General features: G+C 61.8%; 56 protein-coding genes, 1 tRNA gene, 1 rRNA gene and 3 pseudogenes (1 of these 61 only partly in view). 32 read left to right on the top strand and 29 right to left on the bottom strand.

From position 1 onward, the window contains the following. On the bottom strand, window positions 1-170 hold the start of the coding sequence (locus B9N72_RS14745; protein ID WP_085277065.1) for a Pr6Pr family membrane protein. 496 nt of this gene lie to the left of the window's left edge; only the first 170 of its 666 coding nucleotides appear in the window; it begins with the start codon at window positions 168-170; its stop codon lies off the left edge, out of view. A 120-nt stretch (window positions 171-290) separates the two neighbouring features. Here B9N72_RS14745 and B9N72_RS14740 point away from each other — a divergent pair, with 120 nt between their 5' ends. Beyond that, window positions 291-1217 carry an isoaspartyl peptidase/L-asparaginase family protein gene (locus tag B9N72_RS14740; protein ID WP_085277064.1) on the top strand — a complete coding sequence of 309 codons (927 nt, stop codon included), beginning with the start codon at window positions 291-293 and terminating at the stop codon, window positions 1215-1217. 203 nt (window positions 1218-1420) lie between these two features. Here the strand turns inward: B9N72_RS14740 and arfB are convergent, their stop codons facing one another. The 4 genes from arfB to B9N72_RS14720 form a co-directional block, all read right to left on the bottom strand. Beyond that, entirely contained in the window at window positions 1421-1828 is a 408-nt protein-coding gene (gene arfB / locus B9N72_RS14735) for an alternative ribosome rescue aminoacyl-tRNA hydrolase ArfB (protein WP_085277063.1), read from the bottom strand. 81 nt (window positions 1829-1909) lie between these two features. Next, window positions 1910-2479: a DUF4337 domain-containing protein gene (locus B9N72_RS14730; RefSeq protein WP_085277062.1), complete on the bottom strand. Its 570-nt coding sequence runs from the start codon at window positions 2477-2479 to the stop codon at window positions 1910-1912. Window positions 2480-2693: 214 nt separating this feature from the next. After that, window positions 2694-3011, bottom strand: coding sequence for a DMT family transporter (locus B9N72_RS14725; protein WP_085277061.1), 318 nt, complete (start codon window positions 3009-3011; stop codon window positions 2694-2696). A gap of 43 nt (window positions 3012-3054) precedes the next feature. After that, a complete protein-coding gene (locus B9N72_RS14720; RefSeq protein WP_085277060.1) occupies window positions 3055-3606 on the bottom strand; it encodes a TetR/AcrR family transcriptional regulator in 552 nt (183 codons plus the stop codon). A 254-nt stretch (window positions 3607-3860) separates the two neighbouring features. Between B9N72_RS14720 and B9N72_RS14715 the strand changes: the two genes are divergently transcribed. After that, complete coding sequence (locus B9N72_RS14715) at window positions 3861-4832, top strand: magnesium and cobalt transport protein CorA (protein WP_085277059.1); 972 nt, start codon at window positions 3861-3863, stop codon at window positions 4830-4832. A 79-nt stretch (window positions 4833-4911) separates the two neighbouring features. Here the strand turns inward: B9N72_RS14715 and B9N72_RS14710 are convergent, their stop codons facing one another. Continuing rightward, window positions 4912-5595, bottom strand: a complete 684-nt coding sequence (locus tag B9N72_RS14710) for a hypothetical protein (protein ID WP_085277058.1) — start codon at window positions 5593-5595, stop codon at window positions 4912-4914. 329 nt (window positions 5596-5924) lie between these two features. Here B9N72_RS14710 and B9N72_RS14705 point away from each other — a divergent pair, with 329 nt between their 5' ends. Further along, entirely contained in the window at window positions 5925-6662 is a 738-nt protein-coding gene (locus B9N72_RS14705) for a peptidylprolyl isomerase (protein ID WP_085277057.1), read from the top strand. Between the two features lie 143 nt (window positions 6663-6805). Further along, window positions 6806-7999, top strand: coding sequence for a DUF2252 family protein (locus B9N72_RS14700; RefSeq protein WP_085277056.1), 1194 nt, complete (start codon window positions 6806-6808; stop codon window positions 7997-7999). A gap of 189 nt (window positions 8000-8188) precedes the next feature. Here the strand turns inward: B9N72_RS14700 and B9N72_RS14695 are convergent, their stop codons facing one another. Beyond that, window positions 8189-8716 carry an REP-associated tyrosine transposase gene (locus tag B9N72_RS14695; RefSeq protein WP_085277055.1) on the bottom strand — a complete coding sequence of 176 codons (528 nt, stop codon included), beginning with the start codon at window positions 8714-8716 and terminating at the stop codon, window positions 8189-8191. Window positions 8717-8824: 108 nt separating this feature from the next. On the opposite strand from B9N72_RS14695, the gene B9N72_RS14690 reads away from it, so the two are divergent. Then, the gene (locus B9N72_RS14690; protein ID WP_143477837.1) at window positions 8825-9067 is read left to right on the top strand and encodes a type 2 periplasmic-binding domain-containing protein; all 243 of its coding nucleotides are present in this window, start codon (window positions 8825-8827) and stop codon (window positions 9065-9067) included. 274 nt (window positions 9068-9341) lie between these two features. On the opposite strand, the gene B9N72_RS20885 is transcribed toward B9N72_RS14690, so the two are convergent. Both B9N72_RS20885 and B9N72_RS14685 read right to left on the bottom strand, forming a co-directional pair. Beyond that, the gene (locus B9N72_RS20885) at window positions 9342-10025 is read right to left on the bottom strand and encodes a PIN domain-containing protein (RefSeq protein ID WP_143477836.1); all 684 of its coding nucleotides are present in this window, start codon (window positions 10023-10025) and stop codon (window positions 9342-9344) included. Window positions 10026-10097: 72 nt separating this feature from the next. Continuing rightward, on the bottom strand, window positions 10098-12914 hold the full coding sequence (locus tag B9N72_RS14685; RefSeq protein WP_085277053.1) for a valine--tRNA ligase: 2817 nt from the start codon (window positions 12912-12914) through the stop codon (window positions 10098-10100). A gap of 194 nt (window positions 12915-13108) precedes the next feature. Here B9N72_RS14685 and B9N72_RS14680 point away from each other — a divergent pair, with 194 nt between their 5' ends. Further along, window positions 13109-14335: a diguanylate cyclase gene (locus B9N72_RS14680; RefSeq protein ID WP_085277052.1), complete on the top strand. Its 1227-nt coding sequence runs from the start codon at window positions 13109-13111 to the stop codon at window positions 14333-14335. A gap of 266 nt (window positions 14336-14601) precedes the next feature. Here the strand turns inward: B9N72_RS14680 and B9N72_RS14675 are convergent, their stop codons facing one another. Beyond that, window positions 14602-15432 (bottom strand): SDR family oxidoreductase, encoded by an 831-nt coding sequence (locus tag B9N72_RS14675; protein WP_085277051.1) that lies wholly within the window; start codon window positions 15430-15432, stop codon window positions 14602-14604. Between the two features lie 14 nt (window positions 15433-15446). Here B9N72_RS14675 and B9N72_RS20880 point away from each other — a divergent pair, with 14 nt between their 5' ends. Together B9N72_RS20880 and B9N72_RS14670 are read left to right on the top strand one after the other, a co-directional pair. After that, window positions 15447-15788, top strand: coding sequence for a hypothetical protein (locus B9N72_RS20880; RefSeq protein WP_143477835.1), 342 nt, complete (start codon window positions 15447-15449; stop codon window positions 15786-15788). A gap of 128 nt (window positions 15789-15916) precedes the next feature. Beyond that, the gene (locus B9N72_RS14670; protein WP_085277050.1) at window positions 15917-16402 is read left to right on the top strand and encodes an adenosine-specific kinase; all 486 of its coding nucleotides are present in this window, start codon (window positions 15917-15919) and stop codon (window positions 16400-16402) included. A 400-nt stretch (window positions 16403-16802) separates the two neighbouring features. Here the strand turns inward: B9N72_RS14670 and B9N72_RS14665 are convergent, their stop codons facing one another. Next, window positions 16803-17405 (bottom strand): hypothetical protein, encoded by a 603-nt coding sequence (locus tag B9N72_RS14665; protein WP_085277049.1) that lies wholly within the window; start codon window positions 17403-17405, stop codon window positions 16803-16805. A 302-nt stretch (window positions 17406-17707) separates the two neighbouring features. Between B9N72_RS14665 and B9N72_RS21105 the strand changes: the two genes are divergently transcribed. Continuing rightward, window positions 17708-17869 (top strand): hypothetical protein, encoded by a 162-nt coding sequence (locus B9N72_RS21105; protein WP_159453045.1) that lies wholly within the window; start codon window positions 17708-17710, stop codon window positions 17867-17869. Window positions 17870-17882: 13 nt separating this feature from the next. Further along, window positions 17883-18119: a hypothetical protein gene (locus tag B9N72_RS14660; protein ID WP_085277048.1), complete on the top strand. Its 237-nt coding sequence runs from the start codon at window positions 17883-17885 to the stop codon at window positions 18117-18119. 177 nt (window positions 18120-18296) lie between these two features. On the opposite strand, the gene B9N72_RS14655 is transcribed toward B9N72_RS14660, so the two are convergent. Both B9N72_RS14655 and B9N72_RS14650 read right to left on the bottom strand, forming a co-directional pair. After that, entirely contained in the window at window positions 18297-19430 is a 1134-nt protein-coding gene (locus B9N72_RS14655; RefSeq protein ID WP_200811001.1) for a sugar phosphate isomerase/epimerase family protein, read from the bottom strand. Beyond that, window positions 19423-20169 carry a UTRA domain-containing protein gene (locus B9N72_RS14650; RefSeq protein ID WP_085277047.1) on the bottom strand — a complete coding sequence of 249 codons (747 nt, stop codon included), beginning with the start codon at window positions 20167-20169 and terminating at the stop codon, window positions 19423-19425. The genes B9N72_RS14655 and B9N72_RS14650 overlap by 8 nt, the downstream gene beginning before the upstream one ends. A 223-nt stretch (window positions 20170-20392) precedes the next feature. Between B9N72_RS14650 and B9N72_RS14645 the strand changes: the two genes are divergently transcribed. The 7 genes from B9N72_RS14645 (at window position 20393) to B9N72_RS21100 (ending at window position 26215) form a co-directional block, all read left to right on the top strand. After that, complete coding sequence (locus B9N72_RS14645) at window positions 20393-21442, top strand: ABC transporter substrate-binding protein (protein ID WP_085277046.1); 1050 nt, start codon at window positions 20393-20395, stop codon at window positions 21440-21442. A 7-nt stretch (window positions 21443-21449) separates the two neighbouring features. After that, window positions 21450-22259 carry an alkaline phosphatase family protein gene (locus tag B9N72_RS14640; RefSeq protein WP_085277045.1) on the top strand — a complete coding sequence of 270 codons (810 nt, stop codon included), beginning with the start codon at window positions 21450-21452 and terminating at the stop codon, window positions 22257-22259. Next, window positions 22256-23146, top strand: coding sequence for an ABC transporter permease (locus tag B9N72_RS14635; protein WP_085277044.1), 891 nt, complete (start codon window positions 22256-22258; stop codon window positions 23144-23146). Before B9N72_RS14640 ends, B9N72_RS14635 begins: the two co-directional genes overlap by 4 nt. Continuing rightward, window positions 23136-23912, top strand: a complete 777-nt coding sequence (locus B9N72_RS14630; protein WP_085277043.1) for an ABC transporter permease — start codon at window positions 23136-23138, stop codon at window positions 23910-23912. The genes B9N72_RS14635 and B9N72_RS14630 overlap by 11 nt, the downstream gene beginning before the upstream one ends. A gap of 12 nt (window positions 23913-23924) precedes the next feature. Then, window positions 23925-24941, top strand: coding sequence for an ABC transporter ATP-binding protein (locus B9N72_RS14625; RefSeq protein ID WP_085277042.1), 1017 nt, complete (start codon window positions 23925-23927; stop codon window positions 24939-24941). Continuing rightward, window positions 24941-25609 (top strand): HAD family hydrolase, encoded by a 669-nt coding sequence (locus B9N72_RS14620; RefSeq protein ID WP_085277041.1) that lies wholly within the window; start codon window positions 24941-24943, stop codon window positions 25607-25609. Before B9N72_RS14625 ends, B9N72_RS14620 begins: the two co-directional genes overlap by 1 nt. Window positions 25610-26044: 435 nt before the next feature. Further along, a complete protein-coding gene (locus tag B9N72_RS21100) occupies window positions 26045-26215 on the top strand; it encodes a hypothetical protein (RefSeq protein ID WP_159453044.1) in 171 nt (56 codons plus the stop codon). A 395-nt stretch (window positions 26216-26610) separates the two neighbouring features. Here the strand turns inward: B9N72_RS21100 and B9N72_RS14610 are convergent, their stop codons facing one another. Together B9N72_RS14610 and B9N72_RS14605 are read right to left on the bottom strand one after the other, a co-directional pair. Next, the gene (locus tag B9N72_RS14610; RefSeq protein WP_085277039.1) at window positions 26611-27033 is read right to left on the bottom strand and encodes an SRPBCC family protein; all 423 of its coding nucleotides are present in this window, start codon (window positions 27031-27033) and stop codon (window positions 26611-26613) included. Between the two features lie 23 nt (window positions 27034-27056). Then, complete coding sequence (locus tag B9N72_RS14605; protein ID WP_085277038.1) at window positions 27057-28076, bottom strand: aldo/keto reductase; 1020 nt, start codon at window positions 28074-28076, stop codon at window positions 27057-27059. 105 nt (window positions 28077-28181) lie between these two features. Between B9N72_RS14605 and B9N72_RS14600 the strand changes: the two genes are divergently transcribed. From B9N72_RS14600 to B9N72_RS14590, 3 genes and pseudogenes are all read left to right on the top strand, one after another. Beyond that, entirely contained in the window at window positions 28182-29102 is a 921-nt protein-coding gene (locus B9N72_RS14600) for a LysR family transcriptional regulator (protein ID WP_085277037.1), read from the top strand. A 108-nt stretch (window positions 29103-29210) separates the two neighbouring features. After that, window positions 29211-29375, top strand: a pseudogene (locus B9N72_RS14595) (integrase core domain-containing protein); the annotation flags it as partial. 142 nt (window positions 29376-29517) lie between these two features. Then, window positions 29518-29709, top strand: a pseudogene (locus tag B9N72_RS14590) (Tn3 family transposase); the annotation flags it as partial. Between the two features lie 40 nt (window positions 29710-29749). On the opposite strand, the gene B9N72_RS14585 reads toward B9N72_RS14590, so the two are convergent. Continuing rightward, window positions 29750-30712, bottom strand: a complete 963-nt coding sequence (locus tag B9N72_RS14585) for a LysR family transcriptional regulator (protein ID WP_085277035.1) — start codon at window positions 30710-30712, stop codon at window positions 29750-29752. 173 nt (window positions 30713-30885) lie between these two features. On the opposite strand from B9N72_RS14585, the gene B9N72_RS14580 reads away from it, so the two are divergent. The 7 genes and pseudogenes from B9N72_RS14580 (at window position 30886) to B9N72_RS14555 (ending at window position 36487) form a co-directional block, all read left to right on the top strand. Continuing rightward, the gene (locus tag B9N72_RS14580) at window positions 30886-32214 is read left to right on the top strand and encodes a CitMHS family transporter (RefSeq protein ID WP_085277034.1); all 1329 of its coding nucleotides are present in this window, start codon (window positions 30886-30888) and stop codon (window positions 32212-32214) included. A 27-nt stretch (window positions 32215-32241) separates the two neighbouring features. Next, window positions 32242-33579, top strand: coding sequence for an acyclic terpene utilization AtuA family protein (locus B9N72_RS14575; RefSeq protein ID WP_085277033.1), 1338 nt, complete (start codon window positions 32242-32244; stop codon window positions 33577-33579). Window position 33580: 1 nt separating this feature from the next. Continuing rightward, window positions 33581-33934, top strand: a complete 354-nt coding sequence (locus B9N72_RS14570) for an AtuA-related protein (protein WP_085277032.1) — start codon at window positions 33581-33583, stop codon at window positions 33932-33934. 116 nt (window positions 33935-34050) lie between these two features. Further along, window positions 34051-34746, top strand: coding sequence for a CoA transferase subunit A (locus B9N72_RS14565; protein WP_085277031.1), 696 nt, complete (start codon window positions 34051-34053; stop codon window positions 34744-34746). A 14-nt stretch (window positions 34747-34760) separates the two neighbouring features. Continuing rightward, window positions 34761-35396 carry a CoA transferase subunit B gene (locus B9N72_RS14560; RefSeq protein ID WP_085277030.1) on the top strand — a complete coding sequence of 212 codons (636 nt, stop codon included), beginning with the start codon at window positions 34761-34763 and terminating at the stop codon, window positions 35394-35396. 153 nt (window positions 35397-35549) lie between these two features. Beyond that, window positions 35550-36007: pseudogene (locus B9N72_RS21470) on the top strand (transposase); the annotation flags it as partial. Window positions 36008-36094: 87 nt separating this feature from the next. Further along, window positions 36095-36487, top strand: a complete 393-nt coding sequence (locus B9N72_RS14555; protein WP_085277029.1) for a carboxymuconolactone decarboxylase family protein — start codon at window positions 36095-36097, stop codon at window positions 36485-36487. Window positions 36488-36845: 358 nt separating this feature from the next. Here B9N72_RS14555 and B9N72_RS14550 read toward each other — a convergent pair. From B9N72_RS14550 to B9N72_RS14530, 5 genes are all read right to left on the bottom strand, one after another. Next, window positions 36846-36921, bottom strand: a tRNA-Ala gene (locus B9N72_RS14550). A 382-nt stretch (window positions 36922-37303) separates the two neighbouring features. Further along, a complete protein-coding gene (locus B9N72_RS14545) occupies window positions 37304-37903 on the bottom strand; it encodes a nucleotidyltransferase family protein (RefSeq protein WP_234985998.1) in 600 nt (199 codons plus the stop codon). Between the two features lie 11 nt (window positions 37904-37914). After that, window positions 37915-38919, bottom strand: a complete 1005-nt coding sequence (locus B9N72_RS14540; RefSeq protein ID WP_085277027.1) for an XdhC family protein — start codon at window positions 38917-38919, stop codon at window positions 37915-37917. A 2-nt stretch (window positions 38920-38921) separates the two neighbouring features. After that, entirely contained in the window at window positions 38922-41126 is a 2205-nt protein-coding gene (locus B9N72_RS14535) for a xanthine dehydrogenase family protein molybdopterin-binding subunit (protein ID WP_085277026.1), read from the bottom strand. 13 nt (window positions 41127-41139) lie between these two features. After that, complete coding sequence (locus B9N72_RS14530) at window positions 41140-41598, bottom strand: (2Fe-2S)-binding protein (protein WP_085277025.1); 459 nt, start codon at window positions 41596-41598, stop codon at window positions 41140-41142. A 186-nt stretch (window positions 41599-41784) separates the two neighbouring features. Here B9N72_RS14530 and B9N72_RS14525 point away from each other — a divergent pair, with 186 nt between their 5' ends. Then, window positions 41785-42759 carry an AraC family transcriptional regulator gene (locus tag B9N72_RS14525; RefSeq protein ID WP_085277024.1) on the top strand — a complete coding sequence of 325 codons (975 nt, stop codon included), beginning with the start codon at window positions 41785-41787 and terminating at the stop codon, window positions 42757-42759. Window positions 42760-42804: 45 nt separating this feature from the next. On the opposite strand, the gene B9N72_RS14520 is transcribed toward B9N72_RS14525, so the two are convergent. The 4 genes from B9N72_RS14520 to B9N72_RS14505 form a co-directional block, all read right to left on the bottom strand. Then, on the bottom strand, window positions 42805-43989 hold the full coding sequence (locus B9N72_RS14520) for an MFS transporter (RefSeq protein ID WP_085277023.1): 1185 nt from the start codon (window positions 43987-43989) through the stop codon (window positions 42805-42807). Continuing rightward, complete coding sequence (locus B9N72_RS14515) at window positions 43986-45035, bottom strand: NAD(P)-dependent alcohol dehydrogenase (protein ID WP_085277022.1); 1050 nt, start codon at window positions 45033-45035, stop codon at window positions 43986-43988. The genes B9N72_RS14520 and B9N72_RS14515 overlap by 4 nt, the downstream gene beginning before the upstream one ends. 110 nt (window positions 45036-45145) lie before the next feature. Then, window positions 45146-45550, bottom strand: a complete 405-nt coding sequence (locus B9N72_RS14510) for a carboxymuconolactone decarboxylase family protein (RefSeq protein WP_085277021.1) — start codon at window positions 45548-45550, stop codon at window positions 45146-45148. Window positions 45551-45560: 10 nt separating this feature from the next. Next, on the bottom strand, window positions 45561-46106 hold the full coding sequence (locus B9N72_RS14505) for a flavodoxin family protein (protein WP_085277020.1): 546 nt from the start codon (window positions 46104-46106) through the stop codon (window positions 45561-45563). Window positions 46107-46242: 136 nt separating this feature from the next. Here B9N72_RS14505 and B9N72_RS14500 point away from each other — a divergent pair, with 136 nt between their 5' ends. After that, window positions 46243-47196, top strand: coding sequence for a LysR family transcriptional regulator (locus B9N72_RS14500; protein WP_085277019.1), 954 nt, complete (start codon window positions 46243-46245; stop codon window positions 47194-47196). Between the two features lie 963 nt (window positions 47197-48159). Here B9N72_RS14500 and B9N72_RS14495 read toward each other — a convergent pair. Continuing rightward, complete coding sequence (locus tag B9N72_RS14495; RefSeq protein ID WP_085277018.1) at window positions 48160-49743, bottom strand: ABC transporter substrate-binding protein; 1584 nt, start codon at window positions 49741-49743, stop codon at window positions 48160-48162. A gap of 368 nt (window positions 49744-50111) precedes the next feature. On the opposite strand from B9N72_RS14495, the gene B9N72_RS14490 reads away from it, so the two are divergent. After that, entirely contained in the window at window positions 50112-50591 is a 480-nt protein-coding gene (locus B9N72_RS14490) for a hypothetical protein (RefSeq protein WP_085277017.1), read from the top strand. Window positions 50592-50737: 146 nt separating this feature from the next. Here B9N72_RS14490 and B9N72_RS14485 read toward each other — a convergent pair whose 3' ends face one another. Then, window positions 50738-50965 (bottom strand): hypothetical protein, encoded by a 228-nt coding sequence (locus B9N72_RS14485; RefSeq protein WP_085277016.1) that lies wholly within the window; start codon window positions 50963-50965, stop codon window positions 50738-50740. 579 nt (window positions 50966-51544) lie between these two features. Between B9N72_RS14485 and B9N72_RS14480 the strand changes: the two genes are divergently transcribed. Continuing rightward, complete coding sequence (locus B9N72_RS14480; protein ID WP_085277015.1) at window positions 51545-52219, top strand: glutathione S-transferase family protein; 675 nt, start codon at window positions 51545-51547, stop codon at window positions 52217-52219. Window positions 52220-52355: 136 nt separating this feature from the next. On the opposite strand, the gene gcvA is transcribed toward B9N72_RS14480, so the two are convergent. Continuing rightward, complete coding sequence (gene gcvA, locus B9N72_RS14475) at window positions 52356-53264, bottom strand: transcriptional regulator GcvA (protein WP_085277014.1); 909 nt, start codon at window positions 53262-53264, stop codon at window positions 52356-52358. Between the two features lie 186 nt (window positions 53265-53450). On the opposite strand from gcvA, the gene B9N72_RS14470 reads away from it, so the two are divergent. Next, complete coding sequence (locus B9N72_RS14470; protein ID WP_085277013.1) at window positions 53451-54770, top strand: NAD(P)/FAD-dependent oxidoreductase; 1320 nt, start codon at window positions 53451-53453, stop codon at window positions 54768-54770. Window positions 54771-55092: 322 nt separating this feature from the next. On the opposite strand, the gene rrf is transcribed toward B9N72_RS14470, so the two are convergent. Next, a 5S ribosomal RNA gene (gene rrf / locus B9N72_RS14465) occupies window positions 55093-55206 on the bottom strand. Window positions 55207-55287: the final 81 nt, after the last annotated feature.

Below are 55287 nucleotides of genomic sequence, written 5' to 3'. Positions count from 1 at the left end.
AGGTTGGTGAGGATGGTGAAGTAGCTGAAATAGTTGAACACCGTCCACTGCCACGCCACGCCCCGTTCGAGTTCGGCCATGATGCCGAGATAGAGCTGCAGGCCGAGTGCGAACCAGCCCAGCGACAACAGCAACCACTCGAATACTTGCCTTGTTTTTTCGTTCTGCATGACACGCCCCTCGGCGTTGAAGGCCCGCCATCGCAATCGCAATCACCATTGCGGGCTACGCTATATAAAGCATAGCCAAGCCGCATCCGGCTTGCGGTCAAATCCAGGGGAGCCATCACGATGACAATCGCTTTTGCCGTGCACGGTGGCGCGGGGCCGGTCCAGAACGCCGAGCGCGATCCGGAACGGGACACGGCGCTGCGCGCCGGGCTGGCGGCGGCGCTCGACGCCGGTTACCGCATACTGCACGAGGGCGGCAGCGCGCTCGATGCCGTGACCACGGCCGTCGCGCTGCTCGAGGACGACCCACTGTTCAACGCCGGGCGCGGTGCCGACTTTACCCTGGACGGCCGGGTGGAGCTGGAGGCGGCCGTCATGGATGGCCACAGCCGGGCCGCCGGCGCGGTCACCGGCGTCAGCATCGCCCGCAATCCGGTCCGGCTCGCCCGTCGCGTGATGGAGGCGACGCCCTGCGTCATGCTGGGCTTTGCCGCCGCCGATGCCTTCGCCCGCACCGAGGGCCTGGAATGCGAGCCCCCGCAATATTTTTTCACCGAGGCCCGCTGGCAGGCGCTGCAGCGCGAGAAGGCCCGTCTGGCCGATGGGCCGGCGGGCGCGGGCCATGGCACCGTCGGCGCGGTCGCACTCGACGTGCAGGGAAGGCTCGCCGCCGCCACCTCCACGGGCGGACGCGCCGGCAAGTGGCCGGGGCGCATCGGCGACAGCCCGCTGATCGGCGCCGGCACCTGGGCCGATGAGCGCTGTGCGGTATCCGCCACCGGGCACGGCGAATACTTCATCCGCGCCGCCGTCGCGCACGACATCGCCGCCCGCCTCGCCTACGCCGGACAGACGCTGGCCGAGGCCGCCGACAGCGTGGTCCACGGCACCTTGCCGGCACTGGGCGGCAGCGGCGGCGTGATCGCCGTCGACGCCGACGGCCGCGTGGCGATGCCGTTCAACAGCGCCGGCATGTACCGGGCGATGATCGATGGCACGGGCCGGCGCGAGCTGGCGCTGTATCGTGACGATGCGCCACCGCCCTGACGTTTAACGGGCGGCGCGGGGAGAGAGAGCCGGGAAGAATACGGCAGGTGGACGGCCGCCTTAGAGCCTGTTTACGATCTCGCGAGCTAGAGCGAGACAAGGCAAAAACGGCTGAGGAAGCGGAGTTTACACGTGGTAAATGAGCATTCCGAAGACGTTTTTAACGCCGCATCGCCGACGCGCAGCAGATCGTCAACAGGTTCTCAGAGATCGACCTTGCCGCGCAGCGACTTGATGCCGCCGCGCCGGGCCTTGCCCTCCAGGCGGCGCTGCTTGGAGCCGAAGGTCGGCTTGGTGGCGCGACGCGCCTTGGGGGTGTGGCTGACGCTGTCGACCAGCGCCTGCAGGCGCAGCAGGGCGTCGGCCCGGTTCTGCTCCTGGGTGCGGTATTGCTGGGCCTTGATCACCACCACGCCCTCCTTGCTGACGCGCTGGTCGCCCAGTTGCAGCAAGCGCTCCTTGATGAAGGCCGGCAGCGACGAGGCGGTGACGTCGAAGCGCAGATGGATGGCCGACGACACCTTGTTGACGTTTTGCCCGCCCGCGCCCTGCGCGCGGATGGCGGAGAAGTCGACCTCTTCCTCTCGGACTGAAAAAACGGGGCGGGACATGGCGTGATGCTGGCGGGAGGACGAAGACCCGATTGTACCTGCGAATGGCGCCAGCGTACGCCTCCCCACCCCATCGTCCGACTAGGACAGCAAGGCCACCAACCAGCCGGGGTGGATCGCCCAGCCGGCAAAACCGGCCAACCCGAACAGCACGCCAAACGCGCCGAACCCCCAGGACGCCAGCAACAGCAGCCAGTTTTCCACCAAGGCCGCCACCGCGGCCATGGCCAGCGCGATCGACAAGGCGGCATCGCTCATGTCGAACTGGTCGTCGTGGAAGTTCAGCCGGTCATACTCTGCTTCGCTGGCCTTGGCCTGCTTCTGGATGGCGACCGACCGTGCGGTGTACTTCTCGACATCCCGCGCCAGGCGCGCCTCTTCGGCGGCCATGACCTTGGCGTTGCCCGGCAGACTCTGCGCCAGCAGCCGGGTCTGGTTCAGATTGCTTTCCGCCAGGTGCAGCTTGACCTTGTTGGACTGGTACTCGGCCCAGAAATCCACGGCGTCGGCCTTGGCCAGCTGCATGGCCTGGACGATATTGTCGTCCTTGATCTTCGACACCCCCATGAACACCGACAGCAGCACCACCGTCATCGCGACGGCATTATTCAGCCGCTTTTTCTTGGCCTCGACACTGATTTCCACTTCCATGTTGTCCCCCTGTTGATGACCCTGTCGCACAATGAGCGAAATCTACCACAGAGCCGCCGCCGCTTGCCGTGCTGGCTCCGGCCCGGCACACGAGCGGCGCAGCGGGTTCCACAACCGAACGACAGCAACACAGCAAAAAGGTTGGCCGAAGACCGCACGCTGACGGTCTTCGGCCAACCTTGTGATCCCGACTGGGAGCGCTGCTGCGCGCCGCTCAGCCGCCGAACTTCAGCAGCACCACGCCGGACATGATCAGCATCACCCCCATGTAGCGCAACAGCGACGAGGCATCGCCGAAAAACACCACCCCGACCAGGAAGGTGCCGGCCGCGCCGATGCCGGTCCACACCGCGTAGGCCGTACCCATGGGGATCGTGCGCTGCGCCTGATAAAGCAGGTAGCCGCTGAGTGCCATGCAGGTCACGGCAAAGGCGATGCCCTTGACCGTGTTGCCGCCGCCTTGCGCCATCTTCATGCCCAGCGGCCAGCCCACCTCGAACAAACCTGCCATCGTCAGAAAGAGCCAGGGCATATCCTTCTCCTCAAAAAAACGTGTTGATGATCGCCGCCGCCCGTCAGCCGGCTGCGGCGCCGTCAATCAAGGCGTGCAGGCTCTGCACCACGTGCTCGCGTTCGGCCTGGCTGAAGCCGACCAGCCCGAACAGCTCCAGAAACACCATGCCCTCGATCGCCAGGAAGGCCGTCAGCGCCCGGTCGTCGGGCAGCGCGGCACGAATGCGCGGCAGATGGCGAGCGTAGAAATCCTGCATCGGCGCCAGCAGGGTCGGGTTGTTCATGGCGGCCGCCAGCATCGCCGCGGCGGTGCGGTGGTCCTGCCCGGTCAGCCCCAGCACGGCGTCGATATACGCCTTGAGATGGGCGATGCCGGGCTCGGCATCGGCCGGCCAACAGCGCTCGATCTCCTCGTCGTAGCGCCGCACCATGCGCTCCATCAGCGCCTGGATCAGCGCTTCCTTGGTGCGGTAGGTGTAGAGCACCCCGCCCTTGCTGATGCCCGCCTCCGCCGCCACGGCGTCGATGGTCAGCTTGACCACGCTGTCGCGCATGATGACGCGCTCGGTGGCGTCGAGGATGCGATCCGGCTCGATGGTGGAGGTCCGTCCCATGCTGCGCCCCTTAATTTATCCGTCTGGACGGTATTCTATTAATGCTTGAAAAGAAAGGCAATACCCTTTACTCCAGCCCCCGAACAACACGCCCACGCCGTTGCCGGAAGCCACGCCGCGGTGGCCCCCTCCCGCCCTGAGCGCCCCCGGACGCCACCGCGCGTCATCCACCCCGCCCCGCCCTGCCGCACCTTGCGGCGCGGCCATTTACCGGCTTGGATGAAGAGAGACAGGCACCACACCCGGGAGAGTTCATGCTCATCAACTGCGTCGCCTACCAGAACGGCAAGAAACTGGCCGACCTGCCCATCGAGCAGATCCATGATTACCTCGCCCGGCCCAACTGCTTCGTCTGGGTAGCGATACGCGACCCCGACGACGACGAGCTGCAGCACATGACCGAGCAGTTCCGGCTGCACGAACTGGCGGTGGAAGACGCTCGCCATGGCCACCAGCGCCCCAAGCTGGAGGAATACGACGGCATGCTGTTCTGCGCGCTGCAGCTGCTGGACTGCGACGGCGGCGGCGACCTCCTGGTCGGCGAGATGGACCTGTTCGTCGGCCACAACTACGTGCTGTCGTTGCGCAACCGTTCGCAACAGGGCTTCCAGAACGTGCGCGCACGCTGCGAACACGAGCCGCAGCTGTTGCGCTTCGGTGCCGGCTTCGTGTTCTACGCCCTGGTCGACTCCGTGGTCGACCGCTACTTCAGCGTGGTGCACCGCTTGGAAGACGAGCTGGAAGAAATAGAGGAAAGACTGTTTGCACGCGGCGACGCCGGCCAGCGCACCATCCACGACCTGTACCTGCTCAAGCGCAAGCTGGTCACCGTCAGCCACGCCGTGGTGCCGCTGAACGAGGCCGTGGCGCGGCTGCACGGCGGGCGCGTGCCGGAAGTATGCCGCCCGGTGCAGGACTACTACCGCGACGTCGACGACCACCTGGCCCGCATCACACGCACCCTCGACTCGCTGCGCGACATGCTGGCCACCGCGATCCAGGTCAACCTGGCGATGATCTCGCTCGACGAATCGGCCGTCAGCAAGAAGCTGGCGAGCTACGCCGCCCTGTTCGCGGTACCGACCACCATCGCCGGCATCTACGGTATGAACTTCCAGAACATGCCCGAGTTGAAAACCAGCGTCGGCTACCCGCTGGCACTACTGGCGATGCTGGTGCTCGACCTGTTGCTGTGGTGGCGTTTCAAACGCGTGGGCTGGCTTTAGGGCGTGCCATCGATGGTTTCCCCTTAGCGTTACTGCCGCAAAAGCAGCCAAGCGAGGCGTCTGGCCCGGCGCGCCGACATCAGGCCGGAGTGGACGGCGCGTCCACCGCCAGCAGATCACGCTCGCCGTCGCCCAGCTCCTTGTCCTGGTAAAACACCAGGCCAGGTAGGTCATCCGGCAGCGCCTCGGCCGCCGGCGCCCCCTCCAGCAAGGCCAGCGCCGGCGCAATTACGCAACGCTGCAGGGCCTCGTCGCCCTCCATCTGCGCCAGACGCAGGGAATAGGTCCACTCGTCGCCGTACGGCGAGTCGGAATCTCCCCAGCACAACAGGCGCTGCGCCTCGTTCCGCCACGGCTGCCAGCCCTGCGCCGGAAAGCCGATATAGGCATCGTATTCAAAGCTGAATTCGCAGGTCCAATGCGCCACGTGCAGCACCGGCTCATACGGCTGCTCGACGCCATCGACCACGCAAGGCGGCACGCCGTTGCCAAACAGGCTGATCTGGTAATTGAGCCAGGCCACGATCACGTCCTTGCGCTTCTTGCGCTTGATCAGCGGAAAACTCCCGGCCAAGGCGCTGCGCCCCTCCCCGTCCCGCTGCTGCACGGCATTGATCACCGGCCCCACCTCCTGGCACAGACCGCTGGCCGGTAACGCCTCGGCGATCAGGCGGTTCAGGGCATGCTGGATCGCCTTCGCCTGCCGCCATTGTTCATTCGCTGCTTTTTCGCTGTGGTCAGCGCTTTCCTGCTCGGTGTTCATCGTGCCAACTCTTCTCTTGTTCGTCGCCAAGGCGGAAAAATGCCGAGCCGTCCACTCACAGGGCAACGTGAGGGGACGGCGATACAGACCCTATACCATCAAACACCCTGCATTGCCCAGCAGAAGGGCATCATTTGACGAGCCTCAACCCGCCACAAGGTTGGCCGAACACCGCAGATGCGGCGCTTCGGCCAACCTTTGCTGTTTGCGAGAAGAATCCAGCGCCGTGCCCGGCACTTGAAACCCACCGGCAATGCCCCCATTAACAACGGGATTATCAAACGCATCGCATCGCGCGGTGCATCTACCGACACGATCAGGATCTCCTCATGGCCATTACCGTAAACGGCGTTGAAATTACCGAAGCAATGGTGCAAGCCGAGCTGGCAAACCAAGCAGACGCCCCCAGCCCGCGCGACGCTGCCATTCAACAGCTGATCCTGCACGAACTGCTGCTGCAAAAAGCCAAGGCCAGCGGCCTCGACACCAGCAATGAAGGCCAGGCCATCGGCGCCCTGCTCGACAAGGAACTGGCGTTCAGCCCGGTCGACGAAGCGACCTGCCTGGCGTTCTACAACGAACACCCGGAACAGTTCCGCCAAGGCGAAAGCGCCACGGCCAGCCACATCCTGTTCCCGCTGGGCCAGGGCGACGAACTCGCCAACATGCTCGCCAAGGCCAAGGCCGAAGGCGTGCTGGCCGAAGTGCAGGCCAACCCGTCGCGCTTCGCCGACCTCGCCCGCGAACACTCCACCTGCCCGTCCGGCAAACAGGGTGGCGACCTGGGCCAATTCGGCCGCGGCCAGATGGTGCCGGAATTCGAACAAGCCGTGTTCAGCACCGAAGCCGGCCAGATTACCCCGAACCTGGTACAAACCCAGTTCGGCTACCACATCATCCAGGTCAACGCCCTCCAAACCGGCGGCCAGATCAGCTTCGAAGACATCAAGGAGCGCCTGGGCCAGTATCTGAACGAAATGGCCGGCCGCCAAGCGATGCACGAATACCTGAGCAAGCTGGTGGAAGAAGCCAAGATCGAAGGCTACTCGATGTCGGCGCAGCAGTAATACCGACCGACAGGCCGAAACAAGAAACCGGGCGACATGCCCGGTTTTTTCATGGTTTCGCCCCTCCCCCGCTCCCCGCTCCCAGCGATGCCTCCGCCGGCAGGCTACCATGACCGTATCACGTCGAACGCTCAGGAGCCGCGATGCCCCTGCCGCCCCCCGATGAACGCCGCCCCCTGCTGCTGGCGCTCCGCAACCTGAAGATGGCCCGCTCGCCGCACGCCTATGTGCGCGGCAACACCGTGCAGTACTACGACTGGCTTCACAGCCAGCGCGGCCACGCGCTACCGCACGGGCCGGCCGTCTGGATTTGCGGCGACTGCCACCTGAGCAACCTGGGACCGCTGGGCCGGATCGACGGCAAGGTTGTGGTGCAGATTCGCGACCTCGACCAGACCGTGATCGGCAATCCCGCCCACGACTTGGTGCGCCTAGCGCTGTCGCTGGCCACCGCCGCGCGCGGCAGCCGGCTACCCGGCGTGATCACCGCGCAGATGCTGGAACAGATGGTGCAAGGCTACGAAAACGCCTTCCTCAGCCCCCCGCAGCAGCAACCGCGCCCCGAACTAATCGACAGCCTGCTGCGCACCTCCAAGTCGCGGCGCTGGGAGCAGCTGGCGCGCGAACACATCGACAACCCCAAGCCCACCATCCCGCTGGGCCGGCGTTTCTGGCCGCTCGACGACGAGGAGCGGCAGGCAATGCAGGAACTATTCCGGACAGGCGGCCTGCGGAAACTTGCCACCCGGCTGAAGTCGCGCGACGACGACGCCAGGGTGGAACTGCTCGACGCCGCCTACTGGGTGAAGGGCTGCAGCTCGCTCGGCCTGCTGCGCTACGCGGTGCTGCTGGGCATCGACAACGGCGAGGAGCGCGAGTACTGCCTGATCGACATCAAGGAGGCTGTGCACGCCGCGGCCCCGCGCCTCAACCGCAGCAAGATGCCGCGCGACAACGCCCAGCGCGTGCTCACCGGCACCCGGAACCTGTCGCCCGCGCTCGGCGAGCGGATGCTGGCCGCGCGCTTCCTCGACCGCGGCGTGTTCATCCGCGAGTTGCTACCGCAGGACCTGGCGCTGCAGATCGAGCAGCTCGATCCCAAGCAGGCGATGCAGGTGGCGCACTACCTGGCCTGGGTCGTCGGCACCGCCCACGCCCGGCAGATGGACGAGGCCACCTGCAAGGCCTGGCTGTCCGAGCTGAAACAACAGCGCAGCAAGACCCTCGACGCCCCATCATGGCTGTGGCAAAGCGTGGTGCAGCTGGTGGCGAGCCACGAACAGGGCTACCTCGAACACTGCCGCAAATACGCGCTGAGCCTGGCCAAATCGCCCTGAGCCCATGGCGGCCAAGCCCTGCGACTACTACGCGCTACTCCCGCCTCCGGGGCGGAGGCGACCTCAATGCGGAGAAGTCACGGCAGATCGTCACCGTAGGGCGGAAGCCCAAAGGGCGTTCCGCCAGCCGCGCCAACGCCGAAATACGTGGACAGAAAAATGGCGGATCACCCTTACAGGGTATCCGCCCTACTCGGGGACCTCCGGCAACGGCAAGGTGCCACCGGCCCAATCCTCCGGGTACAGACCCTCCGCCACCGCACGGTGAAAGGTCGAGAACGGCCAATCGGCTACCCGCATCACCAAGCCGTGCTTGAACGGGTTGATGTGGATGTAATCCAGATGCGCCGCATAATCGGCTTCGGAACGGATCACATGCTCCCAAAACCGCCGTTGCCACACACCTCGCTCGCCTTTTCGCACGCGCGCCGTGTTGCGCCGCTCCGTCGCCGGCAATGCCCGCACAAAGCGGATCTTGATCGCCTTGATACGGTTGGCAAAATCGTCATCGCCCGGCGGCAAGGTGATCATGCAATGCAAGTGGTCGGGCAACACCACCCAACCGTCGATGTGGAACGGCCGCTCGGCGCGGGTGCGCCGCACCGCCTCCCGCAACGCCTCGATCTGCTCGACCAGCAACCCGGAACCCCGCTCCAGCAAGGTCACCGTGAAGAAGTACGTCCCGCCCGGCACCCGCCAACGCCGATAATTCGCCATCCCCTCGCTCCAGCACAACATTACAAACGCATATTACGCCACCGCCCCGCCCGAGGCGCCCCCCGTAGGGCGGAAGCCCGCACAGCGGGCGTTCCGCCAGCAGCGCCAGTGCCGAAATACGTGGGCAAGAAAATGGCGGATCACCCTTACAGGGTATCCGCCCTACGCGCTGCTGGGCAGGTCAGGCAGTTGCCGCAGGTTATCGACACCGTGCCGAGCTACCTCGCATTCTCGAAAGCACGCCACAAAAACTCGACATGCGATGTGTTCGATAAAGCACTATGGGAAATGAAGCAGGATGGGAGCTATCAGGCGATCATGGATAGCTATATCAGGCGGATATTGAAATGAGGCGGGATGGGATGAGTTGGTTGATGAACTGGGAGGGTAAAACACGACCGGCTATTGCACCATTTGGTAGGATGGGTGAAGCGAAGCGCAATCCATCACGACAAGAGCAACGTTTATTGACGGGTTACGGCGCCAGCGCCTTCACCCATCCTGCGTGCTACCAAAACACGTTGGCCGCAAACCCATTACGGCTTGCGGCCAACCTTTAGCAACCCATTTCGCGATAGGCGTTGAGCTTAGTTTCATTCAGTCTAGCCAACCTGATTACACAAAATCAGAAATGGTAAGATATCCTTTGATTGTTTACAGTGATATTATTGTTTGCAATCAAAAGATTCAAAATTTTCTCCATCTCGATCCCCACAGTTTTTTTCTGATATTGCGCCGTAACATGATTGAGCAGCGTCGCACGAGTACGGGGACGCTTTAATTTATCCACTTTTTTCAGTTGCCCTACAAGATGCTCATAAACTTGTTGAGCCGAATTAAGCTGATTTAATTTATTTTCTTGATTGCCTGCTCCCTCTGAAGACACAATTTGCACAAAAGGGGCAGGATTCGTATTGATTATAGGCTTAGGCACCACTATAGCCTCAGGATCAATGGCTGTTAATCTGTGACATTGATGCCCAAGTGATTGAACATGCTTTATCAGAATATCGTAATCACCGTCCTTGGATACAACATATATATTACATTGCACCCTTGCAGCCTCAAGAGAGGCTGCAAAATGGCCCAAATAATATGCAATATGAAAATCAAGAGCATTCCGACCAGACCCATCCATCTTCATCCACTCAATGGCTGCGCCAAGCTTCTGCGTTTGAATCACAGTATCAACATTGATTTTGCTCTGATTTTTCCCAACAAAAATAACGACTTGATCGGCAGAGACATCAACCTTTTCAAAACTCAGGCTCGGTAAATTTTCATAATCAACAAAATAAAGATTTTTCATAACCTCCCCCAAAACACCTCTGCACAACACACAGAAAAACGGGTCGCAAAAGCGACCCGTTCAATATACCAATTACTTCAGCTTCTCAATCTGCCCCTTCAGCTTCTCCAGCTTGTCGCTGAACTCGGCCAGTTGCGCCTTGTCGCGCTCCACCAGATGCGCCGGCGCCTTGTCGACGTAGCCCGGTTTTTCCAGCTTGGCTGTCAGCTTGGCGAGTTCGGCCTCCGCCTTGCCGATTTCCTTGGTCAAGCGCGCGGTTTCGGCGGCTTTGTCCACTTCTACCTTCAGCATCAGGCGGGCGTCGCCGCTGATTGCCACCGGGGAATCGTCTTCCGGCAGCTTGGCCAGCAGCGTACCATCGGTGAGGCGGCACAAGAGCTTAAGGTAGGGCACGTAGTCGGCCAGGGTCTGGTCGGCGGTTTCGATGAACAGCGGGGCCTTCACGGCCGGGCCGATGCCCATTTCGCCGCGCAGGTTGCGCACCGCGTTGACCATGTCCTTGAACGCTTCCATGCGAGCGTTGGCTTCGGCGTTGATCTTCTCCGGCACCGCCACCGGCCAGGCGGCCATCATGATCGAGTCGGTCTTGTTGGCGTTGGCGAGCGGAGCCACGGTCTGCCACAGCTCTTCGGTGATGAACGGCATGATTGGGTGGGTCAGGCGCAGCGCCACTTCCAGCACACGCACGATGGTACGGCGGGTGGCGCGTTGCTGCGCTTCGTTACCATTCTGCAACTGTACCTTGGCCAGCTCGACGTACCAGTCGCAGTACTCGTTCCAGATGAACTCGTAGATGGTCTGCGCGGCGAGGTCGAAGCGGTAGGTTTCCAGCGCGTTGGTGACGTCGGCTTCGGCCTGTTGCAGGCGGCCGATGATCCACTGATCGACGAAGCTGTACTCCAGCGGCAGGCTTTCATCCTGGCCGCAGTCTTTACCCTCGACGTTCATCATCACGAAACGGGTGGCGTTCCACAGCTTGTTGCAGAAGTTGCGATAGCCTTCGGCGCGCTTGAAGTCGAAGTTGACCGAGCGGCCGAGCGTGGCGTAGCTCGCCATGGTGAAGCGCAGTGCGTCGCTACCAAAGGGCGGGATGCCTTCCGGGAACAGCTTCTCGGTGGCCTTGGCGATCTGCGGGGCCTTTTCCGGGCGGCGCAGACCGGTGGTGCGCTTCTCGACCAAGGGCTGCAGCGCGATGCCGTCGATCAGGTCCACCGGGTCGATCACGTTGCCCTCGGACTTGGACATCTTCTTGCCTTCGTGGTCGCGTACCATGCCGTGGATGTACACGTCCTTGAACGGCACCTTGCCGGTGAAGTGCGTGGTCATCATGATCATCCGGGCGACCCAGAAGAAGATGATCTCGTAGCCGGTCACCAGCACTTGCGACGGCACGAAGGCACGCAGTTCCGGCGTATCTTCCGGCCAGCCCAGCGTGGAGAACGGCACCAGCGCGGATGAGAACCAGGTGTCGAGCACGTCGTCGTCGCGGCGCAGCGTCTTGCCCGGCGCCTTGGCCTGGGCTTCTTCCAGGCTGCGGCCGACGTAGACCTTGCCGTCTTCGTCATACCAGGCCGGAATCTGATGGCCCCACCACAGCTGGCGGCTGATACACCAGTCCTGGATGTTGTTCATCCACTGGTTGTAGGTGTTGACCCAGTTTTCCGGTATGAAGCGCACCTGGCCGGATTCGACGGCATCGATGGCCTTCTCGGTAATGCTCTTGCCGGAGGCATCGCCCTCGCCCACCTTGGTCATGGCGACGAACCACTGATCGGTCAGCATCGGCTCGATCACCGAGCCGGTGCGGTCGCCGCGCGGCACCATCAGCTTGTGCGGCTTCACTTCCACCAAGAGGCCCTGCGCCTCGAGGTCGGCGACCATCTTCTTGCGCGCGTCGGAGGTATGCAGACCGGCGTAGGCGGCCGGCAGCTCGATGGTGCCCAAGGCCGAACCATCGAAGCCGAATACCTGGGCCTTGTCGAGGATGGTGGCCTGCAGGCTCATCACGTTGATCAGCGAGGTGTTGTGACGCTTGCCGACCTGGTAGTCGTTGAAGTCGTGCGCCGGGGTGATCTTGACGAAGCCGGTACCGAAGGCGGCGTCGACGTAGTCGTCGGCGATCACCGGAATCTGGCGGCCGGTCAGCGGCAGCTCGAGCATCTTGCCCAGGAGGTGCTGGTAGCGCTCGTCGGTCGGGTTGATGGCTACGGCCACGTCGCCCAGCAGCGTTTCCGGACGGGTGGTGGCGACCACCACGGTTTCATCGCTGCCCACCACCGGGTAGCGGATGTGCCACATCGAACCGTCTTCTTCTTCCGACAGCACTTCGAGGTCGGATACGGCGGTGCCGAGCTTCGGGTCCCAGTTCACCAGGCGCTTGCCGCGGTAGATCAGTCCCTGTTCGTAGAGGCGCACGAACACCTCGGTGACGATGCCGGCGCGGGTGTCGTCCATGGTGAAGTATTCGCGGCTCCAGTCCACCGAGCAGCCGACACGGCGCATCTGCTGGGTAATGGTGCCGCCGGAAACGTTCTTCCACTCCCACACCTTGTCGATGAACGCTTCGCGCCCCAGATCGTGGCGGCTCACGCCCTGCTCGGCCAGTTGGCGCTCCACCACGATCTGCGTGGCGATACCGGCATGGTCGGTGCCCGGAATCCAGGCGGTGTTGTCGCCCTTCATGCGGTAGTAGCGGGTCAGACCGTCCATGATGGTCTGGTTGAAGGCGTGGCCCATATGCAGGGTGCCGGTGACGTTGGGCGGCGGCAGCTGGATGCAGAACGACGGCTTGTCGGAATCCATGTGCGGCTGAAAATAGCCGGCGTTTTCCCAGATGGTGTACCAGCGGCGTTCGATGTCGCCCGGTTCAAAGCTCTTGGCGAGTTCCATGGTCTGAATTCGTGTCCGTGAGGAAAGCAGAAAAATGGGATCGATTATAAACCGAATCGGTCCAACCTTCCGAGTCCGCCGTGTTATTTGGACAGCATGAGGCAAAAGGCGTAGCCTATCCTATCTAAAAGTCAAAACAACAAGATATTAAATAAATTGCTTATCAAAAAAGGCAATTACCACCTGATTTGCTTATGAAAATCCCAAAACGCGTGCTGGTCATCGAGGACAGCACCATGCTGATCCGCCCGGTCTGCCGCATGGTCGAAGAAGTGGGATTCGAGGCGGTGCCGGTGATGAGCCTGGCCGAGCTCGAGCAACAGCTGGCCAGCGAGGCACGCTTCAGCGCCGCCGTGGCGGACTACTGCCTGCCGGACGCCCCCAGCGGCGAAGCGCTGCCGCCGCTGTTCCGGGCCGGCATCCCCACCATCGTCCTGACCGCCCACAACGACCAGCAGACGCGTGACGACATCCTGAGCATGCCGGTGGTGGACTACATCCCCAAGGACAGCCCATCGGCGCTCGACTACCTGATGCGCATGCTCAAGCGCATCGACCGCAACCCCCAGATCAAGGTGCTGGTGGTGGATGACTCGCACACCACCCGCTCGCTGTTGCGCGACTACCTGCGGCGGCACCTGTACCAGGTGCTGGAGGCGGTCGATGCCGAAGAGGCGCTGCAGATTCTGCGCGAGCACAGCGACGTCAGCCTGGTGCTGGCCGATTACGGCATGCCGGGCATGGACGGCGCGCAGATGACCAGCGCCATCCGCCGGCTCTACACGCACACCCGGCTCGCCATCGTCGGTATCTCGGTGCAGCAGGACAAAACCATGACGCCGCGCTTTCTCAAGGCCGGCGCCGACGATTATCTGCAGAAACCCTTCACCTTCGAAGAGTTCACCTGCCGCATCACGCGCAACATCGAATTCGTCGAAAACCTGATGACGCTGGAGCATCTGGCGCATGCCGACCCGCTCACCGGGCTGTCCAACCGCCGCCATCTGTTCGAACAAGTGCAGAAGATCCGCGGCGCCTACGGCATCGCCATCATCGACATCGACCATTTCAAGCAGATCAACGACGGCTTCGGCCACGACGTCGGCGACGTCGTCATCCAGCACCTGGCCGACCGGCTGCGCGAGCACTTCCCGCGCGCCATCGTGGCCCGCTTCGGCGGGGAGGAGTTCGTGGTGTTGATGAAACGTGACGCCGCCCACCCGCTGGCGCAACGGCTGGAAGAACTGCGACAAGAAGTGGAAAGGGAAGAAGTGGACAGCCACAAGGGCACGGTGCGCTACACCATCAGCATCGGCATGGCCGCGGCCACCGCACCGGATATCCGCGAGCTGCTGCGCCTGGCCGACGAGCGTCTCTACAAGGCCAAGCAAAACGGCCGTAACCGCGTCTGCGCGAGCTGAATCGCCCTCGGAACAAACTTGCTCCCGTCGGCGCGCGAGCCAAAGCAGCCTGAATGCCGCCGCAGCGCGGGAACCGGAATGTGCAGGTAGGGCATGAGAATCATGGCTGAGCAAATCTCCGCAAGAGATTCGCACGCGCAGCGCATCGCCGGCCATCAAGCTCGTAGGATGGGTGGAGTCAACCCATCATCGATGGGTGCCACCCGCACCACGAGTCCCCAAGCTCCGCATGAGCCTAGCACCAGGAGCCCGCGGCGAGATCGGTCTCAGGCGGCGCGCTGCAGCACCCAGTCCAGCGCACGCGTCGGCAGCACCCGCTTCAGATACCAGAACAATTTTGTCGGAAACGTCACCCGGTAGCGCGCCGCCGGGCGCTTGCTCTGCAAGGACTTCAACACCGCATCCAGCACCGCCTCGGGCGGCAGCGTGAACGGCGCGGCGTGTCCCTCCTTCCGCAATCGCACCAGTTGCTTCTCGTACGAGGCGCGGTGCGCGCTGTGTTCGATGTCGACGTTCTTCAGGAAGTGCGTCAGCGCGTTGGGGCGGAAGCGGCTCTCGATCGGCCCCGGCTCGACCAGTGAAACGAAGATGCCGCTGCCCTCCAGCTCCAGCCGCAGCGTGTCGCACAGCCCTTCCATCGCGTACTTGCTGGCGTTGTAGGCGCCGCGGTACTTCATCGCGGCGAAGCCGAGCACCGAGCTGTTGAACAGGATGCGGCCGTGCCCCTGGCGGCGCATCGCTGGCAGCACGGCGTTGGTCAGCTCCCAGGCACCGAACAGGTTGGTCTCGAACTGCTCGCGCAGCGCGGCACGCGTGATGTCCTCTGCCGCTCCGGGTTGGCCGAAACCCGCGTTGTTGAACAGCGCATCGAGCGTACCGCCCGTGCGAGCCAACACCTCATCGACCGCGGCGCGGATCGAGGCCGAATCCGCCACGTCCAGCAACAGACACTCCAGCCCCTCTTCGGCCAACCTCTGCACGTCCTGTTCTTGGCGACAACTGGCAAACACGCGCCAGCCACGCGCCTTGAGCCCCTTTGCCACGGTATAGCCAATGCCGCTGGAGCAGCCGGTGATCAGAATACTAGGGAGAGCCATGCAAGCGAAATCCTGTGAAACAGGCCAGAACGGCCATGCTGCAAACATCAAATGGGCAGCAGATTGTTGTTGATAGCGAGAACGGCACCATGCCTTTGCCGGACAGCAAGCCCGATCAGGCCGCATCCCCGTCGACACCGCCGCCGCATGGCGTCGACTGCACCTCGGCCCATGACCTGCGACACCTCATTGGCATGCCCTCGGCCTGCGGAGTGTACTACAGCCTGCCGCCGGCACGCGTCGACGCGCTTCATACCGGTCCAGGGAAAACCACCAAGTGGGCCTGGCCATTATCCAGACCCGAACGAAACCGACCAAACCGGCCATTCACTTTGGCGATGCGCTGCATAGAATAAAAAGTGACCGGCCAAGAAATCGATGGAAATACCCCGGCCCCACCCACTTTGGCCAGAGCCGCGACCGCAAGCCCCCGTCCGCACTGGATTTCCCCCCATCGGGCACGGCGGGAAAGGAGACATTCAAGATGCAGCTCATCGTGCAGAAAATCGACAAGCCGGAAGCGGTCAACTTCATTCTGGGTCAAACACACTTCATCAAATCCGTCGAGGACATCCACGAAACCCTGGTCGCAACCGTCCCCGGCATCCAGTTTGGCATCGCCTTCTGCGAAGCCTCCGGCAAATGTCTGGTGCGATGGTCCGGCACCGACCCCGCCATGATCGAACTGGCCCAAAAGAATGCCCAAGCCATCGGTGCCGGCCATAGTTTCATTATTTTCCTGGGGGACGGCTACTTTCCGTTGAACGTGCTGAACGCAGTGAAAATGGTGCCCGAGGTCTGTCGCATTTTCTGCGCCACAGCCAATCCAACGGAAGTCATCCTTGCCGAAACGGAACAGGGCCGAAGCGTGCTCGGCGTAGTGGATGGCTTCTGCGCCACTGGCATCGAAGGCGACGACGACATTCAGTGGCGAAAGAATTTTCTGCGGCAAATTGGCTACAAGCTATGAGTGGAAGCCCTTATGGCAGCAGCGGGTATTGGCATGCGCTTTTATCCACGATACGGAACATCGCACTCTGCGGCCTGAGACCGGAAGCATAAAGTGGCCAGAAATAAAGCATTTACTGACCGATGGGTGCTCGCGCCAACACTAAGGGTAGCCTGGATACGGGTAATTCTATCGAGGCCGGCCCCTTGGCCCGACGGCCGATAACCATATCCTGGCCAATCGATACCAAATAAAGCCATTCGTGGCCAAAAAATTTGCCGGCAAATACCGGCAGTGTTTTGAGCCAAGCGACTCAAGCTACCAGCAATCGGGGCGCTCGGGTTATGGCGCATCCAAAATTGGGCAGAATCCTAGATGAGCGGGTCCATCCAAAGGGGGCTTGGGCGGTAGAGCAACAACCTTAGCTGGCCGCGGCCGAGTGAGCCGGTTCGCTAACTGTAGCGGGGGCCGCTTTCCTTTGCGCGTCTTTTTCTGCCATCGCGGCCAACGTCGGCGCGGTGGACTCAACAAATGCTTTGGCCTTTTCGTCTTGCACAGCGACAATCTGGATGCGCTGCAGGACCTGCTTGAGCCACTTCGGGCGGTCTTCCGCCTTCAGCTCGGTCACATCCTGAGCGTACATCTGCGATTTTTCGAAAACAACCGGCCGCGTCCGAACATCCGCATTCACTCGCAGGATAGCTTCATCCGGTTTACCGTTGCAGACCTTCTTGTTGAAGATAAAGGCTTGGCCGGCGACTTTATCCGGTTCTGCCGGAATGACGGTCTCAGTGTTGCGAGTCTTGACCACTTCGTCCCAGTCGCGCACGTAGGGCACCATCAGACCGGTGTAACGGCACTTGCCGTTACCATCTTCACGCCACCATTCCCTGTGCATGCTGACCTCGGTGACCGAGTTGATTTCGGCCATAGTGGTGTGAGTAGGATAGTCCGCATCCGAATACAGAACGATGCTGGCGAGCATCGTGGCACCCAGGTACAGGAGGTTGAGTATGTCAAACATGGATGGCTATTTCCTTTCAAATTCGTGAAATGTACCTCAGGAAGATGAATCCGAGGACAAGGTGCTTGAATTTGGCAACTTCCATGTTGGCGCGCAGCTTATCGGTGGAGGCCCAGGGGGGCCGGGGAGATGTCGTCGAGCATGGAAGGACTTCAGAAGGCAAGCCAAGGACGGATTATGCAGTATGAATTCGCTCAACACCACCTGCAGCTTAAGTCTTCGAGCGGTACGGGGCATAGTGTCTGGTCTGGTACGGTAGCGACTCAGCGATGTGCGGAGTCAGGTCTTCTCAGGCACAGGCATTGAGCAACTTCATCCTGCTCTGCGGCCCGACCGGGGTCGACAAGACCACCTTGGGCGACTTCCTTGTCGAGGCCGAACTGAAACGCCAGGCGGAAGCTATGTCGGCTAATCCAGGCTATATACCGGCCATCCGCATTGAGGCACCGGCCTGGCGAGCGTGAATTCTCCTGGCGGTTGTTCTACCAACGCATCCCGAATGCCTTGGAAGGCGAACTCGACGCGCCGCAGACGGCCTATGGCGTCGACCCGGTGACCGGTCGGGTGGTCCGTCCCGCTGGGGCGCAAGCCAATCGCCTGTCGGGCCTGCGTACCTCCGTGGAACGATCGCTCCGGAATCGTGGCACGCGTTTTATCGTGGTCGATGAAGCGGCTTATATCCAAGTGGAACAGACACCTGGCACGGTTACCTAAGGACAGCAGTTCGGCCAAAGCCGCCGTCGGTAGTGAACCAATCGAATGGCCGGTGTTACGCAAGTTGCCGACATTGGCATGGAATATGGCTTGAGCGTCTGTTTGTGACGACACGTTCTAGGCAGCCATTTCGCAGACAGCAAGCATCGACCAAGAGCGCATGAGGAACTTAGTTCCTCAGCATGAATGACAAGCTAGGCCAGCGGACGTTTTCAGTATGCACTCCGCCAAAATCCTAAGCTCCTGCAGTACCCCACGCACATAAGTGATCTGGTTGATCGCCCAGCGCTCTTCATTAGCCATCATCTGCTCAACGGCATAGCCAGGAGGCAACGGGGTTTCGCTCATCTCCCGATAGGGAATATACGGGTCGCTTTCCTCATTGACCATTCGAAAGGCGGGGGCGATGTAGTGGTTTTCCTGTTCCAGGATAAAAGCAATCACTTGTGGCGCCTGCTTGCCCAACATTAGCAGCTCGAACAGCATGCGTGCGCTCGGCAAGTTGTCCTCATCGCTACCCTGCAGCACGCCGTAATGGCCGAAGCCTTGCTCCTCGGGCACTATGCGTACACCCTTCATGTGCACCTGCCGGATATGCGGGGCCAAAATGTGCAGTGCCTGCAATGGCTGTTCACCGGCGTTGATCATGTTGCCGAAGTCGAATAGCGCATTCAGGCGCGGGTGGCTTATGCGCCGGAGCAGCGTGGCGATTTCCCCGCTCTTGAGCTCCTCATGCTGCTCGAAATCGAAATAGAGGTCATAGCGCTCTGCCAGTTGCGCCAGGTAGCGCAGATCTGTTTCGATACTGTCCATGACCTGGGACAGCCGCCCCTCATAGCGCGAGTAGACGCGGACGTTCTGTACCCCCATGACGTGCGCGATCTCCACTACATGATCCACGTCCGCCTTTTGGGTGCTGCTGATCTCCAGATGGATCGTCAACCCCAGCATCCTTGCCCGGTCGGCAACGGTGCGCAGTTCATCGTCGCTCATTCGGCTGAGGCTCCGTTCCTCCCCATCCAGCAAATGAATGCAGACGCCGTCCAGTTCATGACGCCAAGCGAAATCGAGCAGATCGATCAGTCGGTGCTGCCCGGAGGTCAGACTGGTCAGAAAGGGATAGGCGTGGCCGAACAGGCGTAGGCTGTCGAGCCGTTCCAGTAGTTTTGCGGCGATTGCCGGAGTGAGCTCGGGAACAGGCCATTGTTCCGGGGCGCCTGCGTTGTGACTCAATAGGGCGCTGAATCGATTTTGGATGCATTGCATGAACGACATACTTTCAAGCGATGATTCAATTGGATATTCATGCATGGTCTCCACCTCCCCAAGGCTGCGCCTCCTGGCTATCCACCGAAATGCGCACTGCATCGTGACGCCAGTACTCGTGATCGCAGTCGATCAGTGCGCCATGCTGGTCATAATTCACCCGGGTGATCGCCAGGATTGGGCTGCCAGCAGCCAGATTCAAGCGATGGGCTACCTCCCCGCGTGCCGCCGAAGGGGAAATATCGAAACGCGAGCGAGAAAAGTGGATGCCGTAGTGCTGCTCGTACATCAGGGTGAGCGACTGAGACAGGTCTCGTTCCAGGATGTGGGGGAAACGCTCTGGCTTGAGAAAATGCTCGACATATGAAACCGCACGACCATCCAGATAGCGCAGCCGGCTGATCTGATAGAGCCGGCTCAAGGCAGATAGCTCCATCTCCTTGCACAGCACAGGGCTTGCCATGATTTGGCTAGCTGCGATCACCTTGGTTTCCACTTGGCGTTTTTGCAGCGTCACCATTTTTTGAAAATACGTCTTATAGAGAGGGTTGTAGACAAGCCTTGGATAGGCCACAAACCAGCCTCTACGCTCTTCGCGGTAAATGCGCCCCTCGGCTTCCAGCGCCAACAGCGCATCCTTGAGCGTGATGCGGGTAGTGGAGAACAGCTCACTCAGTTCTCGCTCGGACGGTAGTTTCATCCCCGGGGTGAGCAGGCCGCTTTCTATTTGGGTCTCAAGCGATTGGCGAATATGAGTGATTTGGGTGGGGGAGCGATCGATCATTGCCTCAGGACTAGTCCAGATTTATTTTTCGTGACCCTCTTTTTAGCAGTCCCTCGTTACAGTGAGATGAACCTCATAAAATCGGAATTCCACGCCGTTTTCGCGCACTCAATTCTGCAAAGCAATCAAAAATACACGGCACTGCAACATTTCGACCATGAGATTGCCATATTGCCTCCCTACTATCGGCTCTGTTTTTTGACTAGTCCAGATGGAGAGAAGCATGAACAAACTGATGGCGGGCATCATTGCTGGAGCCCTGAGTTTTTCCATGACGCAGGTCTTTGCCCAAGACTTGAACAACTTGATCAGCGCAGCCAAGAAAGAAGGCGCTATTAATAGTCTGGGCATGCCAGACAACTGGGCCAACTGGAAAGGTACCTGGAGCCAACTGTCGCAGAAGTATGGCTTGCAGCATCAGGACACCGATATGAGCTCGGCCCCGGAGATTGCCAAGTTCGATGCGGAAAAGGCTGACGCGACGGCGGACATCGGTGACGTAGGCCACGCATTTGGCCCGATCGCAGTGCAAAAAGGGGTTACGCAGCCGTACAAGCCTTCTACCTGGGACCAGATTCCGGCCTGGGCCAAGGACAAAGACGGCAATTGGGCTCTGGCCTATACCGGCACCATCGCCTTTATCATCAACAACAAGCTGGTGAAGGATCAGCCTAAATCCTGGGCCGATCTGCTCAAGGGCAAGTACAAGATCACGCTAGGCGACGTGGGCACCGCATCCCAATCCAACAGCGGCGTACTGTCTGCTGCCTTTGCCATGGGCGGGGATGAAAAGAACCTCAAACCAGCGCTGGATTTCTTCGGCAAGCTCGCCAAGCAAGGCCGTCTGTCGCTAAACGATGTGAGCATCGCCAACCTGGAAAAAGGCGAAATTGAAGTGGGCGTACTGTGGGACTTCAACGCGCTCAGCTACCGTGATCACATCGACCGCACCCGCTTCAGCGTTGTGATTCCGCAGGATGGGTCGGTGGTCTCCGGTTACACCACCATCATCAACAAATACGCCAAGCACCCGAACGCCGCCAAGCTGGCGCGTGAGTACATTTTCAGTGACGAAGGCCAGATCAACCTGGCACGTGGTTATGCCCGCCCGATTCGCGCGTCGGTGAAGATCCCGGCGGACGTGCAGGCCAAGCTGCTGCCGGCATCGCAGTACCGTGCCGCCAAGCCGATCCGTGACTTTGCCGCGTGGGAAGTGTCCACCAAGCAATTGCCGCGTCAGTGGCAAGAGCAAGTCATGGTCAACGTTCAGTGAGGCCGTGATGCATAGCAAGGTCATTCTGATAGTGATCGATGGCCTGGCGTGGCAGGTAGCCCATGATGGCATGGGCTACCTGCAAGGGTTGCGTGAGGCTGGCCGAGCCAGCCTCTACCGCCTGGAGTGCGCCTTGCCTTCGCTGTCGCGCCCGCTGTATGAATGTATCCTGACCGGCGTTGTGCCGGTGGAGAGCGGCATCGTACACAACGGTGTGGTACGCCTCTCCAACCAGGACAGCATTTTCAGCCTGGCGCGCCAGACCGGCCGCAAGACTGCCGCCGCGGCATATCACTGGATCAGCGAGCTTTACAACCGCGCGCCGTATGATGCGGTGCGCGACCGCTTTACCGACGATGACGCGTTGCCGATCCAGCACGGCATCTTCTACCACTGCGACGATTACCCGGACGATCACCTGCTGCTGGATGCCGAGTCGCTGCGGCGCCGGTATGACCCGGACTTTCTGTTGATCCACCCGATGAACGTGGATGACGCCGGTCACCGCTACGGCCTGGATAGCCCGCAATACCGCAATGCCGGGCGCCGCTTCGACAGCGCGTTGTCCAGCTATCTGCCACATTGGCTGGCCGAAGGCTACCAGGTGATGGTAACCAGCGATCACGGCATGAACAATGACCGCACCCACGGTGGGCTGCTGCCCGATGAGCGCCAGGTACCTCTGTTTCTGCTGGGCAACCGCTTCCGCCACTGTCCCGAGATACCGGTGCGGCAAACCGAGCTATGCGGCATCGTGGCCGACTTGCTGGGGCTGACCCACCACAAGCCGCGCAATCCGGAGTTGTTTGCTTCATGAAAACCACCCTCTCTTCTCCGCTCTCAGTACCCGTCGGCGTAACGACGGCCAGAGCGCCGCGCCTGCGTTATTGGCGGGCAGCGCTGTTACTGACGCCCATGTTTGCGATGCTGCTACTGTTTTGCCTGGCTCCGATGGGCTGGGTTGTCATCCACAGCCTCCAGTCGGATGACGGCCTCACCCTGGGGCACTTCAAGGAAATCCTGGGCTCGCCGTTTTATCTGCAGGCCTTCGACAACAGCCTGCGAATCTCGCTCTACTCCAGTGTGATTGGGTTGTTGGTTACCCTGGCCGGCGCGGCCTCGTTGCGCCGGGTGGAAAGCCGCTTAAAAAACGCGGTGGTCGCCTTCATCAACATGACCAGCAATCTGTCCGGGGTGCCGCTGGCGTTCGCCTTCATCATCATCGTCGGCACCAACGGCGCGCTCACCCTGCTGTTCCGGCAGTGGGGCTGGCTGGACGACTTCCATCTCTATTCACGTAGTGGGCTGATTCTGCTTTACACCTACTTTCAGCTGCCACTCGGGCTGTTGCTGCTCTATCCGGCGCTTGATGCGTTGGATGACCACTGGCAGGAAGCCGCATCGCTACTGGGAGCGAACCACTGGGCTTACTGGCGGCACGTGGGCCTGCCGGTGCTGGCCCCGGCGCTGCTGGGCACTTTCATCCTGCTGTTTGCCAATGCGATGGGCGCCTATGCCACGGCCTTTGCCCTGACGGCAGGCAATTTCAACCTCGTCACGGTGCGCATTGCCAGTCTGGTTTCCGGCAACGTCTACCTGGAGCCGAATATGGCTGCGGCGCTATCGGTATTGCTGGTGGCGCTGCTTGCCCTGGTCACGGCGATGAATCAGTGGCTACTCAAGAGGAGCTACCATGCGCGCTGATCGCTATCATCATTTGGTGGTGACCCTGTTGATCCTGCTGCTGGCCGTCCCGATCGTAGCCACGCTGCTCTATTCACTCGCCCAGCGCTGGGAAGCCACCATCCTGCCCGAAGGCATCACGCTGTCGTGGTACTGGCAGCTGTGGCAAGACTCGCGATTCCTCACCGCATTTGGCCATTCCTTGCTGGTGTGTGTAGGAACGCTGCTGCTAAGCACCATCATCATCGTTCCAGCGGTGTTCGTGGTGTTCTATCGGTTCCCGTCGCTGGATCGGTGGATGAACATTCTCATCCTGCTGCCGTTTGCAATGCCGCCGGTGGTGGCGTCGGTGGGGCTGCTGCAGTTGTTCGCTGGCGGGCCGCTGCCGTTGGTGGGCACGCCATGGATTCTGGTGGGGTGCTACTTCACCATTGCCCTGCCCTTTATGTACCGCTCGCTCGCCAACAGCCTGCAGGCGCTCAATGTGCGCGATCTAATGGATGCCGCCTATTTGTTGGGTGCCAGTACGCCGCGCGCCTTTCTGAATGTGATTCTGCCGAATCTGCGTAAGGGGTTGATGGCGTCGCTGTTTCTGTCGTTTTCCTTCCTGCTGGGCGAGTTCGTGTTCGCCAATATCCTGGTGGGTTCGCGCTATGAAACCCTGCAGGTTTACCTCTACAGCATGCGTGCCACCAGCGGCCATTTCACCAGTGCCGTGGTGACGAGTTATTTCCTGTTCACCCTGGTTCTGACCTGGTTTGCCACCCGGTTTGGCCGGCAGGACTAAATAGGATGCCTTATGTTTTACGTTGAAGTTTCAGGTCTTACCAAACGTTACGACGCCACCACTGTATTCGAAGACATTCAGCTTGGCCTCAAAAAGGGCGAGTTCGCGACCCTGCTCGGCCCGAGTGGCTGCGGCAAATCCACCCTGCTGCGCTGCCTGGCGGGGTTGACTGCGGCGGACCACGGCCAGATTCGGGTCGAAGGGCAAGACATTACCCACCTCGCCCCGCAAAAACGCGGCATCGGCATGGTGTTCCAGAGCTATGCGCTGTTCCCTAACATGACGGTGGCCGAGAACATTGCCTTCGGCCTGAAGATGCAGCGGCGCCAGCCCGAGGAAATGGTCCGCCGTGTGACCGAGGCGATCCGCTTGGTCGAACTATCCAACAAGGAGCACCACTATCCACACGAGTTGTCGGGCGGCCAGCGCCAGCGTGTGGCACTTGCGCGGGCTTTGGTGGTGGAGCCACGCATTCTGCTACTGGATGAGCCACTGTCGGCGCTCGACGCCCGTATTCGCCGTAGCCTGCGCGAGGAAATCCGTGATATCCAGAGCCGGCTGGGCCTGACCACGGTGTTTGTCACGCATGATCAGGAAGAAGCGCTCACGCTGTCAGACCGGATTTTCGTGATGAACCAGGGCCGTATCGTGCAAGAGGGCTCCGCCGAGACCGTGTATACCCAGCCAGCCACAGAATTTGTGGCGCGCTTCATGGGCAGCTACAACCTGCTGGCCCCGGCCGAGGCCAAGCGGTTGCTGGGCCTTGAGTTGAAGGGACACTTGGCGATTCGCCCGGAATCCATTCACCTGAGCGAACCTGGGCATAGCTACCCGGCCCATTTGGGTGTGCCATTGACTGCGACCATCCGTCAGCACCAATTGCTCGGCAACATCATTCGATATCACGTAGAAGCTCAAGGAACGACCTTGTTGATCGACCACCTTAATCGCAGCGCCGATGACCTGCTGCCTTCGGGCGCCCAAATAGCGCTCTTGATCGACCGTCAACAAATGCGCGAGGTGCACTAATGGCGCTGGCTATTTTTGACCTGGACGACACGCTGGTTGATGGTGACAGCTCCAGCCTGTGGCTGAACTACCAGGTTGCCCATGGGCTGGCCCCGGCCGACATGCTGCCGCATGAGACCGAATTGTTGCGCGCCTACTATGCCGGCCAGCTGGCCATGGAGGAATACATGGACTACACACTCATGCCCTTGCGCGGCCTAGCCCATGGCGAGGTGAAAAAGTGGGTCGATCGGTTCATCGAGGAAGTGATCATGCCGCGCATCTTTCCGCAGGCACTGCATCAGATCGAGCTGCATCGCCGGCGTGGCGACCGCCTGCTGGTCATCTCGGCAACCGGCGAGCACTTGGTCAGCCCTATCGCCGAGCGCCTGGGGGTGAGCGACGCTATCGGAATTCTGCTGGAAATGAAAGAAGGTGCCTACACCGGTAAAACCCATGGCGTACTGAGTTATCGGGAAGGCAAGATCACCAGATTGCGTGCATGGTTGGAGCAGCAAGGGGAAACGTTGGCTGGCAGCCATGGCTACAGCGACTCGCTCAACGACATTCCACTGCTGGAGGCCGTACAGTACCCGCACGCGGTGAACCCGGATGCTACCCTACAGGCGGAAGCCCAACGCCAAGGATGGACCGAACTCGCTTGGCGGCGTGAGCCGCTATCAGCGTAAGGCAAAATGCATCAAGAAGAGCTCAGCCCGCATTCCAGAAAGTTTGAACTTGGTGGAATGCGTGGTTTGGCTTAAGAATATGGATATCGCCAAGCCTTCAAATCGGCAGGAAAAGACACTGCAATATCACTACCGATGACCGCTTCTGCCCGATTCTGTTGAAAAACTCGGTCAACTGCTGCCGGACACCACAAGCCACGCGAAATCCTGGTAAATCTGACTATTAAATGAACAAAACCGCATCAATTTGCTGAAATTTTAAGCAAATTGAGCCACAATGGAAACGCTCGAGCCGTGCGCAACGCGTTGCTCGCCTGTGCGGACCAGTACGACAAGCATTCGGGCATGCTCATCGAACAGGTGTTTCTCCCCGCACTCCGCTATCTATCTGCAGCACAGGACTTCAGTTGGCTTCGCATGCCCTCGGTGACGTAGATGAACAGGTCCATCATAGAAGCGCTTGACGAACAACAAGCTGAAGTTGTGCTTGAGGCGCTACTCCCATATCCGGACCTCGAATACGCCTCCGAAGACATCGCGGCGTTCATCGCCAAGCGGTGGCCAGGGCGGGTTATCGATTTTTGCGCCGGCAAGCCTTCAAGTTGACGGGTCAGGCACCAGCGGACTACGACGCAGTCCCCTTCAGTGTTCACTGGCTTCGAACCACGCTTGCTGCTGCACCTGACCTCATGCTTGAGGGTGCGCAGCGGTGGTTCGACGCGGGTCCGCGGCACTTCCCCTTTGATGGCGGAAGGCGGCTGGCATCTGTGTTTCCGGACCTAGCCAATGGCCTCAGCGAGCGGCTGGCCCAGCTCATTGCCGATGGGAACGAACACGACCTTGCCTTCGCGCTCGCCGCCCTTTCAACCTATGAAGGCAAGGAGGTTGACCAGATGCCTCCATGGCTTGGCCAGCATAAACAAAAGCCCGTCGACCAAAGGGCACGGGCTACAGGCAAGTTGCGTTGGCCCTAGCCAACGCGAGCTCAGGCCGGTGGGCAGTTAGACACTGTTTTTCATTGTTGCGGCCAGTGCGCTCAGGCCGTCGCGGTAGATGCCTTCGAACAGGTTGGAGGCCTCTTCGTTGCTGACGCCGTTGGGCGTGAATTCACCGGACCACTCGACCCGGGCAGACTGGTCTCCGTCGACGCCAACCACGCGCAATGTGGAGCGGTAGCCGGTGACCGGGAACGGAGCCTGGAGGATCGAGTACGTATAGCTGCGCGCGGTGTTGTCGAAGGCCTCGAGGCGCTCAACGATGGCATCGCCGTCGGGATTGAGGAGGCTGCGCACGCGGCCGCCTTCGCTCAGAACACTCTTGGGGATATACGGCAGCCAGTCGGGCAGCGAATCGAAGCCGCCAATCAGTTGCCAGACTCGGTCAGGCGTCGCTGCCAAGGTAATCGTTGCAGATGCTTGTGCCATGATGGATTCCTCTTAATTCGATATCAAACGTTGTCGACAGGCAGCGGCGCATTCGCGGCCACTAAGTGCTGCTCTCGCAGGTCACGCCAGAAGTCAGCCGGGATGACTTCCTTGCGCGCCGCGGCGTCTTCTGCAATCCGCTCCGGTCGGCTTGCGCCCGGGATCACGGCGGCGACGGCAGGATTGGCCAGTACGAATTGCAGAGCCGCAGCCTTGATGCTTACGCCATGGCGTTGTGCAGTGCTCTTCATCTGCTCGACCTTGGCGATGATTTCGGGCGGGGCTTTCTGGTATTCAAAGTGAGCACCACCGGCCAGGATGCCCGAGCTGTACGGACCGCCAACCACGATCTCGGCGTTTCGCTCGATCGCCTTCGGCATCAGGCGCTGTAGAGCGCGCTCATGGTCGAGCAGCGAGTAGCGGCCCGCCAGCAGAAAGCCGTCGGCCTGGGCTTCGGCCAGATCCAGCGTCAGCTCGATGGGCTCGACCTTGTTGACGCCCAGGCCCCAGGCCTTGATGACCCCTTCTTCACGCAGGCGGGTCAGCACTCGGAACGCACCCTTGCGAGCAGTTTCGAAGTAGGACAGCCATTCGTCGCCATAGAAATCCTGTGCAATGTCATGCACCCACACGATGTCGAGACGATCGGTCTTCAGGCGCTTGAGGCTGTCTTCGATCGAGCGCAGCGTGGCGTCGGCCGAGTAGTCATTGACCATCTTGTTGGCCCGCCCGTGCTCGAACAGGCCGCCTTTCTCACCCAGGTCGCGGGCGCTGGCGTCTTCCAGCTCATCCAGGATCAGGCGACCCACCTTGGTGCTGAGCACGTACTCGTCGCGCTTATGGCGTGACAGGGCGTCGCCGAGGCGGATTTCAGACAGGCCGGCGCCATAGAAAGGCGCGGAGTCGAAGTAGCGCACGCCGTGATCCCAGGCGGCGTCCACAGTGGCCTGGGCCTCAGCTTCAGGGATGTTGCGGAACATGTTGCCCAGGGGGGCTGTACCGAAACCGAGAACGCTGCCTGCCAGTTTGTCTTTGAGACTCATAGTCACTCCATGTATCAAAAGTGTTGAAAGTGAAGGCAGTTTAGAATTGCCAGTTAAGTCTGTCTAAGACATAATTTGCCAAACTTAAGTCTCATGAGGTCTTAATTGCTAGATATTCGCCAACTCCAATACTTCGTCGCCGTTGCCGAGGAAGAGCACGTCGGGCGCGCTGCTGAGCGCCTCCATATCTCACAGTCGCCACTGAGCCGACAGATTGCACAGCTCGAAGAAAAGTTGGGGCTGGTGCTTTTCGAGCGATCACAGCAACGGATCCGGTTGACGCGTGACGGCCGCACCTTCCTGGCCGAGACGCGCGCGTTGCTCACGCACGCCAACCGACTCGAGTCGCTGGGGCGAAGGCTTGGCCGAGGCGACGAAGGCGGGCTCTGTATTGGCTACCTGGAGTACGCCATGCACTCCGGTGTGCTGCCCAATGCGTTGCGCGAGCTCAGGGAAGGCCGCCCAGCCGTGCATATCGCGCTGTACAACCAGCAGTCGGATGTCCAGTTGGAAGGATTGCGCCAGCGCAGCCTGGACATCGCTCTGGTCTGCGAGCCGCCCCAGCCGGATGACCCCGATCTTGAGGCTGCGCAGGTCCTCAACGATCCGATGCTTCTGGCCGTGCCCAAAGGACACCCGCTCGCAGAAAAACAAGTCATCGAGCCGGCCGATCTTGCGGAGCAAAGGTGGATTGGTGTGAAGCACAAGGAAAGTGCTCTGCGGCACGACACGCTGATCGCTGCCTGTGCGAAAGCAGGCTTCATCCCAACGATCTCGATGGAGGCGACAGAGCCGCTCGCGGCCCTCGGTCTTGTCGCCGCAGGGCTTGGCGTGACGACGGTCCAGCAGAGCCTTCGCCACCAGACGCCCGAGGGCGTCATGCTCCGGGAACTGTCCTGGCTGACCTATCGCACACCGCTATGGGCAGCCTGGCACAAAATCAATCTGAGGCCCTTGGTCGAAGAGTTCCGCAAGACACTGGTCAGGTCGAGCAGTGAATCGCATGGGAGTGCAACTACGTCGTGAAGTTTGCGTTGGGCTTGGTCGCCGCCCGAGGGCTGCTATGTGAGTGCCAAGCTTCGTCAACGATGGGTCGGAAGGCGTTGCCCGAACCAACCACATCGATGGCAGCCTTCCATAAAGCGGGATTACGTGGCGCACATGCCGAAACCGGATGCCGCAACCGCCTTGCAAAACCTGGGCATCGCCTTCGAGCACTACAACGAGCATCACCCGCACAGTGCGCTGAAATACCGTTCCCCACGGGAGTTCAGGCGGCTGGCGGCAACATCAAGCTAAGGGTGGTTTGGTGTCCTGAGATACAGGGGCAAATCCAACTTGTGAAATGAGAGGCCTCGTATCAGTGCAAAATGCTGTGCGATTTTCCAGCCTTTGGAAGCCAAGATGGGGAACGGTCGACCGCCACAGGAAACCGATGGCGGCGGCGATGATGGAAGGCGTGCTGCGTCACTACGCCGACATGGGGATCGAGCGCCAGTACAGGGACTGCCATGGCCAGAGCGAAGTGGCGTTCGCCTTCAGCCCCATCCTGGGCTTCGACCTGCTGTCGCGCCCGAAGGCGGCCGCCCGGCAGAAGCAGTACCAGCCAGCGACGGCCGACGCAGAGCGCTACGGCACTTAGCTACATGTCCTGAGCAGAGTCGCGGATTGCCCTACGTAGGCTTTGGCACTCTGCCGGGGCGAGGAGACACTTCCTCCCCGGCGGCAGTAGTGAAGTGCGCCACCGGCACCTTAGCCGCTTCCTTCAAGACCTCGATGAAGCGTTCGGCCGCCGGTGACAGTGACCGATCTCGCTTGCGGATGATGCCGATCTTGCGTGTGAGCCCGGCCGTCTGGATGGCCGCCATGCCTATGCCCTCGCAGGCGGCGGCATGCACAGCGGATTCCGGAAGGATGGAGACGCCCAGCCCCGCACGCACCAGGCTTACTGCCGTCGACATGTAGTTTGCTTCGCAGGCCAGGGTGATCTCCAGATCCTCTTTTTCGAGAGCACGGTCGACGAGAGTGCGGACGCTGGTCCCCCTGGCCGTCAGGATCAGGGGATAGGCAATCACGTCGCGCAGCACCGGCAGCGGACGCTTGGCAAGCGGATGGTCTTCCGGAAAGAACACGCAGAGCTGGTCGGAGAGAAAATCGACCACCTCGATGTCCCGGTCGGGCACCAGCCGGCTACCGATACCGAAATCCACTTCTTCGGCCTTGACGAGTTGAAGGGTCCGCTCGGCAACCACATCGCTGACATGCACCGCTATATCCGGATAGTCCGCCGCAAAGCGGCGAATCGCCATTGGCAACAGCCCCGCCGCCACTGAGGGCAAGGTGGCGACGGAGACGGAGCCGCGCCTCAGATTGGCCAAATCCTGACTGGCGCTCATCACCGATTCCAGATCGGTGAGCACCTGGGCAAGGGATGGAAGCAGATCTCGCCCGACCTGGGTGAGTACCACCTGCCGCTTATTGCGATCGAACAGGCGGACCCTCAGCGACTCCTCCAGTTGGCGAATCTGCACCGTGAGAGCGGGCTGGGAAACGTGCAATTCAGATGCCGCCCGCGTAAAACTGCCGAGGCGAGCGACGGCGAGAAATGCCCGAATATGTCTGATTCCCTGAAGCATAACAAATACAAATTACTGTGATCCGATAAATTCAATTTACTAATAATTAAGGTTTTTTACAATGAGAATCACACAGAGGTAAGGGTCAGAGCAGAACACGTAGGAGCGTTTCGCTTTTGGCACCGACCCGCATCGAATCGCGACAGCCGTCGCAAACCGCTGGAGGAGAAACTATGCTTGCCCTACTTGGCTTGGCCACCATTGTCGTGCTGCTAATGGCCATCATGTCTAACAAGATGTCACCGTTGGTGGCGCTCATTGCAGTCCCTATCATCGCCGCCCTTATCGGCGGTTTCGGATTGGGCACAAGTAAATTCATCGTCGACGGCATCAAGTCGATCGCGCCGGTCGCCAGCATGTTCGTCTTCGCCATACTCTTCTTTGGCATCGTCACCGATGCGGGATTGATGGATCCCATCATCGACCGCATCCTGCGTGTGGTTGGGACCCACCCGCCACGGATCGTTGTTGGATCGGCGCTGCTGGCCTTGCTGATCCATCTCGACGGTTCTGGTGCGGTGTGTTTCCTCATCACCATCCCGGCGATGCTGCCGCTCTACGAACGCCTCGGCTTGGACAAACGGATCCTGGCCTGCGTCGTCTCCATGGCCGCCGGTGTCAATTTCCTGCCTTGGACCGGGCCGATGATTCGCTCTGCGGCTGCCCTCAAGGTACCGGCCACCGAAATTTTCAATCCATTGATCATTGTGCAGGCCATCGGACTGGTCTTCGTCTTCACCACCGCTTATCTGCTGGGCAAACGCGAGGAACGTCGCCTCAACCTGCACGGATTACGCTCGGTGGGGGCAAAGGTGGTCACGACGAATCCAGCCGACGGCGTGTCCCCTCGCACGCAGACAGATGACGAGCGTGGAATGCGTCGCCCACAGCTGTTCTGGGTCAACCTCGGCCTCACCTTGATTGTAATGGGGGTGATGATCTTCGGCATCGTCGATCCGGTTGTCATGTTCATGATTGGCACCGTGCTAGCCCTGATGATCAACTACCCTGACGTCAAGATGCAGAAGGCCCGCGTAGACGCCCATGCCAAGGCGGCGCTGATGATGGCGGGTATCCTGCTGGCCGCCGGCGCCTTCACCGGGATCATGACCGGCACCAAAATGCTGGCGGCGATGGCCCAGTCCGCCGTCGCCCTCGTCCCACCGGCCATGGCCCAGCACATCCCCGTTGTGTTGGCCACCATCTCGATGCCGCTTTCCATGCTGTTCGATCCGGACTCCTTCTATTTCGGCGTCATGCCAGTAGTCGCAGAGGTGTACAAGAACTTCGGCGGGAACCCTATCCAGATCGCCCAAGCCGCAGTACTCGGTCAGATGACCACTGGCTTCCCGGTGAGCCCGCTGACCCCCGCCACCTTCCTCATTGTCGGCCTGACCGGCATCGGGCTCGGCGAGCACCAGAAGTTCACCATTCCCTTCCTTTTCGCAGCCTCCCTAATCATGACTATCTCAGCGGTTGCCCTGGGCGTCTTCCCGCTTTGATGGATATCAGTCTGTAAGGAACACATCATGCAAACCTTAAGAATCGGATCGGGCGCCGGCTACTCCGGCGACCGCATCGAGCCGGCTCTGGAATTGGCCGAGAAAGGCGAAATCCAGTACCTGGTATTCGAATGCCTGGCAGAACGGACCATCGCCCTCGCCCAGCAGGCAAAACTCAAGGACCCCACCAAGGGTTACGACCCGTTGCTCGGTGATCGGATGGAGGCGGTGCTGCGGACATGTCGTGACAAAGGCATCAAGATCATCACCAATATGGGGGCAGCCAACCCCATGTCGGGCGCGGCCAAGATTGCGGAAATAGCCCAATCACTGGGAATCGATGGCCTGAAGATTGCTGCTGTCACCGGCGATGATGTGCTGGAATCGCTAAGAGGGGCGGACCTCCCGATCATTGAAACCGGCGGCCCAGTGTCAGCCCTCGTTGGGGTCGTGTCGGCCAATGCCTACCTCGGGGCCGCCCCCATCGTCGACGCCCTGAAGAATGGGGCCGATGTGGTCATCACCGGCCGCGCTGCCGATCCCGCTCTGTTTCTGGCCCCCCTGATTTACGAGTTCGACTGGTCCATGGACGATTGGGAGCGCCTCGGCAAGGGCACGGTAGTCGGGCATTTGCTGGAATGTGCGGGCCAAATTACTGGCGGCTATTTCGCCGATCCAGGAATCAAAGACGTCTCCAACCTCGCCCGCTTGGGCTTCCCCATCGCTGAAGTCCGCGCAGACGGCAGCGCAGTCATCACCAAAGTGGAAGGCTCGGGCGGCAAGGTCACGGCCCAGACCTGCAAGGAGCAACTCCTGTATGAAATCCACGACCCTGGCCGTTATCTGACGCCGGACGTCGTGGCCGATTTCTCTTCCGTCAGCATTTCCGAGATTGGACCTGACCGGGTCCTGATCGAGGGCGGGGGCGGCCGCCCCAGGACCGACACGCTGAAGGTTTCCGTCGGTTACGTCGAGGGCTACACGGGGGAAGGACAGATCTCCTACGCGGGGCCGGGGGCTGCGGCGCGTGGCCGCCTGGCCCTCGAGATCGTGCGTGAGCGCCTGAAGCTGACGGGCGTCCGCACCAGCGAGCTTCGCTTCGACCTGATCGGAGTGGATGCCATCCATGGATCGGCGCTGTCAGCCAGCAACGGCGAACCATATGAAGTGCGAGTACGAGTCGCCGGACGAACGGACTCCATCAAGGAAGCGACGCGCATCGGCAACGAGGTGGAGACGCTCTACACCAATGGCCCAGCCGGTGGTGGCGGTGCTACCAAATCCGTCCGTGAAATTGTGGCGGTGGCGTCGGTACTGCTCCCTCGCAGCGCCGCATCTCCGCAAATCCACTACTTGGGAGCCTGACATGAAACTTCGTGAGCTTGCCCATTCCCGCACGGGTGACAAGGGCGACATCTCCAATATTTCGGTTATCGCCTACGACCCCGCGGACTACCCACTCCTCGAACAGTACGTCACCCCTGAGCGCGTCAAGGAACACTTCGCCGGCATCGTCCATGGGAAAGTCGTGCGCTACGCATTGCCCGCACTGGGAGCGCTGAACTTCGTCATGGAGCGGGCGCTGGGGGGCGGAGTTACCCGATCCCTGGCCCTCGACGCCCATGGCAAGTGCCTGAGCTCGGCGCTCCTCGCCCTCGACATCCCGGAGCTCGACGGGCGGCGCTCGGCGATCACTGCGGCGGAAACTGGACGGCCATGACAAAAGCCCTTTCCAAGCAATTGATCTGAAGGGGAAAACAAAACGAGACCATCAGATTATGCACGGAAAGGGCGATTACCCCATTAGCAGAGACAATCCACGATTGGAGTGAAGTCATGAACAAACTTTATCCCGATGCCCACGCTGCGCTGGCCGACATCGTACGCGACGGCCAGACGCTCGCCGTCGGCGGTTTCGGCCTGTGCGGTATTCCCGAGGCGCTGATCGGCGCCCTGCGCGACAGCGGTGCTAAGCAACTCACCTGTATAAGCAACAATGCAGGCGTCGATGACTTCGGGCTCGGCCAGCTTTTGGTTACCCGACAGATCAAGAAAATGATTTCGTCATACGTGGGCGAGAACAAGGAATTCGAACGCCAGTACCTGACTGGTGAGTTGGAGTTGGAGTTTACCCCCCAGGGCACCCTGGCAGAGAAACTGCGCGCTGGGGGCGCCGGCATCCCGGCCTTCTTCACCCGCACCGGCGTCGGCACGGTGGTGGCCGAAGGCAAGGAGGTGCGCGAGTTCAACGGTGTGCCACACATCCTCGAACCCTCACTCACTGCGGACCTCGCGCTAATCAAGGCATGGAAGGCCGATGAAGCCGGCAACCTGGTATTCAACATGACCGCGCGCAATTTCAACCCGCTCTGTGCGATGGCCGGCCGCGTCACCGTGGTCGAGGTAGAGACACTGGTGGAAACCGGGTCGCTCGATCCGGATGAAATCCATTTGCCGGGCATCTACGTCGACCGCATCGTGGTCAACGCGACACCCGAGAAGCGCATCGAACAACGTACCGTGCGGAACTGAAAGGAGACCCGACAATGGCATGGACCCGCGATGAAATGGCCCATCGTGCAGCACAAGAGCTGCACGATGGCTACTACGTGAACCTCGGCATCGGCCTGCCTACCCTGGTGGCCAACCACATCCCGGAGGGGATGGACGTGTGGTTGCAATCCGAAAACGGCCTGCTCGGCATCGGCCCTTTTCCACCGGAGGATGCGGTCGATCCAGACCTGATCAACGCCGGCAAGCAGACAGTAACGGCGCTGCCAGGTGCCTCATTCTTCTCCAGCGCCGACTCGTTCGCAATGATTCGCGGCGGTCATATCGACCTCGCCATCCTTGGCGCGATGCAGGTGAGCGCGCGGGGGGATCTGGCCAACTGGATGATCCCGGGCAAGATGATCAAGGGTATGGGCGGCGCGATGGACTTGGTGGCCGGCGCTCGCCGCGTGGTGGTGCTGATGGAGCACGTGGCAAAGGGCGACGCACACAAAATTGTCGACCAATGTAGCTTACCGCTGACCGGCGTGGGCTGTGTCAACCGCATCATCACCGACTTAGGGGTAATTGATGTGACTGCGTCCGGGCTGCAACTCATCGAACTTGCGCCCGGAGTCACTGTTGCTCAGATCTCTGCAGCCACCGGCGCTCAGTTGGAGGTGGCCTTGTAAATAATCAACTGACCTCCTGTCGTGTGCGCTTCTGTAGCACGACTTTTTGGGCCCTCACGGCATCCGTTTGGGCCATTTTTTTACGCTGAGTTATTGCCCCGGATTTTCTGAAAGCATGCTCACGATCTCGTCACGTAATTGGATAATGGCGGGATGAGAAAGCTCTACGCCAGCGACATCAGTCGAGAGACGTTTGAAGAAACCCTGCTGCTGCAAAGCGTGAGGAAGCGCACGAAGCCGACCCGGTAGATTTGTATGTAGTGTTTTGCGCCGTGCTGCCCCTGCTGCGCAGCAGTTGCCAGTGGTGAATGCTACCGAGGAATTTTTCCAAATGGGGCACGGTGTACTCATACTTTGCAAAGTGGAGCGAGCTCGACCAGGATGGCATCCGCGTACTGGAGCGAGCACTAAAAAATCAGGTTGGCGCGGTCCGCGAGAGACTGGGACGCAGCGCCACTCCGACGCTTTTGATCATGGACACGTAGAGTGTGAAGAACACGGATACGGCCGGTAGCAAGGGTTATGGCGCCGGCAAGAAGGCTTCAGGCATCAAACGACACATCGGCGTGGACACGCAGGGACTGCCCCATACCATTGCTGTGATGGCGGCCGTCTGGTGGCGGTGGCAGGCGGCGACGACGTGCTATCGCCCTCCGCCGCCCAACACTAATTTCACCCACACACATAGGAACTACACGATGGGCGAACAGGACAAGAACAACGGCCGGGCCATGCGCACCCAGGTGATGGGTGAGGCCTTCGTCGAGCGGGCAATGGCTAATCTCGACGGCTTTTCGCGCCCGGTGCAGGACTGGATCAACGAGCACGGCTGGGGCAGCACCTGGCAGCGCGGCGGCATCGACCTGAAGACGCGTAGCTTGGTCACCTGCGCCATGCTGGCGGCGCTGGGCCGCAGCCACGAGTTGAAAGGCCACGTGCGCGGCGCCCTCAACAACGGCGCCAGCCTGGTGGAATTGCGTGAGGTGCTGCTGCACTCCGCGGTCTACGCCGGCGCCCCGGCCATGCAGGAGGCGGTACGTGCGGCGAGGGAGGTGCTGACCGAACTGGGGCTGGAACTGGTCGAGGAGTGAGCGGAGAAACGGAAAACCGGCCAACCAATTTGCACTGGAAAGGGGAATCTCGGCTAGCCTCCGAGAAGGGGGTCATGCTGGGTCAAGGCTCGCCAATACAAGCAAAACAAGGCAGGAAGCATAAGCTGGCCACGAACTATGATTCGGAACCATAAGCTGGCCGCGATATGGGGTGGAGGGTTCAAACGAATGGAGGGCTGAAACCATTGTCTAGCAAGGGTTTCAAGTGATGGAACAAACTCTGCCGGCCGGGGTCACTCAGAAAAATCGATGGACTTTAAGGCTCATCGGAAGCATAAGCTGGCCGTTTGGCCACTTTATGCTTCCGGTCACATAGCAGGAGGGGCAAGATAGTAAATGGTGGACCGAAGGAGGATCGAACTCCCGACCTCTGCATTGCGAACGCAGCGCTCTCCCAGCTGAGCTATCGGCCCTTTGGATTGTCATGAACCGGGGTGACTTCGCTTGTAGAAGGCGAAAGGTCACGACATCAAGGTGTCTCGTCATTATGTGATTTCTCATTTTACCCGGCAAGAGGGCTTGCAAGTTTTGACCTCGCAATGAGGCGGGCCGTGGGTGCGTAACGGCGTTCCGTTCTTCAGTATGTCCGGTGCGAGGTGCCGGCTTTGCTGCCGCCAGTTTCTGGTATCTGCTTCAAGGTGTGCACTCACGGGGGGGGGGGGTATCAGGAAACGGCTGACGGAGAGGGAGCCACCCAAGAGCAGAGGGCCTGGCTGTTTGTTATCCGCTTTCAGCGATAATGACGTCATGCCGAAATGCCTTCCTGAAAGCGGTGACGTGCCTGGCATGATCCAGTCATTCACGAGGGCTTGTTCCCGAAGCGACATCGATCAGGTCGCGCGGATAATCGATATCCCGGACCACGCCAGGATCATCGACAGGGCACAGGGTTAGCCGCTGTCGGTGCTGTTCCAGCAGGGTTTTGCCCCCTTGGTCACCGGTCAGTCCAGTCAATTGGTTCTGCCAGGCACGGGCAAAGCCCACCGGGTGGCCGCGCCGCCCCTGGTATTGCGTGGCGGCCAGGCTGGCGCCGGCCTGCAGGGCGGCGGCGACGGCGGCATGGCTGCTGCTGGCGATGAATGGCATGTCAGCCAGCGCGACGATCCAGCCGGCCGCCTCGGCCGAGGCGCTCACGCCAGCGGCCAGGCTGTGCCCCATGCCACCCTCGGCCTCCGGGCAAAACACGATGTCACACCCTACCGCCTTCAGCGCGGCGGCCAGTTGGTCCCGGCCGGGCCGCAGTACGGCCACGACACGTTCGCACACCGGCAGCAGACGGACGGCGGCAGCGACCGCCATCGGCGTTCCATCCAGCAGCCGGTGCGAGAGCTTGTCGCTGCCGAAGCGGCGGCCGCTCCCGGCCGCCAGCAGGATGCCGACGATCGGGTGAGACATGGACGCAGCGCTCATGCGGCGCGGCAGCCGGCTTCGGCGGCGGTGCGTTTCGGGCGCAAGCCGTCCGGCGACCACACGCCATTGCGCACCGCGGTCATTTCGGCCAACACGGCCAGGGCGATCTCGGGCGGCGTGCGGCTGCCGATCGGCAGACCGACCGGGCCGTGCAGGCGGGCGACCTCGTCCGCCGTCAGGTCGAAATGCTCAAGCAGCCGTTCGCGTCGTCGCCGGTTGTTGAGGGTGGAGCCCAGTGCGCCGACGTAAAAGGCAGGCGCCTTGAGCGCCTCCAGCAAGGCCATGTCGTCCAGCTTGGGGTCGTGCGTCAGCGCCACCACGGCGGTGTGCGGATCGGGCTTCAGTTCCAGCACCACGTCGTCCGGCATGCCGGGCAGCAGCGTCGTGCCCGGCACCTGCCATTCCGCCGCGTACTCGCTGCGCGGGTCGCAGATGAACACCTGGTAATCCAGCGCCTGCGCCATCTGCGCGAGGTAACTGGAAATCTGCCCGGCACCGATGATCAGCAGGCGCCAGGCCGGGCCATGCAAGGTGCTCAGCGTGCGACCATCCCAGCTCAGCGAGTCCGCTGCCGAAGCTGACGTGATCGCACTTCCCTCCTGGCCCATGACGACGCTGCGTCGGGCCAACTCTCCACGCTCGACCACCGCACTCAAGGTTTCAAGCGCGGCAAGATCGGGCCAAGGCTCGATCACCAGTTCCATGGTTCCGCCGCAGGGCAGGCCGAAGCGGCGCGCCTCGTCCTGCGTGACGCCATATTTCACCGCATAGGGCTCGCTCGAAGCGAAGCCTTCCCGCAGCAGGCGTTCGATCAGGTCCGCTTCGATGCAGCCGCCGGACACCGAGCCCTGCACCTGCCCGTCGTCACGCAGCGCCATCCAGGAGCCCGGGGGGCGCGGTGCCGAACCCCAGGTACGGGCCACGGTCACCAGGGCGAAGCGGTACCCGTTCGCCGCCCACCGCAAGGCCGCGTCCAATACTTGCCGGTCGGTACTGTTCATGGCTAAGCCTTCAGCAGTTCGGCGCTGATCGGCAGCTTGCGCACGCGCTTGCCGGTCGCTGCCGCCAGTGCGTTGGCGACGGCCGGCGCCAGCGGCGGCACGCCCGGTTCGCCGATGCCGGAGGGTTTGGCGCCGGAGGGCACGATATGCACCTCGACGCGCGGCATGTCCGCCATGCGGATCGGCGGGTAGTCGTGGAAGTTGGACTGGTCCACCTTGCCATCGCTCAGCGTGATGGCGCCGTACAGCACCGGGGCCAGGGCGAAGCCGACCCCGCCCTCCACCTGCGCCCGGACCACATCGGGATTGATGGCGATGCCGCAGTCCACCGCGCACACCACGCGGTCCACGTGGAAACTGCCGTCCTGCTGTACCGTGACGTCGGCCACCTCGGCCACCACGGTGCCGAAGGACTCATGCAGGGCCACACCGCGCCCGCGCCGTTCGCCCGGCTTCCCGGCGGCCAGCGGCGTGCCCCAACCGGCCTTGTCCGCCACCAGCTTGAGCACCGCGGCATGGCGCGGGTGCTCGGCCAGCATGGACAGGCGCCAGGCCACCGGGTCCTGCCCGGCCGCCTGGGCCAGCTCGTCGAGGAAGGTCTCGGTCGAGAAGGCGGTGTGGGTGGAGCCGACCGAGCGCCACCAGTGCACCGGCACGCCGATGTCGGTCGGGGAGTGCAGGTCCACCAGGATGTTGGGGACGGCATACGGCAGGTTGGCCGCGCCTTCCACCGAGACCGGGTCGATGCCGTCCTTGATCATGACGGCGAACGGCGAGCCGGCCAGGATGGACTGCCCCACCAGACGGTGCTGCCAGCCGACTAGCCGGCCCTGCGTGTCCAGCCCGGCACGCAGCCGGTGGTGGAACATCGGGCGGTAATAGCCGGCGCGCATGTCGTCCTCGCGCAGCCAAACCAGCTTGACCGGCGCGCGGCCGTTGTACGCCTTGGCGATGTGGGCCGCCTCCAGGATGTAGTCCGAGTTTTTGCTGGCGCGCCGGCCGAAGCTGCCGCCGGCGTACAGGGTATGGATGCGCACTTGCTCCGGCGCCAGGCCGAACAGCTTGGCCAGCGCCGCCTGGTCGACGCTCTGCATCTGGTCACCGTTCCAGACCTCGCAACTCGTCTTGCGCCAGTGCACCACGCAGTTCATCGGCTCCATCGCCGCATGGGCGAGGTAGGGAAAATCGTAGGATGCTTCCAGGGTGCGCGCGGCCGTCGAGATGACCTTGTCCGCATCGCCGCTCTTGCGGGCGACGGCACCGGGCTGGCCGGCCAGCGCCCGGTAGCGGGCGAGAATCTGCTCCGAGCCGAGCTTGAAGGCCTGGCCCTCATCCCACTCGACCACCAGCGCGTCGCGCCCCTTCTTGGCGCTCCAGGTATCCTTGGCGAGCACCGCCACCCCGGTAGGAATGGCCAGCACGGCCACCACGCCCTTGACGGCCTTGGCCTTGGCGGCGTTGAACGACTTCAGTTTGGCACCGAAGCGCGGCGAATGGGCCACCACGGCGGTGAGCATGCCCGGTAGGTGGATGTCCTGGGTATACACTGCCTTGCCGGTGGTTTTGTCGGTGTTGTCCTTGCGCGGGATGCGCTGTCCGATCAGCTTGAAATCCTTCGGGTCCTTGAGTTTCACCTCTGCCGGTGGCGTCAGCTCGGCGGCGGCACGCGCAAGTTGGCCGAAGCTCGCCTTGCGGCCCGATGCGGCATGCCGTACTTCGCCGTTGGCGACGACAATCTCGCTGGCCGGCACGTTCCACTGCTTGGCCGCAGCCGCCACCAGCATGGCGCGGGCTGTGGCGCCGGCCTTGCGCAGTTGCTCCCACGAGTTGGCGATGGCGGTACTGCCGCCGGTGCCCTGCACCGGGCCGAAGGCCAGGTTGTTGTAGCGCTTCGCGTCGGCCGGTGCGCTTTCCACCCACACCTGGGCCCAGTCGGCGTCCAGCTCCTCGGCCACGATGGTGGCGAGCCCGGTGTAGGTGCCCTGCCCCATTTCGAGATGCTTGGAGATGACGGTGACGCTACTGTCCTCGCCGATGCGCAGGAAGGCGTTCGGTTCGAAGGCGGAGGGCGCCGTATGGGCGCCCGCGCCGACCTTGGCGGCAGTGCTGGCGGCCTTGGCGGCCGGCAGATAGATCGCCAGCGTCAGACCGGCTGCGCCTTGCAGGAAGCGGCGGCGGCTTTCGTTTTCAATGCGGCTGCTCGTCATGGCGTTCTCCCGGTCAGGCCAGCAGCTTGGCTGCTTCGTGGATGGCGGCGCGGATGCGCACGTAGGTGGCGCAGCGGCACACATTGCCGCCCATCGCATTGTCGATATCGGCGTCGCTCGGGTTGCGGTTGCTGTGCAACAGCGCCACCGCGCTCATGATCTGGCCCGACTGGCAATAGCCGCACTGGACCACGTCGAGCTGCTGCCAGGCCTGCTGCACCGCCTGGCCGATCCGGTCGTGGCCCACTCCTTCGATGGTGGTGATCTTCTTGCCTTTGGCGGCGGAAACCGGCGTGCTGCAGGAGCGGATCGGCTGGCCGTCGAGGTGTACGGTACAGGCGCCGCACAGCGCCATGCCACAGCCGAACTTGGTGCCGGTCATCTGCAGCGTGTCGCGCAGCACCCAGAGCAGTGGGGTGTCCGGTGCGGCGTCGACACGCATCGCCTGGCCGTTTATGTTGAGAGTGATCATGACGGGGCTCCGAGTGAATGCAATGGATTCAAGGTATTGTCCTGACTGTCCGCGGACGGGAGATAGTCGGATTCTGTGACTTTCTAGCCTAATCCTCCGCCCTCCATGCAGAATGAAAGATAGTACGGAACGACTGATGTAGCATGGCCGCAAGCAGCCCAAAGCAGTAGAAGAAAAGGAGTGGTAGTGAAACAGCAGGCCCGCGAACAGGAACAGCTCGAAGCCGTACGCCAGGAACTGGCCGCCGCCATCGCCAATTGGGTGAACAGCGATGCTGCCCCCTACGTCACGCCCATCCAGAGGCTGACGCTATACCGGCTGCAAATGCCGTCCGAACCGATCCGCTGCATCTTCGAACCCGGCATTGCGCTGATCGTCCAGGGCAGCAAGCGGGTATTGCTCGGGGAGGAGACGATCTCGTATCACGCCGGCCAGCTTCTGGTCACCGCCGTGAATGTACCGACCATTGCAAACATCACGACAGCGAGCCCGGAGCAGCCCTATCTGGCGCTGTGGATGCCCATCGACCTGCAGGCGATGGCCGAGCTGATGGTGGAGGGCAATCTGTCTCCCCCGCGCCCACAGCCGACCTCGCGCGGCATCGCGGTCGGCCAGGCTAACGCGGCGATTCTCAAATCGTTTCTGCGTCTGATCGAGTTGCTCGATGAGCCGGAAACCATCCCTGTACTCTCCCCGCTGATTTTGCGGGAGATCCTGTACCGTCTGCTGATGAGCGATTTCGGCGCGCATCTGTGGCAAGTCTCCACGGCCGGCAGCCAGAGCCACCGCATCGCGCGCGCGATCGACTGGCTGCAGGCCAATTTCACCCAGGCCTTGCGCGTCGAAGAACTCGCCGCCTCGGTGCAAATGAGCGCCTCGACCTTCCATCACCACTTCAAGGCGCTGACGGCGATGAGCCCGCTGCAATACCAGAAGAAACTGCGCCTGCACGAAGCGCGCCGGCTGATGCTCAACGACCGCCTGGATGCGGCGACCACCGCCTTCCGCGTCGGCTACGAAAGCGCATCCCAGTTCGGGCGCGAATATCACCGGATGTTCGGTGCGCCGCCGGCTCGCGACATCATGGGCTTACTCCAGGCCATGGGGGTGGATGCCGCTGCCGACGAAAACGCGCAACGGATCGATACGCTTTCAGCATGAAGCCACGGCGGACAGGCGGCCTTGCCGCCTGCTTCGCGGCGATGCTTAGGTCTGGGGCTCGAGGCGGCGGCCCTTACCGATGACCAGCACGGCCAGCGCCAGTAAGGCCGTGCCGCCGAATAGCGGTGCCGTGATCGAGAGATGGTCCAGCAAGACGCCGCCGAACTCCGCCCCCAGCATGATGGAGAGCTGAATCGCCGCCACCATCAACCCGCCGCCGCTCTCCGGCTCGTCGCGAATGCCTTGCGACAGCCAGGTAGACCAGGCCACCGGGATGGCGGAATTGATCGTCCCCCAGGCCAGCAGCACGGCGGCGGCACCCCACAGCCAATGCCCAAGCGCGACCAGTGCCAGCGTCACGACCGCCAGCGCCAGCGGCAAGCTCCACAGCAAACCATACAGATAGCGTTTGATCAGCGCCGTGGCCCCATGCGTGCCGACGAAGCCGGCCAGCCCAAGGGCCAGCAGCAGCAGGGACAGCTGGGCAACGTTCACCCGCGTGTAGCCTTCCAGGAAGGGGCGCAGATAGGTGAACGTGGCAAAGGCGCCGGCGAAGGTCAGCATCACGCCAACCATGGCAAACGCCACATTGCGCCGCTTCAACAGGCCAAACAGCTTGCCGACCGGATTGGCCGCCCGCGGCGGCATGGACGGCAGGCTGGCCCATTGCCAGAGCAGGTTGACGACCACGATGGGCGCCAGCCCCCAGAACACCCCGCGCCAGCCGATGATGCCACCCAGATAGCTGCCGATGGGCGCGGCAAAGGCGGTGGCCATCGCGTTGCCCATGAACATGAGGCCCAACGCTTTCGGGACGTCACCCTCGGGAACCAGGCGCATGATGGTCGCCGTCGCCAATGACCAGAAGCCGCCGATCACGCAGCCGAGCAGCGCCCGCGCCACCATCAGCACGGTGAAGCTCGTCGCCTCGGCGATCAGCAGCAGGGATGCCAGCATCATCGCAGTCAGCGTCATCAGCACATGACGGCGGTTGAAGCGCCCGGCGATGCTGGCGATCAACAGACTGGTGACGACGGCAAACAGGCCGGAGATCGAGATCGCCTGCCCCGCCATGCCCTGGGTCGCGTGCAGATCGGCCGCGATCGGGGTCAGCAGGCTGACCGGCATGAACTCCGCGGCGATCAGCATCGCCACGCACAGCGCCATCGAGCCGACGGCGCTCCACACCTGCCGCCGCGAGACAGCAGGCTGTATCGCCAGCACCGTCATGCCAGGCTCGCCATGTCGATCACGAAGCGGTAGCGCACATCGCTCTTCAGCATCCGCTCGTAGGCGGTGTTGATGTAGGCCATCGGAATCTGCTCGATGTCCGAAGTGATGCCGTGCTCGGCGCAGAAATCCAGCATCTCCTGCGTCTCGCGGATGCCGCCGATCAGCGAACCGGCGATGCGGCGCCGCTTCAAAATCAGCCCGAACACGTTGGGCGCCGGGTGCGACTCGGCCGGAGCCCCCACCAGGGTCATCGTGCCATCGCGCTTGAGCAATTCCACATAAGGATCCAGCGCGTGCGGCGCGGCGACGGTATTGAGGATGAAGTCGAGCTGGCCGGCATGGCGCGCCATCTGCTCGGGATCGGTGGAGACGCACACTTCATCCGCGCCCAGGCACTTGCCGTCGTCGATCTTGCCGGCCGAGGTGGTGAACAGCACCACGTGCGCACCCATGGCATGGGCGATCTTGACCGCCATGTGGCCGAGCCCGCCCAGACCGACGATGCCGACCTTCTTGCCCGGGCCCGCACCCCAGCGACTCAGCGGCGAATAGGTGGTGATGCCGGCGCACAACAAGGGCGCGACACCGGCAAGGTCCTTCTCATGATGACGGATGTGCAGGACGAAGGACTCCTTGACGACGATGCTCTGCGCGTAGCCGCCGTAGGTGTTTTCCCCGCCGTGCAGCGGACCGTTGTAGGTGCCGGTGAAACCGTGGTCGCAGAACTGCTCCTCGCCGTCGTGACAGGACGGGCAATGGCCGCAGCTGTCGACCATGCAGCCGACACCAGCCAGATCCCCGACCTTGAAGTTGCGCACCTGCTCGCCCACCGCGACGACGCGGCCGACGATCTCGTGGCCCGGCACGGACGGGTACAGGGTGTTGCGCCATTCGTTGCGCGCGGTATGCAGGTCGGAATGGCACACGCCGCAATACAGGATCTGGATCTGCACATCGTCCGGACCCGGGGTGCGGCGCTCGATTTCATAAGGAACGAGTTCGCTGTGCGCGTTCAATGCGGCATAGGCTTTGGCTCTGCTCATGGCGATGTCTCCGTTGAGTGGCTGAGGTTGCGATACCCGCTATTGTCCCGAGTACCGCGTGTTCCCCCATAGCCGGATCCGGCGGATTGCTTGCCTAAAACTCTGGACTTTCACTCGCCAAAGCCGGCAACCGTGCCCGCGGCGAGTGCAAACGCAGCCGGGGGCAACGGGTCGAAGACGATGCCCCGCTGGGCAAAGATGTCCTTGAGCGCCATCACCGCGGAAAAGGCGTTCGGCCAACCTGCATAGAACGCCAGGTGCGTGACGATCTCGGAAATCTCGCCGGGAGCAACGCCATGCTCGAGCGCCAGATTGACATAGTGTGGCAAGCCCAGAGGCTGGTTGCACGCGATCAGCGCGGCCAGTGTCACCATGCTGCGCTCACGCGCAGACAGAGTGGCCCGCTGCCAAAGCTGGCCGACAATCACGTCCTGAGTGAACTGGGCCAGCGCCGGCGACACTGCGCGCACATCGTCCATGGTGATGGTGGCGCGGGGCGGATTCGGGGTGGGCATGACGAAATCCTTATTTGAATTGCCGCACGATCTCGGCGACACGCTGGCCGAGGTAGGCGGCAGTCTGCAGGTCGCTAGGGCTTGGCGACAGTTCGGGCGACACATCGTCGGACTGCGCCATCGCGCCCAGCCAGCCGCCGATGCGGTTGCGTTCGTCCGCCGAGCGGCCGGGGAACAGGTCGAGCCCGACCCAGATCATGCCGTGCTGGGCCGCGAACAACGCCATGGTGATCAAGGTGTTAAGCTTGTCGCCGTGCAGGGCGCCGGAGTTGGTGAAGCCGGCCGCGATCTTGTTGCGCCAGGTCTGCGGCACCCACGCCGGGCGGGTGGAGTCCTCCATGACTTGCTTGAGGCGGGCGCTGACCGTGCCGTTATAGGTGGGCGAACCGAAGATGATAGCGTCGCTGGCGGCCAGTGTTTCCCACGGGATCGGGCCGTCGGCCACGGCAATCAGTTGCGCTTCTGCACCGGGTACGCGTCCTACGCCTTCGGCCACGGCCTGGGCTTGTTTGGCGGTGTGGCCGTGGACACTGTCGTAAATGATCGAAATCAGCATTGCATGCTCCTTGTCGGATCGGGTGATGGATGTCGCCGATTATGGACAAGTCGATTCGCGATCTGAACGCGTGACCTGGTTGATGATTCCATAACTTCAAGTTGATAATGAAGCATTCAACAGCGGTTGCAGCACCATGGATTCATCGCAGCGCGTACGCGCCATCCTTTCCTTCGTGCAGGCCGCCCAGAGCGGCAGTTTTGCCGCCGCGGCACGTAGCCTGGGCATTTCCTCGGCGGCGGTGAGCAAGAATGTGGCAGGCCTGGAGCGTGCACTGGGTGTGCGCCTGATGAACCGCACCACCCGCTCGCTCAAGCTCACGGCAGAGGGCCTCGCCTTCCTGGAACAAGCGCGCATCGCGCTGGATGCGCTGGATGCCGCGGTGGATACCGTGGCCGCGCAGCGCGTGGTGCCGGCCGGGCGCGTGCGCATTTCGACCAGCGCCGCCTTCGGGCGCGACCAGGTGATGCCCGCCCTGCCCGGCTTGCTGGAGCGCCATCCCGCGTTGAGCGTCGAAGTGGACTTCGACGACCGCCGGGTCGACCTGGTGCAGGAGGGCTACGATCTGGCGGTCCGGGGCGGGCAGCTCGTCGACTCCGCCCTGGTGTCGCGCCTGATTTGCCGCCTGAACATGGTGCTGATCGCCTCTCCCGCCTACCTGGCCCGGTACGGGGTTCCACGCACGCCGCAGGACCTGCCGCAACATCGCCTGATCGCCCGGCGCTTTCTTGGCGGCCGGCTCTCGCCGTGGCGCTTCCGGCTGGCGGACGGCAGCCTGGACGAACGGGAGCCTGCCCCCGCCGTCATCACCGTGTCGGCACCCGAGGCCCTGGCGCAGGCGGCGCTGGCTGGCCTCGGCATCGCCCAGGTGGGCATCCATCACGCATGGCCTCACCTGCGTGCCGGCTCGCTGAAGGTGGTCTTGGCCGACTGCCACCACCCCGGCACCTACGAGATGGCGCTGCAATACCCGCACCGCGCCTTGCTGGCCCCGCGGGTGCGCGCCACCGTCGACTACCTGCTCGAGGCGTTTGCCCGCGACGAAGCCCTGCATGTGCCGCTGACGGCGTTGCGAGAATTCACGGCGTAATGGGGGGCATTCGCGTCGCGTGGCCAGAAGGCGCCGACGGGGCAGGCCGTGTCGCTGGAATACCTGTAGCAGGTCAATGTGCACCGACACGGACAGACCGTTTTCGACACGACCTTCCTGATGCGGCAGGCCGCACTGGATGGCATGGAGCGGGCCTATGCGCCGTTCGACCGGATACAGCCGCACATCAAGGCAGGCCGACTCGTGCCGGTGCGGCAGAATGGGGGGGTCAAAATTTCCCGGCTCCACCTTCGCGAACCCATAAAGTGTAGAAACGTTGGGGCAGCCACCCCGCAACGTTGGCCGAACAAAGGTTTGCGGCCCCACTCGCCATGCGCTTTCCGCTCTCGGGCGACAGCCATCGCCATGGGCGAAGCCCTCCCCTCTTGGAGCGGCGCAACGGGTGCCCTCAATAGCCACGATCCCGGATGAGACGATCGAGTGCATCCAAGGCGGCATGGGAACGCTTCGATCCGCGCTTGATTTCATAATTCATCAGCGCTTCCGCACGGGACACATCGCCATGCACGGCGCGCAACGGGCGGCGAGCGACGGCTTACGAGCAGGAGTGTCCGACAACGAGATGATGAAGACGGATGGCGGTAGCCGCGGCGGCGGTCAGCCGGGCGATTGCCACCGGCTTGGACCTGGGCATTGGGAGGAAAAGGTCTGTCTGGGGGCGGGATCAGCGGCCGGCGTTGCGCGCCGGCGGGGGTGTCGAGGTCCTGTTGCCGCCCTCAGGATCAGGGCGCTCACCCCAGCGCTGGCGGCGTCCGTGGCCACGACCAGAAGGCGCAGGAGAACGCCCTCTTCCGTGACCGCCAGGTCGAGGCATGGTGCCGTTCGAGGCATTAGTCGATGTAGGTCAAGCCGGCCACGTAGCGCGGACCACCTGTTCGAACGGAGGGGGCGCAGCGCACGACGCTCCCTTCCTGGACCGGGCGCCGCGCGTCGGGGAAGGAGTTACTTGAGGTAGACGTCCTCGAAGTCGAACGAGCCGTTGGGGTTCATCACGAAGCCCTCCACGTCGTTGCGCAGCGGAATGTAGATCTTGGAATGAGCGACGGTGATCCACGGCCGTTCGCGCTTGAAGATTTCCTGCGCCTTGAGGTAGTAGGCGCTGCGCTGGCGCTTGTCGCTGGTCTGGCGTGCTTTCAACAGCAGTTCGTCGAACTCCTTGTTGCAGAAGCGCTGGCCATTCTTGCTGACGCTGCACGACAGCGTGCCCCACAAAAAGTCATCCGGGTCGCCGGCGTCGCTGGTCCATCCGCTCATGTAGACATCGTGCTCGCCTTGCGCGGCACGCTTCAGGTACTCGCCCCACTCGAAGCTCTGGATGGTCGTCTTCACGCCGATCTTGGCCCAATCCTGCTGGATCATCTGCGCCATCAGCTTGCCGTTGGGATTGGTCGGCCGCTGTACCGGCAGCGCCCACAGCGTGATGGCGAAGCCGTCCGGGTAGCCAGCCTTGGCCAGCAATTGCCGGGCTTTCGCCGGGTTGTACTCGTTCCGGTTCTTGCCGTTCCAGCTCCACACCGACGGCGGGAACGGGTTGATCGCCTGAATGGCCCCGCCCTTGGGGAACATCACGCGGAATAGCGCATCGCGGTCGATGGCGATGTCGAGCGCCACACGCACATCGCGATTGGCCAGTTGCGGCCGCTGGAGGTTGTAGGCTAGGTAGGAGATGTTCATCGCCCCGGTGGAGGTGACCCTCACCCCCGGCGCGCCGTTGAGGCCGTCCAGGTCGGCCTCGCGCACCGCCGCCGCCACCTGACATTCATTGCTCTTCAGCTTCTGCAGCCGCACCTGGGGGTCGGTGACGATGGCAAACACCAGGCTCTGGGTTTTCTGTTTCTTGCCCCAGTAGCCGGGGTTGGCCGCATAGCGTACCGCCGCGTCCTTGGCATAACCCTTGAACAGGAAGGGGCCGGTGCCGATCGGCTTCAGGTTGATGTCGGCAGCCCGCCCTTCGGCCAACAGCTTGTCGCCATACTCGGCAGACTGCATGCCGGCAAACCCCATCGCCAGGAAGTTGACAAAGGTCGAGTTGCGCTCCTTCAGCCGCAGCGTGACGGTATAAGGATCGATCTTCTTCACCGCCGCCACGCTCTGCGCGATACCGTTGGCGTTGGGGCCCAGCAGCTGGGTCCGGAACGCCTTGTTGAACGGCGCCTCCGGATTGATCCAGCGGGTGATGGTGAACACCACGTCGTCAGCATTGAAGTCACGGCTGGGCTGGAAGTAGTCGGTGCGGTGGAACTTGACACCGCGGCGCAGGTGGAAGGTGTACTCCAGGCCATCGTCCGACACCTCCCACCCGGTTGCCAGGGCCGGCTGCAGCGCCGTGCCGCCGTGCTTGAATCGCACCAGGCCCTGGAAGATCTGCCGCGTGACGTTATAGGTCAGGGCGCTGTCCCACAACGCCGGATCGAAACCCTCGGGTGCCGCTTCGGCACAGAACACCAGCGGTTTGGCTGCCATGGCCATGGGGGCGGCCATGCTGACAGCACAGGCTGCCATCAGGGTGGCAAAGCGACGCTTCATCCGATTTCTCCTTATGTTTTCTTGGTGGCCACTAGTCGCCGCTGAATCGGCTGGCGGAAAGGCATGCCCAGACCCAATGAATGGTGGTCAGTCCGGCATAGCCTCGAATCCTGCTCGTACTTCAGAGCGAGCTTAACAGCCTTGGCCTTCACCACGTAATCCCCGCACTCACCACGCACAAACCGATTCGATCCGCTTTTTTGCCTGATCCTGACGCAAGAGCGGCCACCTCGCACACACCCGGCATGCCGTGGATGAGGCATGGCCGGGCACGGCCTGGCCCCTGCCGTGTTGATTTGCCGAGGTTGACAAGGACGGCAGCAGTAAATAAAGGTTTTAAGGGGTAAGCGATTTGACGAGGAGGAGGAATGAACAACTGGAGAAGGAACTGCCGTTGGCTTGTTGCCGCCTGCGGGCTGGGCCTGAGCACGACACTGTGGGCGCAGACTGACACGTCGGCAGAGATACCGCCTGCCTCGGAGGAGGTCGTCGAATCGGCCACGCTGGTGGTCATGAACATCAGCGGCCCGACCCTGGTGTCCAGCAATCAGGAGATTACCGACAACGGATCTGAAATCGCCAGTCTGCCACGCCGCACCTACAAAACCCTGCCGATCGGACCCGGCCATCACGAATTCCGATTCAAGGCCTTCCCTCAAGGGAAACGGTTAGCCATGCTGGAAGCCGAATCGGGCAAAACCTACTACCTGGTGGTGGGTTACAGCCCTGGCCGCTCCTGGGCATTCCCTTTCGCGGGAGACCCGATGACGATCAAGATCGTCGGCCAGGACGAGGCGTTGTCCTTGATGAAGGAGATGAAGCCCAAGCAACCGGAGACCGTGCCGTGACCCGGCTCACCGGGCTTGCCCGAGGGCTTGAATCTTCCTCGCCTTGCATAGAAAAAGGCCGAGCCGGGTGACTCAGCCTTTTGACAACGCGCGGCTCAAGCATCGAGCCTGAAACAGGCGCCAAGAGCTGACGCCCCAAGGAAGCCTTAACGACTGGACTGGTTCTCTTTGGACCACCGAGCGGCCCAGTAGGCATTCTGCTGGCTGAGGCGGGCTTGCTCGGCCGACGGCAGCTGAGCGTAGCTGGCCTTGATTTTACCCTGTTCTGCCTGCCAAGCCTGAACCTGGGCATCCGTGGGCGCAACGTAGCTATCCTTGGCGAAAACCGAGCCGGCCACCAGCAGCCCGGCAACAACGAATGCAACTTTCTTCATATGAACTCCGATGTGTTAATACGCCAGGAGGGACATCCCCCCCTTTGCAAATTTCATATGCAAAATTTATCGCTTCGGAGAGTTTCGAAAAACCATGCTATGAGAAAGAATTTGTTTACTATAGGTAAACAATGCAGCATCCAGGTGTTGCCCGCAGTGCCCCTAACCTCCCTCCAAAACACAAGGGCGGAGGGAGAAAGACGAAGACCGTTTTCTTGAAATCCACCTCACCAGCAACTAGCGTCCAATCAGGATGAAACGGCACCCTCGGCCATGTCATTTTCCAGGGCATGCCGACCATGGCGACCGCACCGAAGAAGTGCGCCACAACGCTCCGACAGGATAGATCGACGCACGAGATCGCCCCCTGCTGACTTGTCCACATACCGGCGCAGTGGCGGCTCGAACAGAGTGTACGGCCACACCTCACCGCACATCGGGCACGGTCGATCACCCGCGCATTTGCTGGGGGTTGGTCGCCTCCTTGGCGTCATCATCCAGCAGCAATCGGCAGACCCCGCGTCAAATGCGCCTAGAGCCAGGCCCAAGACGCCCACGTCCGCTTTTGGAGAGTTCACCATGAAACTCTATTACCACCCCGCCTCGACCACGAGCCGCATCATCATGATGTTCGCAGCCGAAGAGGCGATCCCGCTGGATTATCAGCTGGTCGACCTCATGACCGGCGAACACCTCAAGCCAGAGTTCCAGGCCATCAACCCCAGCTGCCTGGTCCCGGTACTGGATGATGATGGCTTTGTGCTGGCAGAAAGCGGCGCCATCATTCGCTATCTTGCCGGCATGGTCCAGTCGATGGCCTACCCCTCCGACCTGAAAAAACGGGCACGCGTCGACGAGGCCATGGAGTGGTTCTACAGCAACTATTACAAGGACCACGGCTACGGCCTGGTCTACCCACAACTGTTCCCTCACCACAAGCGGCCTACCGAGGAGGCCCATGCCGGAACCATCGCTTGGGGCAAGCAAAGAGCCCAGCACTGGCTCGGCATCCTCGACAAGAACCTGATCGGCCCCGATCGCCCGTTTCTCTGCGGAGACACGATTACCCTCGCCGACTACGTCGGCGCCGAGATGGTGGCGGTGGGGGAACTGGTACGCTGCGAATATCTGAACTATCCCAATGTGCGACGCTGGCTAGGCCGGATGAAAGCCCTACCGAGCTGGGGCAAGGTGCACGAGGTCGTCGAGGGGTTCAAAGCCTCGCTCAAAGACCAGCCCTTCGTATCGATCTGACTCGGCCTCCTGGCAAGGCGCCGCCAAGACCCGGGGCGCCAACTCACCGGCATCGCACGTCCCCGACCCGAAGCGAGCCGGCGCAGTGGGCGTGTCGGTCGGCACCTGGCGGGCTCACCCTGGACGAAGGCCGGCGCTACGGCTGAAGCTGCAAACGATACTGCTCGGCTTGCTCGAGCAGCCAGCCGACAAAGGCCTGAAGGACTTTGGCCTCGCGTTTGCTTTCCGGGTAGACCAGGAAATAACCCATCTCGCTCTGCATCGGGATATCGAAGGGTGTCACCAGCGAACCCGAGCGGATCTCTTCCTGCACCAGGAAGCGCGGCACCAAGGCGACCCCCATTTGCGCCCGTGCCGCCTCCACCAGCATCGAAAACAGTTCGTAGCGCGGGCCGACCATGGCATTCAGGTCACTGGCCCCGGCCGCGGCAAACCATTTATGCCAGGCATCGTGCCGTGCCGACAGGTGCAGGAGCTTCAGCTTGACCAGGTCCGGCGGCTGCGAACAGGGATGCCGCGCCAGCAGCTGCGGGCTGCAAACCGGGATCATTTCCTCGCCAAACAGATGATCGGCGTGGGCGCCGGGCCAGACCCCCGTCCCGAAATGAATGGAGGCATCGAAAACGGTGTCGGCAAAAATGAAGGTATCGGAACGGGTGGTGATATTGATTGTGATGTTGGGGTGCTCGGCGTAAAACCCGGGCAGGCGCGGGATCAGCCAGCGCGTGGCGAAGGTGGGGATCGCCGCCAGTTCGATGACACCGCCCGAACCTTGATGCGCCATGATGGACAAGGTGCTGCGCTCCAACCGGTCGAGATGCTCTCGCACCTCCCTGGCATAGACCTGGCCCGCCTCGCTCAGGCTGACGCGCCGCTTGATACGATTGAACAGGGCGATCCCCAGCATTTCCTCCAGCGTCGCGATCTGCTTGCAGACGGCGCTTTGCGTCAAAGCCAATTCTTCCGCGGCACGAGTAAAGCTCTGGTGCCGTGCAGCCGCTTCAAACGCCTGCAGCGCTTCGATGCTCGGTATCTTTCGCCTCACCTATTATTCCAATCACTCACAATGTGCTGAATTTATATCGTTTGCCGAAGGTAGCTCGTACCGGGCAAATTAGCCGCTAACGGCCTCATTTCAGGCCATTCTAACGGCCCTTTCGCATCGCCGCCAACAAGGCAAATTGTGCATGCGAGGAAGCACAACCAGGCAAACGCACCTCAGGAGACACCGATGCCCACGTCCAACATGCAAAAAATCGTCATTGTGGGAGGAGGCGCTGGCGGGCTGGCTCTGGCAACGCGGCTGGGTGACACCCTGGGACGCCGGCAACAGGCCGAGATCACCTTGGTCGACTGCTCCCGCACCCATATCTGGAAACCCCTGCTGCACGAAATTGCCGCCGGGAGCATGACGCCGGCCAAGGAGGAGCTCGACTACCTGGCCCAAGCCCGGTGGCACGGTTTCCGTTTCTGTCTGGGCCGCATGGATGGACTGGACCGTAGCGAGAAGGTCATCCATGTCGCCCCCACCCTGGATGCCGACGGGCACGAGCTAATCCCGCGCCGCCAGATTTCCTACGACACCCTGGTGCTGGCCGTCGGCAGCGGCACCAACGATTTTGGCACCCGGGGCGTTGCACACCATGCAATCAGCCTGAATACCCCGGAACAGGCTGCGCACTTCCATCAGCGCATGGTCAACGCCTGCGTTCGCGCCAGCCTGCAAGACGAGCCTCTGCGCCCCGAGCAACTGCAGATCACCATCATTGGCGCCGGGGCCACCGGCGTCGAGTTGGCAGCGGAGCTGCGCAACACGACGCGTGAACTGGTGGCGTATGGGCGAGAAAGCATCGATCCCGACCGGGACATCCGGCTGACCCTGATCGAGGCCGGAGACCGTATCCTTCCGGCCCTGCCCCCCGAGCTGTCGCACAACGCACGGCGTCTGCTGCAAAAGCTCAATATTTCGGTTTTGACAGGAGAAAAGGTCACCGAGGTGACTGAGACGTCCGTGCTGACCGCGAGTGGCAAGCTCATCCCGTCAGAGCTGGTGGTCTGGGCTGCGGGGGTCAAGGCACCCGACTTCCTCTCCCAGCTGGACGGTCTGGAAACCAATCGGCTCAATCAACTGCTGGTCAGCCCCACCCTGCAGACCACCTTGGATCCGGCCATTTTTGCCCTTGGGGATTGTGCTGCCTGCCCGTGGGAAGAGAAGCAAGGCTGGGTGCCACCTCGCGCCCAGGCGGCCCACCAGCAAGCCACCCTGTTGCTAGCGAACCTGCAACGGCAACTGCAGGGCAAACCGCTGCGGACATTTGCCTACCGCGACCTGGGTTCGCTGATCTCGCTGGGCAAATACAGCACGGTGGGCAGCCTGATGAGCTCCCTGTCACGCAAGAGTTTGTTCATCCAGGGACAGTTCGCGCGCCTGATGTACCTGTCGCTCTACAGCAAGCACAAGATGGCCCTGTATGGGCTGGGAAGAACATGCCTGGCGACGATAGGCCGGCTGCTTTCCAAGCGCGCCGAACCCCAAGTCAAGTTGCACTGACATGCCCCGATCGGCTTGCTTCAGAAAGCCGATCATCCGCTCTTCTTCATGTCCGTCACTCTCCTCCTGTGGCGGACTTCTCTTTACTTCCGATCAGTCAGGGTTTTATCGGCGTGCAGTGCTGACGGGACGTCACGGCCGGCTCTTCGACCAACCCATCAGCGGGTGAGAGAACGCGGAGCCACCGCCGCCCCCAAGCGCCAGCGCGTCGGGGACACGGCGAGCCGGCTCGGGATATCGCCCACGCAAAGCAAAAAGCCCAGCTCGTAGTGAGCTGGGCTTTTACTGCGTGCGAATCTTTGATTCGCTCAGCGATGGGGGAGTCTGGCGGTGTCCTACTTTCACACGGCAAGGCCGCACTATCATCGGCGCTAAGGCGTTTCACGGTCCTGTTCGGGATGGGAAGGGGTGGGACCACCTCGCTAAGGCCGCCAGACATAAACTGTCAACAAACTAGAAGAAGCCTGGAAGCCGGTTGGCTTCCATTTCGAATTGGGTAATCGATCGTACGTCGCAC

The organism is Pseudogulbenkiania subflava DSM 22618, assembly GCF_900177275.1.
GTDB lineage: Bacteria > Pseudomonadota > Gammaproteobacteria > Burkholderiales > Chromobacteriaceae > Pseudogulbenkiania > Pseudogulbenkiania subflava.
This window is presented reverse-complemented; position numbering and strand designations above follow the sequence as displayed.

Excerpts from the sequence above, each read along its gene's own strand:
- B9N72_RS14740 (WP_085277064.1), top strand. The coding sequence starts at position 291 with ATGACAATCGCTTTTGCCGTGCACGGTGGCGCGGGGCCGGTCCAGAAC.
- arfB (WP_085277063.1), bottom strand. The coding sequence starts at position 1,828 with ATGTCCCGCCCCGTTTTTTCAGTCCGAGAGGAAGAGGTCGACTTCTCC.
- B9N72_RS14730 (WP_085277062.1), bottom strand. The coding sequence starts at position 2,479 with ATGGAAGTGGAAATCAGTGTCGAGGCCAAGAAAAAGCGGCTGAATAAT.
- B9N72_RS14725 (WP_085277061.1), bottom strand. The coding sequence starts at position 3,011 with ATGCCCTGGCTCTTTCTGACGATGGCAGGTTTGTTCGAGGTGGGCTGG.
- B9N72_RS14720 (WP_085277060.1), bottom strand. The coding sequence starts at position 3,606 with ATGGGACGGACCTCCACCATCGAGCCGGATCGCATCCTCGACGCCACC.
- B9N72_RS14715 (WP_085277059.1), top strand. The coding sequence starts at position 3,861 with ATGCTCATCAACTGCGTCGCCTACCAGAACGGCAAGAAACTGGCCGAC.
- B9N72_RS14710 (WP_085277058.1), bottom strand. The coding sequence starts at position 5,595 with ATGAACACCGAGCAGGAAAGCGCTGACCACAGCGAAAAAGCAGCGAAT.
- B9N72_RS14705 (WP_085277057.1), top strand. The coding sequence starts at position 5,925 with ATGGCCATTACCGTAAACGGCGTTGAAATTACCGAAGCAATGGTGCAA.
- B9N72_RS14700 (WP_085277056.1), top strand. The coding sequence starts at position 6,806 with ATGCCCCTGCCGCCCCCCGATGAACGCCGCCCCCTGCTGCTGGCGCTC.
- B9N72_RS14695 (WP_085277055.1), bottom strand. The coding sequence starts at position 8,716 with ATGGCGAATTATCGGCGTTGGCGGGTGCCGGGCGGGACGTACTTCTTC.
- B9N72_RS20885 (WP_143477836.1), bottom strand. The coding sequence starts at position 10,025 with ATGAAAAATCTTTATTTTGTTGATTATGAAAATTTACCGAGCCTGAGT.
- B9N72_RS14685 (WP_085277053.1), bottom strand. The coding sequence starts at position 12,914 with ATGGAACTCGCCAAGAGCTTTGAACCGGGCGACATCGAACGCCGCTGG.
- B9N72_RS14680 (WP_085277052.1), top strand. The coding sequence starts at position 13,109 with ATGAAAATCCCAAAACGCGTGCTGGTCATCGAGGACAGCACCATGCTG.
- B9N72_RS14675 (WP_085277051.1), bottom strand. The coding sequence starts at position 15,432 with ATGGCTCTCCCTAGTATTCTGATCACCGGCTGCTCCAGCGGCATTGGC.
- B9N72_RS14670 (WP_085277050.1), top strand. The coding sequence starts at position 15,917 with ATGCAGCTCATCGTGCAGAAAATCGACAAGCCGGAAGCGGTCAACTTC.
- B9N72_RS14665 (WP_085277049.1), bottom strand. The coding sequence starts at position 17,405 with ATGTTTGACATACTCAACCTCCTGTACCTGGGTGCCACGATGCTCGCC.
- B9N72_RS14655 (WP_200811001.1), bottom strand. The coding sequence starts at position 19,430 with ATGCATGAATATCCAATTGAATCATCGCTTGAAAGTATGTCGTTCATG.
- B9N72_RS14650 (WP_085277047.1), bottom strand. The coding sequence starts at position 20,169 with ATGATCGATCGCTCCCCCACCCAAATCACTCATATTCGCCAATCGCTT.
- B9N72_RS14645 (WP_085277046.1), top strand. The coding sequence starts at position 20,393 with ATGAACAAACTGATGGCGGGCATCATTGCTGGAGCCCTGAGTTTTTCC.
- B9N72_RS14640 (WP_085277045.1), top strand. The coding sequence starts at position 21,450 with ATGCATAGCAAGGTCATTCTGATAGTGATCGATGGCCTGGCGTGGCAG.
- B9N72_RS14635 (WP_085277044.1), top strand. The coding sequence starts at position 22,256 with ATGAAAACCACCCTCTCTTCTCCGCTCTCAGTACCCGTCGGCGTAACG.
- B9N72_RS14630 (WP_085277043.1), top strand. The coding sequence starts at position 23,136 with ATGCGCGCTGATCGCTATCATCATTTGGTGGTGACCCTGTTGATCCTG.
- B9N72_RS14625 (WP_085277042.1), top strand. The coding sequence starts at position 23,925 with ATGTTTTACGTTGAAGTTTCAGGTCTTACCAAACGTTACGACGCCACC.
- B9N72_RS14620 (WP_085277041.1), top strand. The coding sequence starts at position 24,941 with ATGGCGCTGGCTATTTTTGACCTGGACGACACGCTGGTTGATGGTGAC.
- B9N72_RS21100 (WP_159453044.1), top strand. The coding sequence starts at position 26,045 with ATGAACAGGTCCATCATAGAAGCGCTTGACGAACAACAAGCTGAAGTT.
- B9N72_RS14610 (WP_085277039.1), bottom strand. The coding sequence starts at position 27,033 with ATGGCACAAGCATCTGCAACGATTACCTTGGCAGCGACGCCTGACCGA.
- B9N72_RS14605 (WP_085277038.1), bottom strand. The coding sequence starts at position 28,076 with ATGAGTCTCAAAGACAAACTGGCAGGCAGCGTTCTCGGTTTCGGTACA.
- B9N72_RS14585 (WP_085277035.1), bottom strand. The coding sequence starts at position 30,712 with ATGCTTCAGGGAATCAGACATATTCGGGCATTTCTCGCCGTCGCTCGC.
- B9N72_RS14580 (WP_085277034.1), top strand. The coding sequence starts at position 30,886 with ATGCTTGCCCTACTTGGCTTGGCCACCATTGTCGTGCTGCTAATGGCC.
- B9N72_RS14575 (WP_085277033.1), top strand. The coding sequence starts at position 32,242 with ATGCAAACCTTAAGAATCGGATCGGGCGCCGGCTACTCCGGCGACCGC.
- B9N72_RS14570 (WP_085277032.1), top strand. The coding sequence starts at position 33,581 with ATGAAACTTCGTGAGCTTGCCCATTCCCGCACGGGTGACAAGGGCGAC.
- B9N72_RS14565 (WP_085277031.1), top strand. The coding sequence starts at position 34,051 with ATGAACAAACTTTATCCCGATGCCCACGCTGCGCTGGCCGACATCGTA.
- B9N72_RS14560 (WP_085277030.1), top strand. The coding sequence starts at position 34,761 with ATGGCATGGACCCGCGATGAAATGGCCCATCGTGCAGCACAAGAGCTG.
- B9N72_RS14555 (WP_085277029.1), top strand. The coding sequence starts at position 36,095 with ATGGGCGAACAGGACAAGAACAACGGCCGGGCCATGCGCACCCAGGTG.
- B9N72_RS14545 (WP_234985998.1), bottom strand. The coding sequence starts at position 37,903 with ATGTCTCACCCGATCGTCGGCATCCTGCTGGCGGCCGGGAGCGGCCGC.
- B9N72_RS14540 (WP_085277027.1), bottom strand. The coding sequence starts at position 38,919 with ATGAACAGTACCGACCGGCAAGTATTGGACGCGGCCTTGCGGTGGGCG.
- B9N72_RS14535 (WP_085277026.1), bottom strand. The coding sequence starts at position 41,126 with ATGACGAGCAGCCGCATTGAAAACGAAAGCCGCCGCCGCTTCCTGCAA.
- B9N72_RS14530 (WP_085277025.1), bottom strand. The coding sequence starts at position 41,598 with ATGATCACTCTCAACATAAACGGCCAGGCGATGCGTGTCGACGCCGCA.
- B9N72_RS14520 (WP_085277023.1), bottom strand. The coding sequence starts at position 43,989 with ATGACGGTGCTGGCGATACAGCCTGCTGTCTCGCGGCGGCAGGTGTGG.
- B9N72_RS14515 (WP_085277022.1), bottom strand. The coding sequence starts at position 45,035 with ATGAGCAGAGCCAAAGCCTATGCCGCATTGAACGCGCACAGCGAACTC.
- B9N72_RS14510 (WP_085277021.1), bottom strand. The coding sequence starts at position 45,550 with ATGCCCACCCCGAATCCGCCCCGCGCCACCATCACCATGGACGATGTG.
- B9N72_RS14505 (WP_085277020.1), bottom strand. The coding sequence starts at position 46,106 with ATGCTGATTTCGATCATTTACGACAGTGTCCACGGCCACACCGCCAAA.
- B9N72_RS14500 (WP_085277019.1), top strand. The coding sequence starts at position 46,243 with ATGGATTCATCGCAGCGCGTACGCGCCATCCTTTCCTTCGTGCAGGCC.
- B9N72_RS14495 (WP_085277018.1), bottom strand. The coding sequence starts at position 49,743 with ATGAAGCGTCGCTTTGCCACCCTGATGGCAGCCTGTGCTGTCAGCATG.
- B9N72_RS14490 (WP_085277017.1), top strand. The coding sequence starts at position 50,112 with ATGAACAACTGGAGAAGGAACTGCCGTTGGCTTGTTGCCGCCTGCGGG.
- B9N72_RS14485 (WP_085277016.1), bottom strand. The coding sequence starts at position 50,965 with ATGAAGAAAGTTGCATTCGTTGTTGCCGGGCTGCTGGTGGCCGGCTCG.
- B9N72_RS14480 (WP_085277015.1), top strand. The coding sequence starts at position 51,545 with ATGAAACTCTATTACCACCCCGCCTCGACCACGAGCCGCATCATCATG.
- B9N72_RS14470 (WP_085277013.1), top strand. The coding sequence starts at position 53,451 with ATGCCCACGTCCAACATGCAAAAAATCGTCATTGTGGGAGGAGGCGCT.